At 39.1% G+C, this 57,671-nt stretch carries 57 protein-coding genes, 2 tRNA genes, 1 pseudogene and 1 riboswitch (2 of these 61 cut by a window edge); of the genes and pseudogenes, 12 read left to right on the top strand and 48 right to left on the bottom strand.

The genetic code is table 11. The annotated features are described in order from the left end of the window. From ISU02_RS19590 to ISU02_RS19550, 9 genes are all read right to left on the bottom strand, one after another. Positions 1-916, bottom strand: the 5' portion of a protein-coding gene (locus ISU02_RS19590) for a tripartite tricarboxylate transporter permease (RefSeq protein ID WP_194703535.1). Its footprint begins 596 nt before the window's first position; the window shows 916 of its 1,512 coding nt (coding positions 1-916); its start codon is at positions 914-916; its stop codon lies beyond the left edge, outside the window. A gap of 9 nt (positions 917-925) precedes the next feature. Continuing rightward, entirely contained in the window at positions 926-1,423 is a 498-nt protein-coding gene (locus tag ISU02_RS19585; protein WP_194703534.1) for a tripartite tricarboxylate transporter TctB family protein, read from the bottom strand. Between the two features lie 57 nt (positions 1,424-1,480). Next, the gene (locus ISU02_RS19580) at positions 1,481-2,560 is read right to left on the bottom strand and encodes a tripartite tricarboxylate transporter substrate binding protein (protein WP_194703533.1); all 1,080 of its coding nucleotides are present in this window, start codon (positions 2,558-2,560) and stop codon (positions 1,481-1,483) included. A 40-nt stretch (positions 2,561-2,600) separates the two neighbouring features. Further along, entirely contained in the window at positions 2,601-3,110 is a 510-nt protein-coding gene (citX, locus tag ISU02_RS19575) for a citrate lyase holo-[acyl-carrier protein] synthase (protein ID WP_194703532.1), read from the bottom strand. 5 nt (positions 3,111-3,115) lie between these two features. Continuing rightward, entirely contained in the window at positions 3,116-4,558 is a 1,443-nt protein-coding gene (gene citF / locus ISU02_RS19570; protein WP_194703558.1) for a citrate lyase subunit alpha, read from the bottom strand. A gap of 19 nt (positions 4,559-4,577) precedes the next feature. Beyond that, on the bottom strand, positions 4,578-5,447 hold the full coding sequence (gene citE / locus ISU02_RS19565; RefSeq protein ID WP_194703531.1) for a citrate (pro-3S)-lyase subunit beta: 870 nt from the start codon (positions 5,445-5,447) through the stop codon (positions 4,578-4,580). Further along, entirely contained in the window at positions 5,440-5,748 is a 309-nt protein-coding gene (citD, locus tag ISU02_RS19560) for a citrate lyase acyl carrier protein (RefSeq protein ID WP_194703530.1), read from the bottom strand. The genes citE and citD overlap by 8 nt, the downstream gene beginning before the upstream one ends. Before the next feature lie 9 nt (positions 5,749-5,757). Beyond that, positions 5,758-6,798 (bottom strand): [citrate (pro-3S)-lyase] ligase, encoded by a 1,041-nt coding sequence (gene citC / locus ISU02_RS19555; RefSeq protein WP_194703529.1) that lies wholly within the window; start codon positions 6,796-6,798, stop codon positions 5,758-5,760. 252 nt (positions 6,799-7,050) lie between these two features. After that, on the bottom strand, positions 7,051-7,968 hold the full coding sequence (locus ISU02_RS19550) for a triphosphoribosyl-dephospho-CoA synthase (RefSeq protein ID WP_194703528.1): 918 nt from the start codon (positions 7,966-7,968) through the stop codon (positions 7,051-7,053). A gap of 121 nt (positions 7,969-8,089) precedes the next feature. Next, positions 8,090-8,174: riboswitch (cyclic di-GMP riboswitch) on the top strand. 20 nt (positions 8,175-8,194) lie between these two features. Here ISU02_RS19550 and ISU02_RS19545 point away from each other — a divergent pair. After that, positions 8,195-8,431, top strand: coding sequence for a hypothetical protein (locus tag ISU02_RS19545; protein WP_194703527.1), 237 nt, complete (start codon positions 8,195-8,197; stop codon positions 8,429-8,431). A gap of 95 nt (positions 8,432-8,526) precedes the next feature. Here the strand turns inward: ISU02_RS19545 and ISU02_RS19540 are convergent, their stop codons facing one another. The 11 genes from ISU02_RS19540 to ISU02_RS19490 form a co-directional block, all read right to left on the bottom strand. Further along, on the bottom strand, positions 8,527-9,294 hold the full coding sequence (locus ISU02_RS19540) for a nitroreductase family protein (protein WP_194703526.1): 768 nt from the start codon (positions 9,292-9,294) through the stop codon (positions 8,527-8,529). A 163-nt stretch (positions 9,295-9,457) separates the two neighbouring features. Next, the gene (locus tag ISU02_RS19535) at positions 9,458-9,721 is read right to left on the bottom strand and encodes an HPr family phosphocarrier protein (RefSeq protein ID WP_194703525.1); all 264 of its coding nucleotides are present in this window, start codon (positions 9,719-9,721) and stop codon (positions 9,458-9,460) included. A gap of 50 nt (positions 9,722-9,771) precedes the next feature. Continuing rightward, positions 9,772-11,034 (bottom strand): zinc-binding dehydrogenase, encoded by a 1,263-nt coding sequence (locus tag ISU02_RS19530; protein WP_194703524.1) that lies wholly within the window; start codon positions 11,032-11,034, stop codon positions 9,772-9,774. 153 nt (positions 11,035-11,187) lie between these two features. Continuing rightward, positions 11,188-12,108, bottom strand: a complete 921-nt coding sequence (gene pfkB / locus ISU02_RS19525) for a 1-phosphofructokinase (RefSeq protein ID WP_194703523.1) — start codon at positions 12,106-12,108, stop codon at positions 11,188-11,190. Then, complete coding sequence (locus tag ISU02_RS19520; RefSeq protein ID WP_194703522.1) at positions 12,108-13,949, bottom strand: PTS mannitol transporter subunit IICBA; 1,842 nt, start codon at positions 13,947-13,949, stop codon at positions 12,108-12,110. The genes pfkB and ISU02_RS19520 overlap by 1 nt, the downstream gene beginning before the upstream one ends. After that, positions 13,936-16,023, bottom strand: a complete 2,088-nt coding sequence (locus ISU02_RS19515) for a BglG family transcription antiterminator (protein WP_194703521.1) — start codon at positions 16,021-16,023, stop codon at positions 13,936-13,938. The genes ISU02_RS19520 and ISU02_RS19515 overlap by 14 nt, the downstream gene beginning before the upstream one ends. A 232-nt stretch (positions 16,024-16,255) precedes the next feature. Continuing rightward, entirely contained in the window at positions 16,256-17,638 is a 1,383-nt protein-coding gene (locus tag ISU02_RS19510; protein WP_194703520.1) for a PTS mannitol transporter subunit IICB, read from the bottom strand. Between the two features lie 229 nt (positions 17,639-17,867). Then, the gene (locus ISU02_RS19505; RefSeq protein ID WP_194703519.1) at positions 17,868-19,613 is read right to left on the bottom strand and encodes a putative Na+/H+ antiporter; all 1,746 of its coding nucleotides are present in this window, start codon (positions 19,611-19,613) and stop codon (positions 17,868-17,870) included. Between the two features lie 195 nt (positions 19,614-19,808). Further along, positions 19,809-20,939 carry an aminotransferase class I/II-fold pyridoxal phosphate-dependent enzyme gene (locus ISU02_RS19500; RefSeq protein ID WP_207736431.1) on the bottom strand — a complete coding sequence of 377 codons (1,131 nt, stop codon included), beginning with the start codon at positions 20,937-20,939 and terminating at the stop codon, positions 19,809-19,811. 269 nt (positions 20,940-21,208) lie between these two features. Then, entirely contained in the window at positions 21,209-23,020 is a 1,812-nt protein-coding gene (locus tag ISU02_RS24030; protein WP_228727893.1) for a rhodanese-like domain-containing protein, read from the bottom strand. A gap of 59 nt (positions 23,021-23,079) precedes the next feature. Then, entirely contained in the window at positions 23,080-23,985 is a 906-nt protein-coding gene (locus ISU02_RS19490) for a sulfurtransferase (RefSeq protein ID WP_194703517.1), read from the bottom strand. A gap of 256 nt (positions 23,986-24,241) precedes the next feature. Here ISU02_RS19490 and ISU02_RS19485 point away from each other — a divergent pair, with 256 nt between their 5' ends. After that, on the top strand, positions 24,242-26,062 hold the full coding sequence (locus ISU02_RS19485) for an ArnT family glycosyltransferase (RefSeq protein WP_194703516.1): 1,821 nt from the start codon (positions 24,242-24,244) through the stop codon (positions 26,060-26,062). A 62-nt stretch (positions 26,063-26,124) separates the two neighbouring features. On the opposite strand, the gene ISU02_RS19480 is transcribed toward ISU02_RS19485, so the two are convergent. Together ISU02_RS19480 and ISU02_RS19475 are read right to left on the bottom strand one after the other, a co-directional pair. Next, entirely contained in the window at positions 26,125-27,384 is a 1,260-nt protein-coding gene (locus ISU02_RS19480; protein WP_207736430.1) for an ATP-grasp domain-containing protein, read from the bottom strand. Then, positions 27,305-28,087 carry a glycosyltransferase gene (locus tag ISU02_RS19475; RefSeq protein WP_194703514.1) on the bottom strand — a complete coding sequence of 261 codons (783 nt, stop codon included), beginning with the start codon at positions 28,085-28,087 and terminating at the stop codon, positions 27,305-27,307. The genes ISU02_RS19480 and ISU02_RS19475 overlap by 80 nt, the downstream gene beginning before the upstream one ends. Positions 28,088-28,208: 121 nt before the next feature. Between ISU02_RS19475 and ISU02_RS19470 the strand changes: the two genes are divergently transcribed. Then, positions 28,209-28,427: a sulfurtransferase TusA family protein gene (locus tag ISU02_RS19470; protein WP_194703513.1), complete on the top strand. Its 219-nt coding sequence runs from the start codon at positions 28,209-28,211 to the stop codon at positions 28,425-28,427. A gap of 185 nt (positions 28,428-28,612) precedes the next feature. On the opposite strand, the gene ISU02_RS19465 is transcribed toward ISU02_RS19470, so the two are convergent. Continuing rightward, positions 28,613-29,512, bottom strand: coding sequence for a LysR family transcriptional regulator (locus ISU02_RS19465; RefSeq protein WP_194703512.1), 900 nt, complete (start codon positions 29,510-29,512; stop codon positions 28,613-28,615). A 167-nt stretch (positions 29,513-29,679) separates the two neighbouring features. Between ISU02_RS19465 and ISU02_RS19460 the strand changes: the two genes are divergently transcribed. The 5 genes from ISU02_RS19460 to ISU02_RS19440 all read left to right on the top strand — a co-directional run bounded on the left by ISU02_RS19460 (position 29,680) and on the right by ISU02_RS19440 (position 32,968). Further along, positions 29,680-30,366: a YeeE/YedE thiosulfate transporter family protein gene (locus ISU02_RS19460; RefSeq protein WP_194703511.1), complete on the top strand. Its 687-nt coding sequence runs from the start codon at positions 29,680-29,682 to the stop codon at positions 30,364-30,366. Positions 30,367-30,508: 142 nt separating this feature from the next. Further along, complete coding sequence (locus tag ISU02_RS19455) at positions 30,509-30,736, top strand: sulfurtransferase TusA family protein (RefSeq protein WP_194703510.1); 228 nt, start codon at positions 30,509-30,511, stop codon at positions 30,734-30,736. A gap of 142 nt (positions 30,737-30,878) precedes the next feature. Beyond that, entirely contained in the window at positions 30,879-31,106 is a 228-nt protein-coding gene (locus ISU02_RS19450; RefSeq protein ID WP_194703509.1) for a sulfurtransferase TusA family protein, read from the top strand. Between the two features lie 22 nt (positions 31,107-31,128). Further along, on the top strand, positions 31,129-31,689 hold the full coding sequence (locus ISU02_RS19445) for a YeeE/YedE thiosulfate transporter family protein (RefSeq protein ID WP_228727892.1): 561 nt from the start codon (positions 31,129-31,131) through the stop codon (positions 31,687-31,689). Between the two features lie 55 nt (positions 31,690-31,744). Next, positions 31,745-32,968 (top strand): FAD-dependent oxidoreductase, encoded by a 1,224-nt coding sequence (locus ISU02_RS19440; RefSeq protein WP_194703508.1) that lies wholly within the window; start codon positions 31,745-31,747, stop codon positions 32,966-32,968. A 150-nt stretch (positions 32,969-33,118) separates the two neighbouring features. Here ISU02_RS19440 and ISU02_RS19435 read toward each other — a convergent pair whose 3' ends face one another. The 7 genes from ISU02_RS19435 to ISU02_RS19405 form a co-directional block, all read right to left on the bottom strand. Then, entirely contained in the window at positions 33,119-33,538 is a 420-nt protein-coding gene (locus ISU02_RS19435; RefSeq protein ID WP_194703507.1) for a DUF6326 family protein, read from the bottom strand. A gap of 123 nt (positions 33,539-33,661) precedes the next feature. After that, complete coding sequence (ppnP, locus tag ISU02_RS19430; protein WP_194703506.1) at positions 33,662-33,976, bottom strand: pyrimidine/purine nucleoside phosphorylase; 315 nt, start codon at positions 33,974-33,976, stop codon at positions 33,662-33,664. Positions 33,977-34,008: 32 nt separating this feature from the next. Further along, entirely contained in the window at positions 34,009-36,399 is a 2,391-nt protein-coding gene (gene hypD / locus ISU02_RS19425) for a trans-4-hydroxy-L-proline dehydratase (protein ID WP_323985062.1), read from the bottom strand. 54 nt (positions 36,400-36,453) lie between these two features. Then, positions 36,454-37,236 carry a 4Fe-4S cluster-binding domain-containing protein gene (locus tag ISU02_RS19420; protein WP_228727891.1) on the bottom strand — a complete coding sequence of 261 codons (783 nt, stop codon included), beginning with the start codon at positions 37,234-37,236 and terminating at the stop codon, positions 36,454-36,456. A 250-nt stretch (positions 37,237-37,486) separates the two neighbouring features. After that, complete coding sequence (locus ISU02_RS19415; RefSeq protein ID WP_194703503.1) at positions 37,487-37,642, bottom strand: hypothetical protein; 156 nt, start codon at positions 37,640-37,642, stop codon at positions 37,487-37,489. 99 nt (positions 37,643-37,741) lie between these two features. Further along, entirely contained in the window at positions 37,742-38,530 is a 789-nt protein-coding gene (locus ISU02_RS19410; RefSeq protein WP_194703502.1) for an ABC transporter permease, read from the bottom strand. Next, positions 38,521-39,474 (bottom strand): ABC transporter substrate-binding protein, encoded by a 954-nt coding sequence (locus ISU02_RS19405; RefSeq protein WP_194703501.1) that lies wholly within the window; start codon positions 39,472-39,474, stop codon positions 38,521-38,523. The genes ISU02_RS19410 and ISU02_RS19405 overlap by 10 nt, the downstream gene beginning before the upstream one ends. Positions 39,475-39,695: 221 nt before the next feature. Between ISU02_RS19405 and ISU02_RS19400 the strand changes: the two genes are divergently transcribed. Then, positions 39,696-39,772: transfer RNA gene (locus tag ISU02_RS19400), tRNA-Arg, on the top strand. 346 nt (positions 39,773-40,118) lie between these two features. Here the strand turns inward: ISU02_RS19400 and ISU02_RS19395 are convergent. From ISU02_RS19395 to ISU02_RS19385, 3 genes and pseudogenes are all read right to left on the bottom strand, one after another. Next, positions 40,119-40,412: a hypothetical protein gene (locus ISU02_RS19395; RefSeq protein ID WP_194703500.1), complete on the bottom strand. Its 294-nt coding sequence runs from the start codon at positions 40,410-40,412 to the stop codon at positions 40,119-40,121. After that, positions 40,409-40,711, bottom strand: coding sequence for a DUF2089 family protein (locus tag ISU02_RS19390; protein WP_194703499.1), 303 nt, complete (start codon positions 40,709-40,711; stop codon positions 40,409-40,411). The genes ISU02_RS19395 and ISU02_RS19390 overlap by 4 nt, the downstream gene beginning before the upstream one ends. 294 nt (positions 40,712-41,005) lie before the next feature. Next, positions 41,006-41,551, bottom strand: a pseudogene (locus ISU02_RS19385) (MBL fold metallo-hydrolase); the annotation flags it as partial. Positions 41,552-41,823: 272 nt separating this feature from the next. Between ISU02_RS19385 and ISU02_RS19380 the strand changes: the two are divergent. Then, positions 41,824-42,717: a GNAT family N-acetyltransferase gene (locus ISU02_RS19380; RefSeq protein ID WP_194703498.1), complete on the top strand. Its 894-nt coding sequence runs from the start codon at positions 41,824-41,826 to the stop codon at positions 42,715-42,717. Between the two features lie 137 nt (positions 42,718-42,854). Here the strand turns inward: ISU02_RS19380 and ISU02_RS19375 are convergent, their stop codons facing one another. Then, entirely contained in the window at positions 42,855-44,150 is a 1,296-nt protein-coding gene (locus ISU02_RS19375; protein ID WP_194703497.1) for an SLC13 family permease, read from the bottom strand. 75 nt (positions 44,151-44,225) lie between these two features. Here ISU02_RS19375 and ISU02_RS19370 point away from each other — a divergent pair, with 75 nt between their 5' ends. Beyond that, positions 44,226-44,897, top strand: coding sequence for a LysR family transcriptional regulator substrate-binding protein (locus tag ISU02_RS19370; protein WP_228727895.1), 672 nt, complete (start codon positions 44,226-44,228; stop codon positions 44,895-44,897). Between the two features lie 124 nt (positions 44,898-45,021). Next, positions 45,022-45,098: transfer RNA gene (locus tag ISU02_RS19365), tRNA-Arg, on the top strand. A gap of 142 nt (positions 45,099-45,240) precedes the next feature. Here the strand turns inward: ISU02_RS19365 and ISU02_RS19360 are convergent. From ISU02_RS19360 to ISU02_RS19295, 14 genes are all read right to left on the bottom strand, one after another. Next, positions 45,241-45,708: a hypothetical protein gene (locus ISU02_RS19360; RefSeq protein ID WP_194703496.1), complete on the bottom strand. Its 468-nt coding sequence runs from the start codon at positions 45,706-45,708 to the stop codon at positions 45,241-45,243. 212 nt (positions 45,709-45,920) lie between these two features. Continuing rightward, the gene (locus ISU02_RS19355) at positions 45,921-46,427 is read right to left on the bottom strand and encodes a GNAT family N-acetyltransferase (protein ID WP_194703495.1); all 507 of its coding nucleotides are present in this window, start codon (positions 46,425-46,427) and stop codon (positions 45,921-45,923) included. 252 nt (positions 46,428-46,679) lie between these two features. Continuing rightward, positions 46,680-47,714, bottom strand: coding sequence for an NAD(P)H-dependent amine dehydrogenase family protein (locus ISU02_RS19350; protein ID WP_207736429.1), 1,035 nt, complete (start codon positions 47,712-47,714; stop codon positions 46,680-46,682). 126 nt (positions 47,715-47,840) lie between these two features. Then, positions 47,841-48,650, bottom strand: a complete 810-nt coding sequence (locus ISU02_RS19345; protein ID WP_207736427.1) for a MerR family transcriptional regulator — start codon at positions 48,648-48,650, stop codon at positions 47,841-47,843. Between the two features lie 153 nt (positions 48,651-48,803). After that, positions 48,804-49,454, bottom strand: a complete 651-nt coding sequence (locus ISU02_RS19340) for an ABC-2 transporter permease (protein WP_194703494.1) — start codon at positions 49,452-49,454, stop codon at positions 48,804-48,806. Then, complete coding sequence (locus tag ISU02_RS19335; protein ID WP_194703493.1) at positions 49,451-50,317, bottom strand: ABC transporter ATP-binding protein; 867 nt, start codon at positions 50,315-50,317, stop codon at positions 49,451-49,453. The genes ISU02_RS19340 and ISU02_RS19335 overlap by 4 nt, the downstream gene beginning before the upstream one ends. Before the next feature lies 1 nt (position 50,318). Then, entirely contained in the window at positions 50,319-50,696 is a 378-nt protein-coding gene (locus tag ISU02_RS19330; RefSeq protein ID WP_194703492.1) for a GntR family transcriptional regulator, read from the bottom strand. A gap of 262 nt (positions 50,697-50,958) precedes the next feature. Continuing rightward, complete coding sequence (locus ISU02_RS19325) at positions 50,959-51,747, bottom strand: putative hydro-lyase (RefSeq protein ID WP_194703491.1); 789 nt, start codon at positions 51,745-51,747, stop codon at positions 50,959-50,961. A 57-nt stretch (positions 51,748-51,804) separates the two neighbouring features. Further along, entirely contained in the window at positions 51,805-52,851 is a 1,047-nt protein-coding gene (locus ISU02_RS19320) for a 5-oxoprolinase subunit C family protein (RefSeq protein ID WP_194703490.1), read from the bottom strand. After that, on the bottom strand, positions 52,838-53,593 hold the full coding sequence (gene pxpB / locus ISU02_RS19315; RefSeq protein WP_194703489.1) for a 5-oxoprolinase subunit PxpB: 756 nt from the start codon (positions 53,591-53,593) through the stop codon (positions 52,838-52,840). Before pxpB ends, ISU02_RS19320 begins: the two co-directional genes overlap by 14 nt. Positions 53,594-53,603: 10 nt before the next feature. Next, a complete protein-coding gene (locus ISU02_RS19310; protein WP_194703488.1) occupies positions 53,604-54,839 on the bottom strand; it encodes an NRAMP family divalent metal transporter in 1,236 nt (411 codons plus the stop codon). A 46-nt stretch (positions 54,840-54,885) separates the two neighbouring features. Then, on the bottom strand, positions 54,886-55,641 hold the full coding sequence (locus tag ISU02_RS19305; protein WP_194703554.1) for a LamB/YcsF family protein: 756 nt from the start codon (positions 55,639-55,641) through the stop codon (positions 54,886-54,888). A gap of 214 nt (positions 55,642-55,855) precedes the next feature. Then, positions 55,856-57,247 carry a sigma-54-dependent transcriptional regulator gene (locus ISU02_RS19300; RefSeq protein ID WP_194703487.1) on the bottom strand — a complete coding sequence of 464 codons (1,392 nt, stop codon included), beginning with the start codon at positions 57,245-57,247 and terminating at the stop codon, positions 55,856-55,858. After that, positions 57,240-57,671, bottom strand: the 3' end of a protein-coding gene (locus tag ISU02_RS19295; RefSeq protein WP_194703486.1) for a sensor histidine kinase. Its footprint extends 1,320 nt past the window's final position; 432 of the gene's 1,752 nt are visible here — the last part of the coding sequence; its start codon lies beyond the right edge, outside the window; its stop codon occupies positions 57,240-57,242. The genes ISU02_RS19300 and ISU02_RS19295 overlap by 8 nt, the downstream gene beginning before the upstream one ends.

The raw sequence follows: 57,671 nt of genomic DNA, 5'->3' as shown, positions 1-57,671 counted from the left end.
CTTCTGGTGCTGCAAGACCTACGATCTCGCCTTTTCCAAAAGCATCAGAATCTTTAGATAATTGTTTTTCATTGTTATATGCCATCAAAGATGCCATCGTACCACCTGCCCCTGGCAATGCGCCCACTATAAAACCAAGCGGTGTACTTCTGAGAATTGGCAACCATGTTTTTTTCCACTCTTCTTTTGTAATCCATATTTTTCCGAATTTGGTTTGAGGTACTTTTTTACCTTCTTTGATTGCTTTAAATGCTTTAAAAACTTCTCCAAGTGCGTAGAGTCCAATAATAACCACGAGGAAGTCAATACCCGTTTGTAACTCCAATACGCCAAATGTAAATCTAGAAATACCAGATTGTGCGTCGATTCCAACAGTTGCAATCATCAACCCAAATATTGTTGAAATAAAGCCTTTAACCATATTGCCTTTTGACATCGATGCTGTCATAGAAAGTGCTGTTACCATTAATAAGAAATATTCTGCTGGCCCAAATTTAAGGGCAAATTTTGCCACCGGTGTCGCCAGCATAATTAAAAATACAACTGAAATAAGACCGCCAATAAATGAAGCTATTGCACTGATTGCAAGTGCAGATTCTGCTTTTCCGTTCATAGCCATTGGATAACCATCAAACGTTGCCGCAAGTGCCGCCCCATCACCAGGCGTATTGATTAAGATCGAACTTCTCGATCCGCCAAACATCGCACCATAGTAAACCCCTGCCATTGTTATTAATGCCGCAGTTGGACTCATGGAAAATGTAATTGGCAGAAGTACTGCAACTCCAGTGGCAGGACCCAATCCTGGCAACATGCCAACAATTGTCCCCAAAACGCCTCCGAAGGTTATTAAAAGTAAATGATATGGCTGAACAGCAATTGCTAACCCAGCAAACAAGTGATTTAATACTTCCATTTGATCCTCCTAGAGATTTATAAAAGGCGTCATTGGTAAACTGATGCCTAAGAGATAGAAGAAGATATAATATACGATACCGCTGAAAAGCAACGCCACGATACTATTTTTAACCCATTTTTGACCATTTGTAATAGTCAACATCGCCATCATGAATATAACTGTCGAAATCACATAACCGAAACGTTCTAGGATAAGTGCGTAAACAAGCGATGCCACAACTGTTGCCGCAATCATTCTTTGACTATGTCTATCGTTCTCTGTAGCCATTTCTTTTGATTTTTGAAAAGCTCTTTTTGTGGATTCTAAATCACTTTTTAAAATCAAGATCACGCCAAATATAATCATACAAGCTGCTAAAATCAAAGGGAACATAGATGGTGCTAATGGATTTCCCATTGGACTTCTTTTAATGTTATAAGACAAAACACCATATATGATACCGACCACCACAGAGATGATCCCCGTCAGAAAATCATAATTAGTAGTCTTTTTATTGTTTTCCATAATGCCTCCATTTGTAAGGGGAGCCCTCTAAGAGGGCCCCTCTGAATACAATTATTTCTATTGAACAGCTAATAAACCTATTTCTGATAGAATCTCTTTGTAGTTTTCGTTTGTTTCTTTTAAGAAGTTCGTAAAATCAGCTTGATTCATGTAAGCATCTGCCCAACCATGTTTAGCACGTTCTGCTTTCCACTCTTCTGTTTCAACCATTTTAGCTAATGTTTCTTGCCAGAAATCCACTGCATATTGAGGCATATTAGGCGCACCAAACAATCCTCTCCAGTTTTCAAAAGTTGCGTCAATGCCTTGTTCTTTACAAGTTGGAATTTCAGCTAACATGCCTTCGCCAACTCTTTCAGCACCAGTGTGTGCAAGTGCAATTAAGTCGCCACTTTCAATTAAAGATTGAACATCTCCAAGACCCGTTGTCAACAAATCCACGTGACCTCCTAAGATTTGAGCAGTTGCAGTACCATCTTGGAAGCTGATGTAATCGATCTCTTTAAGATTTGTAACACCTGCTGCTTTTGCAATGATTAAAAATTGAATATGATCCATAGAACCTGCTGATGAGTTCCCACCAATTTTTACGCTTTTTGGATCTGCTTTAAGTGCATCCATGACGTCTTTTATAGATTTATATTTTGAATCTTTAGGTACCACAAAAGCGCCGTAATCTGTAATCAGTCTAGCAAGTGGTGTTGTATTTTCATAGCTGTATTCGCTTGATCCGTTTAAGTTGATTAAAAGAATTGGTGGCGAGTAAACAGATATCAACTTCTCTGAACCTTCTTGAGTTTGCATGTAAGCGAGGTTAACACCACCGCCGCCACCTGAATTATTTGTAATTGGCATTGGTTTGTCTACTAATTTTGTATCTTGTAAAACCTTAGCAACGGTTCTGATCGTTAAATCCCAGCCACCGCCTGCGCCACCTGGTGCGATAAATTCAAGTGCACTTTTAGGATAGTCCACTTTTTCTTCTGCTGGTGCTGCAGCTTGTGTTTCTGTACCACTTGCTGCAGGTGCGGTTTCTGCTTTAGTTTCTGCTGCTTTTGGTGCACATCCTGTTAAAGTCATTGCCCCAACAAGCGAAAGTGCCATTACTGATGACCATATTTTTCTTCTTAAACCCATTCTTAACTCCTCCTGTAAATTCATTTCATTACATCATATCTTAAAGCGCATTGGCTTTTGAGATCAAAAATAATTCGAGTTCGGATAAGGTGTGTACTCTGCCCCGACCACATTCATACGCAGGCTGGTCACAGAGATAACATTTGCGAACACCTTTATTCATCTGTGCTCGTGTAAGTGACTGTCCTTTCTCATTATAGACGTCTAAATCAAAGATTCTGCCAATTGAATGTTGCTCCTCAATTTGAATACACAGTGCTTTCACTGCTTTAGCCTCTAAGGCTACATAAAATATGTCAACATATTCTGCTGGATCAACGCGTTTTTTCAGGTCAGAAGTCACTTCTTCATAACTTATATCCTCACTCTCCAACGATGTTTTTACACATCGGACGGCTTCATCATGCAACTTTAATGCCCAATCTGACTTTTTATTAGGACCTGGAATATTTGCTCTGATGACTAAAACGGTTCTTTCATCACGCGCCACGAGCATTTGTATAAAATCTGCCTTAATTTCTCTATATTCAAGGAGCGTTTCAAGTCTCATAACCATTATCCTCTTTTGTAAATGCGATCCAATACTGAGCCGTCTCTGTATTCAATAATAGCAACAACTTGTTCCTCAAAGGAAATAGGTGCCGCTTTGCCCACGATCTGCTCTGCTTGTTTAACCAATGCCTCTATAGAAACAATTGGTAAATTTGTTTTAGATAAGAGCTCAATGAGATCTGTTCTTTGAGGATTGATGGCAATCCCTCTTTCAGTTACAAGCACATCTACCGTGTTACCCGGTGTGATGATGGTTGTCACTTTTTCTATTACGGTTGCAAGTCGTCCTCTGTAAAGCGGTGCCACAATAATTGTATTTTTAGCAGATTGAGCTGTATCACAATGTCCCCCGGAAGCACCCATAATGACGCCATCTGAACCCGTCATAACGTTGACGTTAAACGCCTTGTCAACTTCCAGTGCACTCAATATGACGAAATCCAATTTCGATGCCACGCATCCTAAATTCGATGGATTTGCGTATTCTGAGGCACTGATCTCATGATGATTCGCATTTTTTGCAATAGAAGCTGCTGCAACTAGATCAAAACTCTGCACATCAAACAAATGCTTAACATAACCCTCTTCTAAAAGATCAACCATCGGTTGAGTAATCCCCCCAAGTGCAAAGCCAGCTTTTATGCCATCTTTGATCATGGCTTCTCTCAGGTAACGCGTTACAGCAAGTGACGCTCCGCCAGAGCCTGTTTGGAATGAAAACCCTTCTTTATATTCTGGCAACGCCGTAATCACTCTAGAGGCGTATTCTGCAATCTTAAGTTCTTTAGGATTTTTAGTGTACCGTGTTGCGCCTGAGGCAATGCCCTCAGGATCACCGATCTCATCTATTTTTACGATGTAGTCTACTTGCTGCTGTTTGATGCTTGCAGGCATATTTGGGTATTCACAAAGATCGTCTGTCACGAGAATTACTGTATCCGCGTACTCAGCATCCACCATGGCATATCCAAGAGAACCACAAGTGGTGTGCTCCCCATTGCCACTGGCATTACCCATTTCATCGCATCGAGGCACTGCTAGAAATGCCACATCTATTTTGACTTCTCCAGCTTCAATAGCACGTGCTCTTCCACCATGACTTCTGATGATAATCGGTTTTTCCATATGGCCTTCAGATATAAATTCTGCAAGTTTACCGCGCATGCCACTGGTATGAATTTCTTTAATAACGCCTGCTTTTATGAGCTCAATCAGGGGTTCATGAACTTTACTCAATGAACTTGGAATAATGGTTAAATCTCTAATCCCCAGTGCCGCAATGTGTTTAAGCACCAAATTGGTTGTATAATCACCTTCTCTAAAGTGATGGTGAAAAGAGATGGTCATGCCACTTTTTAAACCTGATTTTCGGATGGCTTCTTCAAGTGAAGGTACCATTTTGGATTTATTGTCATAAATTTTAATTTGTTTGCCGTGTTTTCTCATTTCATTCACCTACTGTCTCCTACTCGCTTGCTTCTGAAAGATCTAAAATTCTCAAAGCTCTTTCAACAATTGGTTTATCAATCATCTTGCCTCTAAGTGAAATAACACCTAGACCTTTAGCTTCTGCCTCTTCTATTGCTTTAACCACATCTTTTGCATGTGCGATTTCTTTATCTGTAGGTTTAAACAGTTGATGTACTACTGGAATCTGTCTTGGATTGATGACGGATTTTCCGTCAAAACCGAGCTGCTTAATGAGCTCCACTTCCTCTGCAAACCCTGTCATATTGTCAATATCAGAGTATACGGTATCCAGTGCTGCAATGCCTGCTGACCTCGCCGCATTTAAGAGTTGCGATCTCGCATATAACAGCTCAATGCCACCTGGAGATCTCTTCGTCTTCAGATTGGTTACATAATCCTCAGCACCAAGTGCGATGCCGATGAGTCTTTGTGAAGCATGTGCAATTTCATAGGCATTCATAATGCCTAGTGCACTCTCTATAGCAGCCATCATCTTGATACTGCCAACTTCTCTGCCGTATTTAACCTCTGCCTTTTCAATCAGCGCTTCCACCTGTTGAATATCCTCTGCAGTTTCAGTTTTGGGTAAGCGTACCACATGTATACCACCTGCTACAACTGCTTCAATATCTTTTTCACCGAATGGCGTATCCAATCCATTAATTCGACAGACGAGCTCTGTTGATCCAAAATCTACCGTTTGCAATGCTCTGTAGACAAGCAATCTTGCACTGTCTTTTTCTCTCAGTGAAATGGCATCTTCTAAGTCAAACATAATAGAATCTGCACCATATATAACTGCATCTGCAAGCATTCCAGGATTACTCCCTGGTACATAAAGCATTGTCCTTCTCAGCCTACTCATGATGCACCACACTCCATTCTAAAGTATGCGCCTGATCAAGTCCTCTTTGAATTGCGCTTTCAACACGTGCTTTTATTGTGCAATCCAGTGCGCCTCTGTCAACTGCATTGACAACAACACTTTCTAGTCCGTATTTGTCAATCACCTGTGAAATTAAATTTCTAATGTGATCGCCATATTGCTTTTCCACAATACTTTTTAAATGTATCTCATTTGTCGTGCCCAGTGGATTGTTCTCAAGCCTAATGTTGATGTCGCAGGAATCCATCGTACCTGCAGAGGCTTCTTTTTTCAATTTCATTTTGACCTCCTAGTGTCTTGATGTTGAATCTTTTAATTTTTCAATGACTTGCTTGCCTTGTACTGTTTTAAAATATTGATAGGTGCTCTCGGGCACCAATTTTTTTACGTCTTTCATATTGCCCTTTGCCAGCAACACACGTACTCTTGAAGCACTGATGGCATCTGTTCCAAATACTTTTCTTGGAATTTCTACGATTTCAACGCCGTAATGAGGCAAGATGCGCTTCATCTGTTCGTTATAAAGTGAAGTCGTTCCACAATAAGGCTCGGTACCCACAAAACGCTTCGTTATATTTAGTGACTCTGCAAAATAGTGTCCAAAGATTTTTAAATCGAGTTCCGTTTGAATCTGAGTGCCTTCCTCAGGTCTTTTCAGAAAGTAAGTTGGGAACGTCGCATCTGAAATAATATAATCACTGCCCTTAATCACGTAGACGTTGTCAAGGTGTGATGTGCCTGACAAAATCAATTTATAACGATCATCACTTGGGAACGATGTATGCGTGGAATCCACAACAAATATATATAAAAAATCACAATTTGAAGCTGCGTATTCAACAAGATACTGATGGCCCAATGTAAATGGATTGCCATTCATCACAATGGCGCCAACATGATCATGTGTGGTTTTAAAGGACTTTAAATAGCAAGCAAAATTCTTGATGCCATGTGGTTTGCGTTCCAATAAGACGACTTTGGACTCGACTCTTTCAATTTCGTAAAAGCCTATATGTTCAAATGACTTTGCACTTTCACATTTCGTATAGATAAAGATGTTACTGTAACCCTCATCATATAGAAATTGCATGACCTCATGGATCAATTCCCCTAGGATATTACTCCCCTTTTCCTGTGAATTTATGGCAATGCTCCGAATCGTATTGCTTAGTGTTGAAGCGGTTCCAAGCAATTTATCCTCCTTGAAAATGCCAAAGGTATGTTCCACATTGGGATCAAGTTTAATATCATTCATTTCAATTAGATTTAAAATGTCCTGCCAGTGAAAATCCTCAGGACCCATTTCTTTAGTGAATGTTTTTTCGATCATAACGGCCTCTCTTTAAAGATAATGCTTCGTTTTGAAAACAAAACAATTTGAAGACAAAAAAAGGTCAGTATATAAAATCTTTTGATTTTACATACTGACCTTCATAGTTTAAACTAATCATTGTCCGTATTATTCACTTGTCACACAAATTATAACCGTAAAACGTCCCATGAAAAATGTCTGCCCCGCATCATTTTTCATCTGAACTCCTTTACATTGTAAAATATTCTTTAACGTATTGCAATATTTTTTTTAATTTTTATCATAAAATTTGTCAGAGAGCAGTTTTAAATAGAGTGAAACTGCTAATAAATCCGCACAGCCTCCATGACTAATATAATTTTCTATACACCATAAATCATACTGTTGGATTGCATGCCGTCCCGATGCCGTGTAGACGCCACCTGCGTCTATAACGCTTTTCGCTTTTGCCTGACTGAGCTCAAGAGTCTTATAGTCATGCCTTCCAATCACATTGGAATCCTCCAAATGACACATGAGTACCAGCAAAGCTTGAATCAAGGCATCGTTTAGTGACACGCCCTTATTTAAGGCCTCTTCTATCACAGGCAATCCCCACTTTCGCGCATTCATATAGCCCGATGCCGCTTCACCTCTGGCACCAGTCAATCCCAATGTGCGATATTGAGCTTCTCCGTAGGTGTGAGCCTCTTTGACCTTAGAGAATTGCTCTGTCAAAACAGGTTGGATGTAAACGCCCACTCTGTCTGTGATTTCTTTTATGAAAATATCAGGGCTTTGAGGCCTTTCCTTATGGATACAAAGCCATTCGCTTACAGCACAAGTAATCAGTCCAAGCGCATAAATAGCGCCTTTATGCGTGTTCACATGATTTGTTACTTTAAACATTTTACGCTCTGCCTCAATGCCAAGCGCCTGTAAATCGCTAAAAAAGGCATTTGGAGCCAAATAGATTTCAGGATCAGATCGGTCTTCATATTTGTCCAAAATGAGATGAACAATCTCTGAAAAGTATTGGCCTAAACCAACACTGCTATCTATAAAAGTATAAAAATCCATGTCACGATGAGCCCCGTTATTGGCACGGTCTACCAACCCTGGTTTGGGCGTCGCAGATACTTCGTATAGCAATGCTTTAACAGCGAGTTCAGATATTATTATAGGTATATTGTCGTGGGTTTTGTGCATACATTCTCCTATTTTTAGTTTTAGATAAAATTAGTACGTCTATTATACCTTTTTTACCAGTCTTTTACTTGTATTCATTTCAAATTTCAGCTATCATATATATTGGTTACTCTTTAATGTAGAGTGATAAAGGCAAAACTGATGAAAGTCAGTGACGCAAAGTTATGGGTCTAAAACAATTATGTTATGATCGCCAAACTGCCAAACGATATTAAAGGAGGAAAACATGAATCAAGAAAATTGTGAAAAAGTAATCGAAATTCTTCAATGTACTCATACTACAAAATCATTTAAATTGACCAACAATGAACTTGGCAAATTATTTGACAGTGCTCAATCTGGGAATGAAATGGCTTTTATTTACTTGGCAGAATGGTTTTTTACATACGCCCAGACCAAAGAAACCTCATCTCCATTTGAAACGGCACTGTATGAAACTTTGAGGCCCTTTTTTAAAAATTAAGGCGTTCTCATAAGCGAATTTCATAAATGGATTGATAAAATCAGGACCCGTGGATTATTGAGGCTATCACTGCCTGTGATCTCATAGTCCTTTTTTTATTTGCCTTCCCATTCTGCCAGATATTTATGAATTGATCGATTCATTTCTTTAAAAAACGCCGCATCTTTCTTCCTCATATAAAATTTATAGGCAAAATCTTCTGTACTTTCCTCTTTTGCCTTAAACATTTTCTGAATAAAAACCTCGTCAATATCTGGGTAGGATTCTTCAAATACTGTAAATTCATTCTCAAATCTTGGCCTGAGTACAGGCTTGTGGTCATAATGTCCAAAGACCACTAAAATGGCTGGCATGGTGTATTCCGGCAAATTAAAAAGCGCTTTATGTGCTTCATAGTGCTCCATGATATCACCGATATAACAAGTGCCTATGCCCATACTCTCTGCAGCTATAACTGCATTTTGTGCAGCAATGGTTGCATCCTGCATTGCCAAAACAAAATCGCTCACAGAAGGACCAGAAAAATCCTCTATACGCTCTGGCAATCCACTGATTTCAAAGTACTTCTGCCATTTATGATGATCGAGTACGAATAAAAGCGCCAACGAAGCATCTCCAATAAAGGGTTGATCATCACAACTCGTCGCAAGTGACTTTAACGTCTCTTTAGATCTGATTTTGACGATGCTATAGAGCATCATATTGCCTGCTGTCGCCCCGCGTTTAGCCGATTCAACAATGGTATTAACGGCTTCATCCGATATTTCTACTCGATTGAACTTGCGTATAGAAGTATGGTTCACCAAAACTTCTGTTGTCGAATTTTGAATCTTTTTTTTATCATTTAAATTTTTTAAATCCATAATAGCAACCTGCTTTCTTTTGTAATTGATAATAACACCTGATTGATGACTTCATCTTCAAACGACTTCCTATTCATCTTATCATTGTCCATTTAAAAAGAAAAGAGTCCATCTACTTTCAAGTAGACGCACTCATACCCTTTAGATTATTTTAAGCCTTCATCTATTCTCCAAAATTGCCCCGAATCAAGCTCTTAATCTCATCGATCGCTTCGCTTTCATCCACACCATCCACTTCAACTCTGATGACATCGCCTTTCGATGCGGCCATTTTAAGGATGCCCAACATGCTCTTACCATTGTATTTTTGATCTGCTTTATAAAGATTTACCGCACTTTGATATTTATTGCAGACCTGAACGAACAATCCTGCTGGCCTTGCGTGTAATCCATGCTCGTTTTGCAATGTAAATTCATGATTTTTCATCTCTTTTCCTCACTTTTTCTAACATGCTATAGGCTTAAAATCCGCCCCCATTAGAGTACATTAAAATACGTCAACAAATAGTGTTCAGCTTCGGCATTCCAAAGGCCATTATTTTTTTCAACGAGCTCATGTAACGTTTTAAATAATGGATTCTCTACGCCTAGAGCTTCAAAGTCTTCAATTGCAGTTAGCGGGAGATCAATGTGATTGTAAATCAACTTTTTACCGCCAGGTATATTCGGCAAATTCATAATTGCATCTATTGTGGCATCCATCCCACCAATATGTGTCAACATCACGGATGGATTGATGAGTCCTCTTGCCGACAAGTCCAGCGCTTCAATCAAATCATTGGTATTTCCGCCGGTGGAACCCATAATGTGCGTGTTGCTATAGTGAACATTATACAGATTAATCGGTGCTGTAAAAGTCTTATCCGTTGGCCCTGCAAAGAAGTTCATGCAGCCATCATGCGCAAGTAATTTATCCCCTTGTTCAACGAGTGGCACAATTGGCGCATAGACGAAGACATCATCATAGCCATGCCCATCTGTAAGTGTCATCAAATCTGAAATGGGATCAGCCATTTTCCCCGTGTTGACATAAAGTAACTCTACACCTTTTGCTTTTGCGCTTTCAGGAGAGACCCATTTTGCCGCACGATCTAATCGATCCTGACTGATATCTGTTACCACAATTTTGGAAGGCTTCTCATCAATGGCAAGTGCGTATTCAACAGCACCAAGGCCCATGGGGCCTGCACCACCAAGTACAATCAAATTGCCATCTGGTCTAGTCCCCATAATATGTTGATATGTGTTTGGAACAGTATGATAACTCGCATGAAACCCACCGATGATACAGGACATGGGTTCACCAAGAGAAGCATTAAAAAAACCATCTCCTTCATATACCAATAGACATCCGAGCTCCATAACTTCAGGTGGGATGATGTTATAGGTGGCATTGCCTCCAAAATATTCATATGAATAACCCGGCGAATAAGGACTGCCCTTGTAATTCAGTGCAGGTTGGAGTGAAAATTTTTGTCCTTTCCTAAACTGTCCCTCATATTGCTTGCCCACTTTTTCTATAATACCCGCCATTTCATGACCTACGATAATCGGATGTTCATCTACATTTTGAGGCACTCTTTTATGATTTTTGCCTTGTTTAACCGCTTTATAAGTGGACATACAGACACTGTCTGAAATCACTTTAACTAAAATCTCATCTGCTTTAATCTCAGGTAATTCAAATGTTTCAAGTCTTAAATCATCAAGACCATACATTCTAACCGCTTTTGTTTTCATAACCTACTCCTTGTATCCTTAAGTCAAAATAATCGTCGAAGTGCTAACGCCATTATTAATTCTATATTTTAAAGTTTCGTTTTAATGCTTCGTTTTAATGCTCCATTTTGACGCATTCTATTCTAAATTGGATATACTCTATTCTTAATCCTATTAGAGCGCAGTTACTACCACATGCTCCATGTTTTTAAGAACCCAAATACTATCCATCGGCTTAGTACCCACTGTCATAACGGCACCCGCACTGGTTGCCACGGCCATTTTCAATAGCTTTTCAAGCCCATATTGATTTTCAAGTGCATATGCCACCGCACCCACAAAGGCATCTCCTGCACCAACGCTACTGTGCGCTTTAACTTGAAGTGGGTTTAAATAATAACTTCTCTTTGAGTCTGAATAGAAGGCACCTTCTGCACCAAGTGAAATAAATACTTTTTCAATCCCTCTTTCGATAAAATGCTGTGAGGCTTCTCTCAGAGAAGTTCTCGTATCCAATTTTCTTTCAAAATAGAGTTCCAGCTCATGTCTATTGGGCTTTATAATATGTGGCTTACCTTCAAGTGCCTGTCTAAACAAATCCCCTTCGGCATCTAAAAATATTTTTAATGCCTTCTCTTTGAGCTTTTGAATCAAAGTCTTATAGACATCTCTTGGCAAACTCTTAGGCGCACTCCCAGATAAAATGATCAAAGAACCCGCAGTCGCATGTGTTATGATCTTTTCGTAGAGACAATCTATATCCTGCATAGACACTTCAGGTCCCGACTCATTGATTTCGGTCGTCTCACCTGTTCTACGATCAAACACCTTAAGATTCGTTCGCGTCTCGCCGCTAATTCTCACGAAATCGTGGCTTATGCCCACCTTATTCAGTGCATTTTCAATATAAGAACTCCCCAATAATCCCGTCGCCATGCTTTCACCACCCAAGGATTTGATGACTTTAGAAACATTGATGCCCTTGCCCCCTGGATCTGTATTAGAACAAACCACTTTATTCAGACCGCCCTGTGTAAGGCCATCAATTTCAATGGTCTTATCGATTGCTGGATTTAGAGTCACTGTAATGATCATTAGAAATGCATCTCCTCACTTGAAAATAGTTGATAAATATACTCTGGGTCCGAGGTGGTCAGCATCTTCTCTAGAATTTCTGTTTCTTCTATGGCTTCAGCAATATTGGCAAGTAATTGAATGTGTTCATTCCCTTTCCCTGCAATGCCAATGACGAGTTTAGCCCATTTATTTTCGCCAAAGTCAATGCCGTTTGGATATTGAATTACCACGATGCCAGAAGCTAAAATAAGTTCTTTGACATTATTTTCACCATGCGGAATTGCCACGCCATTGCCAATATAAGTTGAAAATTTTTCTTCTCTCGCTTGCATTCCTTGAATGTAGCCTTCACCCACATAACCACTCTCAAAGAGGAGCTTCCCTGCACGTTCAATTGCCTGTTCTTTTGTCACAGAAACTTGATTTAAAATAATATTACTCTTCATTAAAATCTCTGTCGGTTTTTTATTTTCCATTTTTACCTCCAAAATGGTACAATGCTCTATAATTTCATCTAGTAGTTGTTCATATTGCTGTTTATCTAAAAAATCCTTAATGCCCACATGAAGTGCAAGAGGTGCTTGTTTCCTTGCTCTTCCCACCAAATCCGTAAATGTGATGACTACATCGGCATCTCTTGGAATTTCGTCAATGGCAATGTTTGCCACAGGTATATCAAGGTTATATTGACTCAACAACTTAGTTAAAAGCGAGGCGCCCATGGCGCTTGATCCCATCCCTGCATCACATGCAAAGTAAATCTTAGATATCTCATAATCCCCTTTATAGTCCTTAAAAATAGACGTTTCTTCAGTCTCTTCAGGGTCCACATTCCAGTCCGTTTTCCGTTTTAAAATCAGTCCACTTATGGAAAATGAAGCAAAAGTGGATAGCACCACCCCTATGATCACAGCAACAAAGCTGTTTTTTGGCGCTAATGCCAACACGGCGAAAATACTGCCTGGAGAAGGTGTCGCCACTAGACCGCACCCTAGGATTTCAAAAGCAAATATGCCCATCATACCACCCAAGATCACTGCAATGAAGAGTGCTGGATTGAGTAAAATATAGGGGAAGTAAATTTCATGAATACCACCCAGAAAGTGAATGATCGCAGCACCTGGTGCGGTCTGTTTAATTTGACCTTTTCCATAAACCCAATAGGCCAATACCACGCCCAAACCTGGACCTGGATTGGTTTCCAGTAAAAAAAATATGGATTTTCCTGTGGCTAATGACTCCTGAATACCTAAGGGACTAAGTACCCCATGATTAATGGCGTTGTTGAGAAATAGCACTTTAGCTGGCTCTATAAAAATAGCTGTAAAGAAGAGCAAATCATGCTTAACAACGATATCCACCACATATTCGAGTGCTTGTGTCATCCAGAAGATGGCCGGTCCTGCAGCTTTATAGGCAAAAATAATTAGGAATGTGCCCACAATACCTGCAGAAAAATTGCCTGTCAACATTTCAAAACCTGTGGGAACCTTTTCTTTAATCACTTGATCTACTTTCTTAATAATCAAACCACCCAGTGGTCCCATAATCATTGCACCAATAAACATGGGAATTTCAGAACCTACAATAAGCCCCATTGTCCCAATAACACCTACGACGCCGCCTCTCGTCCCCGCCACTACTCTACCGCCAGAATAGGCAATAAGAATCGGCAAGAGATACAGGATCATCGGGTTTATGAGTTGACTTAAAGAAGCGTTAGGCAACCACCCCTTCGGATTAAATAACGTCGTAATGATCCCCCAAGTTATAAAAGCACCTATATTGGGCATTACCATTCGACTTAAAAAACGTCCAAACTCTTGTAGCTTTGATGTGATTTTTTCACGAACGATCATAATCTGCACCTCCTTGCAAATGGCGATTAAGCCATTTGTGAAGAATGCGCTTTAGTCTTTGTTCGATTTGTGCTTCGGTTCCTTCTTTAATTGCCAACAGAAAGGCATCCTCTTCAATAAGCGCCTTGCTGACTTGACTCATTAACGCCAATTGAATTTTACTCGCACCTATGGGCATACACATGATCACAGCCAAATGTAACGCCTCATTTCTGCTTGTATGGATGGGATTTAAGAAGCGCCATATTGAAAATTTCAAGGTATCCACCGCTTCGGTTTTGGTGTGAATCAGTATGATGCCCTCACCGTGGATTACGGTACTTCCAAGCTTTTCTCTCTCCACCAGCTGTTTTAATAATATTTTTTTGTGCTTTGAATCGCTCGTCATGACATCTGCTATTTTTTTGAGCAGTTCCGTGATGTTTTTAATTTTTATTTGAGTTTCAAGCGAAAAATTTTGTTCGATGTTTAGTATGGCTTCTGTCATGCCATGTAAATCTTTAATTCTATCTGATTGAATTTTTAAAGGCGTTTCAGTAAAAGGTTTCACCTGACGCTTGAGAATATTGGTGACTTGAATTATTTTTTCAACATCCTCATCCGGTAAAAGAGGATTCACCTTTATACAGGGATAACTGAGTTGATCTAAATGAATTGTAGAGATTAACAAGTCAATCTCTTGAGATGCCAACTTGCCTAACAGAATATCTTCTTTTGAAAATTGACCCACCAGTTCTAAATTGGCAAACAACTTTGACACTCTAGAATAAAGTAAACTTGAAGTTCCAATCCCACTTGAACAGACAATACCCGTTCTCAATTTTTGATCCTGATGTTGCGTCTTTCTGTATCTTTCAATGGCAGCACCAAAGTGCATTGCCAAATACCCTATTTCCTCATCTGGAACGGTCACCTCATATTGATCGCTCATCATGGAAGCTGTCTTTTCAGACATTGTGTAAATTTCAGGATACATCTCTTTAATTTTATCCAGCAATGGATTTCGAATATCCAGTTTTAATTTCATTCTCGTAACCGCTGGTTTCAAATGGCTCACAAGACCAATTAAAAGTTTTTCATCTTCATTGAAATCATAACCACTTAAATTTTTAAACTCATTAATCATTTGTGATGCCAGACGTGTAATTTCAAAATTAGTCAGTATGAGATCATTTTGATCTATAATCGCACCTGTTCTCAATTTTGATCCCTTTAAATGCATGGTAATATACCCGAGCTCATCTTCTGGAAACTTAATCCCAAAAGTTTCTTCCACACCATCGCCTATGCTTTTGGCAATCTCAAACTGCGCGTCTTTCTTAAGCCCCTCTAGAATTTCTGCATTCATAAAAATGCTTTCGCCTCTTTTGATTCTTTGAATTGCTATGGCAAGGTGAATCATCAATCCCACATAAGAGCCGTCCGTTAATCTATTGGCCAGATAATGTTCATAGCTTTTAAGAATTACGCCAACATTGATCAAAATATCTTGATCGATCACCGTTTCCACCAATTCACTTTGCATATTACTACTATCCAGCAGCGCAATTAAATCTTGATGCTCATAATTTTGATAGAGAAAATCCACAATTGCCTTTCTAAATTGCCCCTCATTCCCTTCAAGATAGACCCCAAACCCTGGTTTTCTAATGAGCTTAATTTCTCGACTTGCAAACCATGATTCAATTTTGTCCATGTCATATGAAATCGTTGCTTCAGAAACACCAAGCTGTGTTGCAAAATAATAAAATTTTCGAGGCTCGCGACTTTTTAAAAGTTCTATGATCAACATGCGCTGTCTTTCTTCTTGTGAAAAATGATCATCCGTCGTTTGATTTAACAAGGCATTTAACTTTAATTTCTGTTGCTCTGATGCCTCTAATTTCAACCCTAAACGTGTTTTTTTATGAAGGATCATACCAAATGCCTTGGTGAGCCGCTCAACATCCTCCATTTCTCTGAAAATTGTCCTTTTGCTGATATTCAATTGTTCGGCGATTTCAGATACCGCCATATAATCTGTTTGATGACTCAAAATGTCAACGATCTCCACAACTCTTCTAGAATAAATCAACTTCATCCTCCAAACTTTTTTAAATAGAGACATTTTTTATGATCTAGCATTAGTTATTAAACGAATTTTCAGATTATTCATCTTGTCTCCATTATACTCTTAAAGTTATGGGAATTATCCTTAAACTTACTCTGCATTGACATCATTCATTAGTGACATTATTGAATAAGAGCTTGAATGCAGAAACAGTGAAGTGTCCTCCACTGTCTCTGTATGATCTTTTTTATGCTTCTTATTTTTTTAAGCGTTCCACGAGCTCATCATAAATTGGATTGCCTACAAATTGATCAATCGTGATGAGTTCAGCGGTTTGACATTTTGCACTTGCGCGCTCTCCTAAACTCAAATGTGTGATCACAATATCTGCATCCTCTGGAATATCCTCGATAGAAGTGTTGATGACTTCAATGTTCAGACCTGCTTTGTTCACTTTCTTTCTAAGCGTCGTTGCACCCATTGCACTGGAGCCCATGCCGGCATCACATGAAACCACTATTTTTTTCACAGACTGTGCCACTTGACCTTTTGAAGCAGCTTTCATATTTTGAACGGATGATTTTGCACTTTCTAAATCGCCATCATCTCCTTTTCTCTTGATAAAAAATGCCGCCACAAAGAAAGACACGGTTGTTGAGACGAGTACACCTGCTAATACTGCCAGTAATCCTCCTCTTGGTGTCATGGCCATCAATGCAAGGATACTGCCAGGAGATGGCGTTGCAATAAGACCTGCACCTAAAAGACTAAATGTAAATACACCGCTCATGCCCCCAGCAATTACCGCAAGAATCAGCAACGGATTCATCAGCACATAAGGGAAATAAATCTCGTGAATACCGCCAAGAAAATGAATAATAATAGCACCTGGAGCCGTTTGTTTAATCATACCTTTAGCAAACACCCAATATGCCAAAAGGATGCCAAGGCCTGGTCCCGGATTTGTTTCAAGCAAGAAGAAGATTGATTTTCCAGATTCTGTTGCCTGTTGAATGCCTAGAGGGCTTAAAACACCATGATTCATAGCGTTATTCAGAAATAAAATCTTGCCCGGTTCAATCAGTATCGATGTAAGTGGTAATAGTTTTGCATTTACAATGCCTTCTACACCTGCTTTAAGTACGCCATTTAAAGCCACTACCACAGGTCCTATCACTACAAAAGCAAGTAATGCCAAGAGCATTGAAATAATACCAGCCGAGAAGTTGGACACCAACATTTCAAAACCAGCAGCGATTTTGCCTTCCACTGCATCATCCCATTTCTTGATGATCCAGCCACCCAACGGCCCCATGATCATTGCACCCATAAACATTGGAATATCAGCACCTACGATTACGCCCATAGCCGCCACAGCACCTACTACGCCACCACGTGCGCCACCTACTAATTTGCCCCCTGTATAAGCAATTAATGTTGGCAGCAAATACGTGATCATTGGTCCTACCAAACTAGATAAATGTTCATTTGGCGTCCAGCCCGTTGGAATAAATAATAATGTTATGATCCCCCATGCCATGAATGCACCGATATTGGGCATTACCATACCGCTTAGGAATCGACCGAATTTTTGAACGCCATCTTTCCCTGTACCATGTGACCCTAATACATTTTCCATAAGATCCCCCCTTAAATATTTTTGATATACAGTTTGCAATCAAAAGCGATTACAACTTGATTATAGGGACAGACAGCTCTATTTTTCAAACAAAAGACAATGGAAAATGTCACCGTTTAATGGTGACATGCTTTATAAATAAGTTAAATTCTAATCTGACGCAACTTAAAAAAATCAGATATTTATGAAATTTTAGCTTACATTGCCCTTTAAAAAGTTACAGAGATTTCTATAAAAATCTAAAGACAAGCGCTACAATGAGGGTTGGTAAAAGTGCAGATTTAAAAAGTATCATCGGTTCAATGCCCAGTTTAAAGTACTTTTTGAGGATCGACTGGCCGATTGGATTAGGTGCATTGGCAATTAACGTAAGCCCCCCACCCGTTACAGCACCAGAGACCACTGCATATTTAAGGCCGTCCGAGAGATTGGGCACTAAACTGCTTAGATAAGTGATGGCCGCATTGTCATTAAACGCTGTGAGTAAAATAGATGTTGTATTTAGAATTCCCGACGGCAACCCTGCAAGCACAGGTTCTATCCACCAAGCCTGAACACTGCTGTGAATGATTAAACCCGATAAGAAAAAAGCAACCATAAGTGCAGGTTTCAGATTGATTCTATTTTGATACTCTGCCGTCACTTGGACAAAACCCAAGAAAAACAGAAAGCCTCCTATAAACAAAACGGGTTCATGGTCGTTGATAACCACCCATGCGAGAAAAAACAAGTGCACCAACATAATCCAAAGAGGCAATTTGTCATCTCTCGAATCCCATTCAGGATCTCGATAGAAAGGTCTGATTTCTTTTGGAAGCAATCCTGGAATGGTCCTTTTCATCTCATTGATTTTAATGCTATCAAAGCGTTGTGACAGCACTTCTTCAATATTGTACTCAGCAAGTTCCTGATCGCTTAAATGACGTTGTGCTTCTGCTTCTATATGCGCTTTAATCATATCGGAGGTCTCATTCAACCTATGACTGTAACCTAGATTTTTATCCACTTGCCACTCCAAAGCATCAATCTGTTCGGATATAACTGCTTTATCAATGAATCTTCTCTGTATGTACTTTTTAAATCGATCCTTTTTGTAGGCTTCTCCAAGTTCCTTAAACTCCTTTTTAAAATATAGGAGCATAACCGTATTGTTGATCAATATGCCCAGCACAGCTTTCCATCCAAAGTTGAGGAACATAAATGTCGTGGACCAATGCCAAACATTTGAAATCATTAGAATTGGCGGTGCCGCAAAATTCGTTAAAGTGCCTCCAATGGATATGTTTACAAAGAGCAGCGCCAATGTCACGTATTTGATCCGCTTACTGGGGTTGAGATCAAAAAATTTATCCGAGAGCAAATAGGCTGAAATGATCATTGCAGCAGGTTCCGTGATCAATGAACCCAATAGAGGGCCCACTGTCAAAATAATAAACCACCACACCTCAAGCTTGCCACCAATAAGTTTTACAAGCTTCCACAAGATGAGCTCTACAAACTTTAAAATAGGTCTACTCGCTGCAATGGTCATGATGACAATGACAAAGAGGGGTTCTGTATACTCTAGCGCCCCCACATAGTTCACATACGTTTCCCAATTGTAAAAAAGTGTAATAGCAATCCCCAGTACAACACTCCAAAGGCCAAAGACCACCTCAATTTCTCCCATAAAGTGTAAAATCCCCGCTTTTATAGAATTCTTTTGGGCATCCACTTGATGTGCATAAGACAATATTTTACTGCTCAAAAAAGCGTGTATTACGGCAAAGCCAAAAATAGTCGTCGCCACAAGATTAAATGGATTTTTCTGAATTCTATAAATCAAAGTATCCAATACGCCACCTTCCACTGGATCATCATATGATTCAATGGACATTGGAAAGTGTTCTCCTTGATCCAAGATATCATTTGCACTGGAAATTCCCCAAAATAAAAGCATGACCATAATGACCATGCAAATATTAATCACTTTCATCGTCATCTCTCCCCTCTGAGACTTTATACCCACTTTGACTTGAAAGCATCAATCGTTCGAGTGTCAAAATCCAGTTTCGCATGAATACTCTATCCTATTACTTTGTCGCTTACTTGCCGTAAAAGACATCGTAGAGTAGAGATGGCTCAGTTTTTGAAACCTGACACTCTAACCCGATATGCAATTTTTAAAAAATCAGCCCCATAATTGGAGCAGTTGTTCTATGATCAAACCCTGCTGAGCATCTGTTAACGCCGCATGAATCGGTAGACGTATAATCCTTCTGGCAACGGATTCCGTTATTTTAAGATCTGTATTTTCATACCCTAATTTGAGTCCCATAGGACTGTTATGTAGCGGCTGATAATGTGTTACGATTTGAATGCCCTTTTTACCCAGCCATTCGATGGCTCTATTTTTTTCTGCTTCTGTATTGAGGAGGACATAAAAGAGATGACCATTGCCTGTGACACCCGTTGGACACTTGATTTTTTTAGTGTTGTTGAGTTCTGCTAAAGCATCGCGATATCGATTCCAAATTTGTTTTCTTCTCGTTGTAACCGCCTCCACATAAGGTAGAGCCTCTAATAAAAATCGCATTTGATAGGGCGTCATCATAAATTCACTGCCTAATTGTTGCCACCTATAATGCTGGATTCTACCTTTTGCAAATGCATCTTGATTTGTACCATGATGCATAATTTCAAGGCAATCCTCATTCAACTGATCATCTGCCACAAACAGACAGCCACCATGACCGCCCGAAGTGATATTTTTCGTATGATGAAAACTTAAACACCCCATGGCACCATACAGACCAAATCCCTTTTCTTGATAGCCGCTGTTGATACAATGTGACGCATCTTCAAGTAAAGTAATCCCACGATCTCCCGATAGCTTCAGCAAAGCTTCAAAATCGTGATTGACACCGCCATAGTGTATTGGAATAATCACCTTGGTTTGTTCTGTGATGGCCGCTTCAACTTTGTGTATATCTAAATTGAGACTTTCGGGCTCTATGTCCACGAATTTAAGCTTAGCACCCACTCTTGCGAATGCATTTGCAGTGGAAACATGTGTAAAAGAGGGCAAAATCACCTCATCCTCTGGTTTTAGCTTTAGGGCTAAAGCCATGACTTCAAGCGCACTTGTGGCGGAGTTCAAAAAATGAACATGCTTAATAGACCGATATAATGGTAGCTTTTTAAAGGCCTCCACCAATGCTTCTTGTAAGGCATAAGGGTCTTCAAATGGATTTTCTTTGATCTTTTCGCAGACCCTAGTGAGAATCATTTCGTTTGAGTAGGGTTTATGGTAGTCAATCATAGGTCTAATGCACCTCTTTGCTTTTTTAAAATAAAAAAATACGGAGATAGAAGTATACATCATAAAAGAATAAAGCGCTTTTTCATCATTATATCATGAAAAAGCGCCTTGGTATTGTGATCCGTTTAATATAAAATTACTGATCTAAGGTCAGAGTATCCAAAGTCCATTTCATATTAACTCATGCTTCTATGCTGTATCATGTAATTGCCCTAAACGATGTCATAGGCTTGAGATTAACTCGTTTTTTTGACTTTTGATGCTCTTATTTATTGAACTACTGGGAATCCTTTGTTTGCCCATCCCATTGGTGCATTGGATTCCATACCCATGCCACCATTTAATGAAACGGCTTTATAGCCCATTAAACGAAGCGCTGCTGTAGCCTGACCAGCCGTTTGTCCAGTGTAACAGTAAACCACAATGGTTTTATCCTTTGGTAAGTTTGCAAATTCTGGGATCATTGTTTTTCCAAAAGGAATATTGCTAGCACCTTCAATATGACCTTCTGCAAAAGCATCTGCTTTTCTAATCGATAAGATATAAATGCTTTCATCATTTGCATCTATCATTGCTTTAAGTTCATCTTCAGATACTTTGTAGTTTTTGTATGGTGTCTCTTTTAAAGCAACCATGCCTTCATAGTATGCTGTAATTGCTGCTTGAATAGGTGCGGCAATTTCGGTAACAGCACCACCTACTGGTGTTGCCTCTGTTGTTGTCACGGCGTCTACGCCATCCACTTTAGAAATGCCCAAGTTCCAACCTAGGTTGACACTTCTTGCATCAAATCCAGCCACATTTAAAGTCACAACCGCTTGACCAGCTGTTTGTCCTGTATAACAATACACGAAGACAGGTTTATCACTTGGTATATTCGCCAAGTTTTCACTGATTGCAGTTCCCCAAGGCAAGTTAATTGCCCCTTTGATATGACCTTTTGCATAGTCATCTGCACTTCTGATATCTACAATGGTCATAGCTTCATCTGCAGCTACTTTTTCAACAAACTCCGCTTGAGCTATTTTGTAGATATGCTCTGGCATTTCTGCGTATAACTGTTCTACTTTACTGATTGCATCACTTGATACTGGGAAACCTTTGTTTACCCATCCCATTGGTGCATTTGCCGCCATGCCCATGCCACCATTCAAGGAAACCGCATCAAAACCCATCAGGCGAAGTGCCGCTGTGGTTTGACCTGCTGTTTGACCGGTGTAGCAATAAACGACAATTGTTTTGTCCTTAGGTAACGATGAGAATGAAGCGGCCATATCCTTTCCAAAAGGTATATTGCTCGCGCCTGCTATATGCCCAATTGCATAGTCTTTAGCGCCTCTCACAGATAAGATGTAAATACTGTCATCCGCTGCATCTACCATTGCTTTTAAGTTATCTTCAGAAACTTTATAATTTTTATATTTGGAATCTGCCACTGCACTTAAGCCATCATAGTAAGCCGTTAAAGCAGTTTGAACATCCGCATTGATTTCAGTAGTGCCACTTGTAAGGGTTGCAGCGTCAGTTACAGTTACTGCATCAACACCTTCCACCTTAGAAATACCTAAATTCCAGCCCAAATTGACACTTCTTGCATCAAATCCAGCATAATTAAGCGTCATCACTGCTTGACCAGCAGTTTGTCCTGTATAGCAATACACGAAGACAGGTTTATCATTTGGGATACTGTTTAAGCCTTCTGCAATTGCAGGACCCCAAGGTAAATTAACAGCACCTTTGATATGTCCTTTATTGTAGTCATCTGCACCTCTAATATCCAAAATTGTCATGGCTTCATCTGCAACGACTTTGCCAACAAACTCGTCTTGTTTAATTTTGTAAATATGATCTGGCATATTTTCAAAATACGCCGCTATTGCTTCGTCAGCCGTGCTTGCATCAGCCGATTCTGTTGGTGCTGGAGTTGTAGCCTCCGCCGGCGCAGGGCTCTCTTCAGATGCCGCTGGAGCTGATGAATCTGGTACTTCCATAGTTGCCGGTGCTTCTTCAGATTTGCCACATGCTGTTGCTGAAATAATCAACATCAATGTCAGTAAAATTGCCAACACTTTTTTATTCATAATATCCTCCCAAATTAAACATGCCTACTCAAAGCGAATGATTCATGGTAAAACACGCTTTATGAACCTTCTTGAGTTGTGATCGGTGCAGTATTTTCCACTGGAACTGTCACATCTGTTTTAGATGACCATTCAATCCAAGCACCATCATAGACTTTGACATTTGTAAAACCCGCTTCCTGTAGAAGGGCAAACGTCTGTGTTGCTCTAAAAGATGATTTGCAGTAGAGTATAATGGTATCTTCTTTTTTTAGCCCTAAATCTTGATAAAACAACTTGATATCTCTACTGGACATAAAGGTTCCATCACTATAGAGATTCTTTGTATGCGGATAGAGCATCGCGCCTTGTATATAACCCGCTTCATATTCTGCAATTGACCTGACATCCACTATTTTCACAGTGTCACTAGGATTTTCTACTTGCTGCTCTACTTCATCATATGATGCAATTAGGGACTCATCTGCTTTTTTCGCAGTATAAGTAACAGACTCGAGAGCAGGCTCCTCTTTGGTGATTTCAAGTCCCGCCTTAACCAATGCGCTGGCACCGCCATTGACAATCATAATCTGATCATGACCATAGACCTTAAAGGACCACAGTATGCGGCTTGAACTTACACCTGCATTATCATCGTAAACATAAATCGTCTTATCAGCTGAAATGCCTTTTCCACCTACTACTTTTTCAAAGCTTGCCTGATCAATTAACATAGATTGCTCATTGACAAGCTCTGATGGCGCTAGACAAACTGCGCCTTTGAGATGCCCTTTGTCATAAGCCTCCTGGCCTCTTGCATCAATGACAATTACCTCTGGATTTTCCAGATAAGCAGTGCCTACTTTGCTGGCCTCCACAACATTCAGCGTCCCTGAATACGTGGTATCCGGCGCACATCCTGTCACACTAAAAGTCATCAGAAGTAGTGTTACAATCAGGAGGACTGCCCATTTCTTTTTCGTCATATAAACCTCCATAAACGAATTTGTGAGATTGCTTTGGAGTACATTGTTAAATTGTAAACAATTCATGTGATAAAATCACATTTCTCATACTCATTATATGATAATAATTTCTAATTTGGTCATCACATTTCCTTATGCAACATTTTATATTGCCATGATAGAAATTTAACACACTTGATGACAGGACTATACATTGCGATCAATTTTAAGTATGATAAATATGAAAACAACACATTCCAATTAAAGAAGGTATTGTATGAGCCTATTTTCCCTCAGAAAAATTCAGGGTTCAAAACCCTTGAAACATCATAAAAATCGTATGCTTAACGGAGAGTCCAATCAGCCTCTAATGCCATCTTTGTCAATGGATTCTGAGCGATATATCGCTTATGGCTTAATCCTTTTATTCTTTATAATTAACCTTTTTTCGCTGGCACAGTTTCCTCTGATTCACTCCGACGAGACTTGGTTAAAGGGGCTTTCACTTGAAGTGTGGCATCAAAAAAATTTCGGGGTCACAGAACCCTTCTTTGATCTCTATCCCAGAGTGCCACACCCCTTTAGATGGCTTTTTAACCTTTTGCAAATAGGGTTTATGGGGCTCTTTGGCAACACTCTATTCAGTGCAAGACTGCTCTCGCTAGTGGCTTCAACTTTGAGTCTCTTGATTTTTTATAAGATTCTACATCTGGAAACACAGTTAGATTCAAGATCAAAATCAAAATTAAGTTCAAGGTCAAGTTCAAAGTCAAAGTTAAAACTAGAATCCCTATCCAGATTAAAGCTAACCCCTTATTCAATCACGGGCTTATTATTGCTCATGCTGAATATTCAGTGGTTATATGCGGCGCACTTTGGGCGTCAAGAAGCACTGATCATGCTCTGCATGTTACTCAGTTATTGGCTTTGCATCCTTCTGAAAAAGCCAAGGTTACTGGCATTAATCGTCCTGCTGGCCATTGGCATTCATCCCAATAGCTTTCTGATCGGCTTAATGATTTTTGCCCTGCTTTGCTACCAAATCTATAAAAAACGGCGTCCTATAAAGGCCCTCTTTGAGTTCACTTTTTTTCTCGTGATGGGCTTCAGCGCTTATTTGGGATTTGGATTCCTTATGGCACCTGATTTCCTCACACGCTATTTGAGTTTTGGCGCAAGCCTTGGTGTAGATGCGGTTCCCATGAGTCGCCTTCAAAATTACTACTGGTTTTGGATCAAGCTTTACAAGCAAATCGGCGGCACTTATGAACTTTTTAACATCAAAATAGAACTTTTAACGTTGGGATTCCTCATTTTAACAATCCCACTGGTGGCGCTTTTAAAAAAAACGTTTCCGTTTATAAATCCAAACTGGACTGAACATAATAAACACACTGAACATACTGGTTTTTCCAGTTCTTCTGAAAAGGGTAGTTCTTCTGAAAAGAGTCTCCTATTCTCTCAGCTTCGCTTTGAACCTTATATAGCGCTTATGAGCATCCTACTGGGCATATTCATCATAGGGCGTAATAATCAGACTTCAGTGGTGTTTTTACTGCCTTTTCTCGTCTTAATGGTGCTGAATTTACTGCCAAAATTATATTTTACAAAATGGGTTAGTGTAGTCCTCATACTCTTTGCACTGCTTAATCTACAGAGTGACCTAAAAGAGTACGCCATGAGATTTCCCTATGCTGAAAGTTATGAGCGTACGCAGGCAAAGATCACCGCCGCTATCCCAAAAGAGGCCACTATATTAGGCAATATCAACGTGATGGAGGGATTCAATCCAAATCGATTTTACGACATCAGAAACCTCGCCTATTTAGAAGTGAATCATCTTACTCTACAAGATTATATAAGAGAAAGACATATAGACTATATCATAATCCATGATGAGATGGACTATATCGCCAGCTGTTCGCCCAAGTGGGATTTTCTCTATGACAATATGACGTATTGGGATGAACTCAAGACCTATCTTTCAACTCACACTGAGCTCGTGGCCGAAATTGATAATCCGCTTTACGCCATGAGAATTTCAAAGTATGCAGGGACTTATCCTTGGCAAACAAAAATATACCGCATTCTGCCATAAGCAGAAGCGGTATATTTTTGTCAAGCATGAGCTGCCCTCTACTCTTTCCTAATCCACTGTGTTCACATCTGATCCCTATAAAATCTTTTTCCTCTTATCACAAGGTTTTCACCCTGTTCATTCATAATTTCAAGCCGATCATAGGCCCTTTCAATATTTTCGGATAACGTCGCTTCATCCTCTCCAGTGATGATCATATACCCTGCACGTTGTGATGCATTTTCAATAGGTGAGATGATGTCTCCCACCTTAAAATTATAGCCCGCTTGATAGATAAAATCACATTTCATCAAGTCTTCTACAGGTATCATTTGGCTGATCTTCCCCGCATTGCAAAAAAAGAGCTGTGTGCTAAACAGTGGTGCATTCACCTTGTATGCATGCGCCTTTACTGCGCTTTTATCATAATCTGCATTGTGACAACCTTCTATGGCGAGGTCCAGCACATCAATCCCCGTGACCAGAGGAATCGTCACATCTTCATAAGCGCCCCCTAGCCTGCATGCAATTTCATTGACCATAACGCCTCGATTCCCCACTAAGTATTGAAAGTAAATTGGCCCTTCATAAATATTAAAAGCCTTACAAATGCGTTCTGTGATCTCAACGATCTCCCTTTCATATTTTTCTAAATGGATTGAAGGATATTCATGTGCGATACAGACGCCAATATGTGCATCAGGCGAAAACGTCACTCGGTCCGTAATGGTGAATATTTTAGTCACGCCATCTACAACCCAGCCACTTACAGTCAGTTCTTTATTTTCATAATAAGACTCCACCAAAATTTCATCTTGTCTCGAATAGCTGAGGACTTTATCAAATTGCTCGCGAATTTCACTTATGGCATTCAGCTTATAGATGCCGCGTTGCCCCTGAGAATCCAGCGGCTTAACCACATAGGGAGGGTTTAAATGTTCAAGTTCACTTGCATCAAATTGCTCTGAAATAATGGCAAAGGGCACTGTGGGAATATTAAAAGCCCGAAACCGTTGCTTCATATGCTTTTTATCCGTGACCCATAGAGCGGTTTCAGAACTGATAAAAGTCGGTAGATTCAACTGTTCACAGACTTTTGTCACCACATAAACGGGTTGATCCGTCCCAACGGTTAAAATCCCTTGAACCTTCTGATCTATGGCACACGCCAAGATTTCAGAAGTTTTAAACGCATCTGCAAGCACTGCAATATCTGCAATTTTTTTACCCTTTGAGGTTTCTAAGTAGTCTGCAACCACCGTTTCATAACCCATTGCCTTCATTTTGAGGATGCCGTTGATTTGACAACTCCCCGCACCAACCATTAACAACCGTTTCATCATATGCCTTCCCTTGATTCATTTCATTAAATATATGGGGTACGCCGTAGAAAAAATATAAATTTAGTCCCAGTTTTAATAATTTCCCCAGAGTATAACCCGATTTTCCCTCTAGTCGCATATGCCTTGTAACGGCAACGTTACCCACTTTTTGAGCATAAGGTAAGAGCTCTGCACTGATATACACGAACTTTTTCTTTTTATTTAATATGCACTGATAAAGCGATTTTTCAACCACTCTAAAACTGCTCACCCTCATGCCCTTAAGATTTTTAAAGCGCCATTTAAAAAAGCGCCCGATGTAGCCTGAACCTCTTTTTCGATATGAAGGATCATTATAAGATTTGTATATACCAAAGATGAGATCATAATTTTGGCTTATCAAAGGCATAAATTGGATCAAATCTTCAATATCGTGCTGTCCGTCATCGTCTATGGTTATGGCATAGTCTCCCTCGCAATAATGAAGTCCTTGATAAATCGCCATCTGCTGTCCACTGTTTGAATTCAGTCGGATGCCCTTGATCTCTTTATGCATTTTAGAAACCTTCTCGATGATCTGCCAACTCTGATCGTGACTGCAATCGTCCACCAGTATAATTTCACAGCTCATCTCATGCTCTGAAAAGAAACATAAAATTTTTTTCACCATGAGTTCAATTGTATTTTCGCTGTTAAAAACAGGCACAACCACTGAAAAATTCAAACTAAACGCCTCCCAAAATGTAACTGTTATCGCTATGGTTATAATTGAAGCCCCCTGCATTATCTGATAAACTGAACGTATCACTAAAAAATAAAATACCACATAAAAAAGGAGATGCCACATGAACAAACTGGATTGTTTTGGCGATATCTGCCCTGTACCCATTCTCAAAATGAAAAATGAAATAGAACACCTCAATCAAGGGGAATCTTTTCAAATGGTTGTGGATCACAGTTGTGTTATAGAATCTATCAAAGAAACTTTAAAAAAGAGCACTTTGATCTATGAAATCGAAGAAGTGCTCAATGGGGTTTGGGAAATAACCATAACCAAGGTATAAAGCGATTCATACGCTTACGCGACATATCCAAACAGGCGCATTATGCCCTAGCTGTGCATTATGTCCTATTTATGCATTGTTACATGTTCATATATAATAGCGTCCTATTCATTAACGCCCTACTCATCGTCTCAGTGCGAATATCTTGATACGATCTTTCTTCTGGATACTGACGCCTTAACAACTTAACAAAATTCTTTAGCGCCATGATCTATGAAATAGTGATAAATCTCCGTAACCGCTTTTTCTCGATTGCATTTGCGTCGAGTCACCAGATAAATATCATAATCCAAATCAAAATTCTGAACTTCTACGATTTTAAATTTCTTTTCGTAGAGTTCTTTTTTAACAGACATGTAAGGTAAAAAACAAATTCCCAAGTTGTTGTTGATAGAAGATTTAGCGGCTGGTATTGAGTCCACTTTGAACATAATTGGAATTTGGTCCATATGCAAACCCAAGGGTTTCAATTTATGTTTCAAAAATGATGAAATCGTAAGCGCCTCATCATCTAATAACACCATTTCATGGTCTACAAGCTCGTTTACATCAATCATATCTGGAATTCTAGAGCTGGCGTTTGCCACTAAAACAATACGTTCTTTGCCTATCTTGCTATATTCTAAGCGATCATCACAAGGTTCTTCCGTGACAAAACTTAAATCCGTTAATTCATTGATCAAGTCATTGATGGATTCCATATTCGATTTGGAGTGCATCTCAAAATTATATTTTGGAAATGCCTTTTTAACTTTATAGATTACACAAGGTAATGAATAATTCACCATGGATAGATAACCATTGATTTTGATATTTTCAAAACTATTTTCCAATTGAACAAGCTCTTCTTTAAGCTTATCGTGAATTCTCAACATCGTTCCCGAATATTTAAATAAAATCCGTCCTGCCTCAGTTGGAAGTACCCCCTTATTACTCCTTTCCAGTAATTGATACCCCATCTCATCTTCTAATTTTTGAATGTTTTGACTTAGTGCCGATTGTGAAATATGACGATTAGCAGCTACTTTTGATATGCTCTTTGTCTCCACAACGTCTCTGAAATATTCAAGCGCATTTAAATTCATATCACACCTCTTCATTTCTATTATGTCCGATTAATTCACAAATTAGGTATCGCTTTTTCTTATACTGATTTAGAATTGCCATTGATTAATTGCTTCAATAAAATGGTATCATATAACTGTGAGATTGTTAAGAGTATAGCAAACTTTATTTTTAGGAGTGTGAAAAAATGGCTGAATCAAGACGCGCAGCAACATCTAGACGCTCTTCTGCAAATCGCAAACCAAAGAAGAACCAAATTCCATATGGATTTGTAGCAGTGTTTTTATTTATAGCAGTTGCACTTTGGTTAAATACAAAATCAAGTACATTGTCACTTTTCTGGATAACAGGCATTGCTTTTGGCTTCATCCTTCAAAAAGGACGTTTCTGTTTTACGGCTTCCATGCGGGATCCTTATTTAACAGGAAGTACTTCACTGACACGTGCTGTCATTATTGCACTTGCCCTGACAACCATTAGCTTTACAGCGATTAAGTATGGCTATGCAAGTGCTGGATTGCCAATTCCAGGCATGAGTTATGTTGTGCCTATCAGCTTTGCAACGCTCATTGGGGCATTTATGTTCGGCGTGGGTATGGTTATTGCAGGCGGTTGCGCATCAGGTACATTGATGCGTGTGGGCGAAGGATTCTATATGAATCTTTTGGCATTGGGTTTCTTTATACTCGGTTCTCTACTCGGTGCACATGATTTTGGTTGGTGGAAAGAGCATGTTATTTCAAAGGGAACAGCGATTTTCTTACCAGATGTGTTCGGATGGATGGGCGCAGTATTATTACAATTAGGTGTCTTATTGATACTTTATATTATCGCAGAGGAATACGAGAAAAAAAGAGGTGCTTCATCGCATTAGTCGCTCTACCTTGCTTATAAAGCAATAGATGAATAGGCGAATGCATCCATATTGCATACCGTATTTAAACTTACTAACACTATTAAACTTACAAAAGCATAGCGCTTTCAGTTTTTATGATTAAATTTTGAGGAGGATTCAAATGAAAGAAGTTGTATTAGATTGTTTTGGTGAAGCTTGTCCAGTGCCTTTAGTAAAGGCTCAAAATAAACTTAAAGAAATGGCAATTGGAGATGTGCTCATCGTTCAAATCGATCACAGCTGTGCCATGAAAAATGTTCCAGAGTGGGCTAGAAAAGAAGGTCACAATGTTGAAGTTGAAGAAGTGGAAGATGGCGAATGGGAAGTTATCATCGAAAAAAATAAATAAGCTGAAAAAATAAATAAACTTTTGCAAAGACCAACTTCACATGAATGAACTCTATCTTAAGTTATATTTAAGTTGTTCTTTAACGCGTTATATACTGTAAATTCATAAACTATTTACTATTTTTATAAATAAGGAGGTTCTCATGAACGAATACGTATTAGATTGTCTAGGAGAAGCTTGTCCAGTACCTTTGGTGAAAGCTCAAAATAAACTTAAAGAATTGGCAATAGGTGACGTCCTTATTGTTCAAATTGATCACAGTTGTGCCATGAAAAATTTACCTGAATGGGCTAGAAAAGATGGTTACAATGTTGAAGTTGAAGAAGTGGATGATGGCGAGTGGGAAGTCATCATTGAAAAAAATAAATAACACCAACTTGGAGGTGTCAAAATTGGAGAAGAAAGAAAAAAAATTCTTTGATCAATTAAAGACCAATGAATATTATATCAAATGGCTAAAAAATCCAATTACCTATGTAACTGCTGCTGTTCTGCTAACACTTTTTCAGACGATTACACTCGCAGTTACAAAAGATCCTTGGGGCGTTTCCGGTGTGCTTGCCTACTGGGGTGCTTGGATCTTTGAAGCTTTTGGCGGTTCAGTCGACAAATGGTATTATTTTGCGAGTTCTGGGGCTCAAAATGTTCTCAATAATGGTTTTATAAACCATGCAGGCACATGGAGAAATCTTGGAATCATCGTAGGCGCACTCACTGCAACACTGCTGGCTTCAGGCTTTAAAATTAAAAAAATTAAATCTAAAAAACAAGTTGTTGCTGCTGCTCTTGGCGGGCTGCTCATGGGTTACGGTGCAAGACTTGCATTTGGCTGTAATATCGGTGCTCTGTATAGTGGTATCGCTTCCCTATCACTTTCTGGTTGGGTTTTTGCCATTGGCATGTTCTTTGGTGCAATTGTCGGCAGTAAGCTCTTGGTTAAATTCTTTATGTGAGAAAACGCATTGACGATCTAATTTACCTACTCTTGATTAAGAAAGGATTTATATAATGGCTAGAGAAAAGAAAGTTGAACACTATGATGTAATTGTCATCGGTGGTGGGCCAGCTGGTTTAAGTGCGTCCATCTACGCAGGAAGAGCACGTCTTAATACGCTTCTTATTGAGAAAGCGCTCATCGGTGGACTCGCTACTTACACCAATGAAATTTCAAATTATCCTGGGTTCCCAAATGATCCCAAAGGTGAAGATATTACCAATCTGATGAAAGAACAAGCTAAAAAACTCGGCGTAAACTTCAAGCTCACTGCGGTTTCAAAGGTTGAACTCGAAGGCGAAGAAAAAATTGTCGAAACTTTTAGAAACAAGTATATCGCTAAGACCGTGATCATTGCAACAGGTGGCCGTCCGCGTACTACAGGTGCTGAAAACGAAGAAAATTATCTCTTTGATAAAGGCATTTCCTTCTGCGCAACTTGCGATGCAGCTGCCAATACGGACAAACATGTGGTCGTTATCGGTTCCGGTGATGCCGCTATTGAAGAAGGCATGTTCCTCACTAAGTTCGCAAGCAAAGTCACTGTATCTGTTATGCACGACGAGGGCATCATGGATTGTAATGAAATTGCACGTCAAGCGGCACTTGCAAATCCTAAAATGGAGTTCGTGTGGAACTCCGTGGTTAAACGCTTTGAAGGGGAAGGCCATCTTTCAACAGTTGTTCTGAAGAATGTTAAGACTGGCGAAGAAATTCCAGTTGACTGTGACAATTGTTTTGAATTCATTGGTTATCTGCCTAACTCAGAGCTCTTTGAAGGTGTGATCAATATGACACCTCAAAAATACATCCCTGTTAACGAGAAAAAAGAAACCAATATCGAAGGTGTTTTTGCCATTGGCGATGTCACTGACAAATGGCTTAAACAAGTGGCAACTGCAGTTGGTGATGGTGCCATTGCAGGTACTGCGGCAGAACGTTACATTGCAGAAAAAGAAATCTTCGATACGTGTATCATGCAAAAAGAAAAACAAGGTCTGATCTATGTATATAATGCAGTAGATATGCCTTCAAGAGAATTCTTAACGCATATTGAAGCCATAGAAAATGACAACAAAGGTCAATTAATCGTCAATCGCATTGACACTTATAAATCAAATGGCCTGGCACTTAAATTAGGCGTTGAAAAAGTGCCTGCAATTGTCATCACAAAAGAAGGTAAAATTGTTGATAAGCTCTATAACCTTGATAAAGAGCAAATTATCAACGCTTTGTAACCTATATTCTAAAAGAAGCCCCTGAATCTGTGAGCATTCAGGGGCTTCTTTAATGATCTTCACATTTCGATGAATTTCTTGTTGCTCATGTTCTTGCGCATGAATCACTTCATTGATTGATCTTTATTCCAGTGATTCTTTTTGTTGCTTTTAGTTGCCTTTAGCGCCTTTACCGTCAGGATTCTGCCAAGATAACCAAAGTATAAACAACATGCACATCACTTCAATAGATGCAAAGAGTATATAATATGTACCATGACCACCCACAACAACCGCCAGTATGTTTAGAGCACAGACGAAAGTCGTGATCCATTTATTGAGCTTGTATGACAAAAAATGCGGCAAAAGAATCATTATAATTGCCGTTTCCATCAGTACTGCACCTGCAATCAATCCACCTGAGGGCATAGGAGTTCCTGTCATCACCATGCGGATTGGAGATGTTGGATCCATTAAAGAAAGGACATCTGCATAAAGCATGTTGGTGAGTACAAAGATCCATAACGTTGAAAGGATCATCTTTCGGTTTTTCAAAATATATTTCTCTTTTCCCGTTTTTTCTTGTTGCATAACTGGCCTCCTTTTGTGCTTAAAGTCGTCTTCATCATCCTTTACCACGGTAAATGATTGCTTATGATTTCAATTACTGGTGTTTTCCAGAGACTGCATATGCCGCTGCAAGTCGTCTATCTATTATACATAATAACAACAGTAATCCACCATATCTGTTACTTTAATTTGAAACTCTGAGTTTGCACTCACTTCAAATCTGTCATTTTCCTGAAATATTTGCCATTGTGATTCATTGGGAAGCAACACTTCCATACTGCCCCCTAATATTTCCATGATCTCTTTGTCAGCAGTTCCAAATACGTATTCACCCGCCTGCATAAAACCTAATGTCACACGCTCACCATTTTCTAAATACACTGTACGGCTATTTACTTTTCCATCAAAGTAGGTATTTGCTTTTAACTCAATTTTTACATTTTCAAAGGCTCTTTTCATATAAGTCCTCCTTCTTATATCTTATATTTTTACTAACCAAAGTTTTGTTCTGTTCTTTCAATGATTTCATCTTGAAGTGCTTTATCAAGATTATTAAAGTAGTCACTGTAACCAGCAACCCTCACAATCAGATCCTTATAGGCATCCGGGTTTTTTTGAGCATCCAATAAAGTGGCGCGTTCAATGACGTTAAACTGTATATGGTGACCATCCAGTGCAAAATAGGCGCGTACCAATGCCGACATGTTGGCGATCCCCTGATCTCCTGCAACCACAGAAGGACTAAACTTTTGGTTTAACAGTGCACCACCTGTTTTCAGTTGATCGATTTTAGATGCAGATTTGATCACCGCAGTAGGGCCATTTCTATCCGCACCCTTTTCTGGAGAAATCCCATCTGGCAACGACGCACCTGAATGCCGCCCATTTGGACTGGCTTCCATAACCTGACCAAAATAGACATGACATGTCGTCGGCAAAAACTCTACAACAGTCTTCGCACCCTTAGGTGTGATTCGACCTGAGATAACCTCCTGCAATGACTGAACAACCTCACGCAAAATATCATCTGCATAGTCATCATCATTCCCATATTTAGGCGTTTGATTGTCTATTAGATCATAAACTGCATCATAGCCTTTAAAATTGGCTTTGCAACTCTTGATAAGCATCTCCATTACAAAAGTCTTCTCTTCATATACATGTTTTTTTATAGTGGCAAGGCTATCTGTAATCGTTGCAATACCAACACATTGAATGTAACTGGTATTATATCTAGCACCCCCTGAATTATAATCGACACCTTTGCGGATACAATCATCTGTAATCACGGAAAGTAAGGGCACTGGCATAAACTGCATATACATGCGCTCAATTAGATTATTGCCTGCAATCTTTACTTTTACAACATACTTTAGCATATCATAAACGGCTTGATAAAACGACTCATAAGAAGAGAAAGTGCACGGATCGCCCAAATCAGGCGCAATGTTCTTTTGAGTATATGGATCAAAGCCACGATTTAAAACCAATTCCAAAACTTTGGGCACATTGAGGTAACCTGTTAAAACATAGGCCTCCTTCCCTGCTGTGCCTGTTTCCACACAGCCCGATGCAATACCACTTGCTCTGGCATCATCTATGGTCTTACCCATATTCAGTAATTCCTGTATGATGGCCTCTGAATTATAAAAGGCAGGTTGTCCCCAACCCTTTCGAGAAATTTTCATAGCCTCTTTTAAAAATTTTTCAGGTGATTTTCTCGAAATCTGTACATTGGAACTTGGCTGTAACAATTTCATTTCATCCATGACTTCCAAGATGAGATAGCTGACTTCACTGACGCCATTTGTGCCGTCTGGTCTCAGTGCGCCTGTGTTGATATTACAAAAGTCCGTGTAAGTTGCCGATTCTTTAAGAGTGATGCCAACCTTTGGCGGTGCAGGCTGATTGTTAAACTGAATCCAAAGATTTTCAAGGTATTCTCTAGCTTGATCGCGCGTCAAAGTACCCGCTTCAATCTCACGATTATAAAAGGGCTCCAAATGCTGATCCAATTTTCCAGGGGAATAAGCATCCCAATTATTCATTTCAACAGTGACTCCAATATGAGTAAACCAGTACATCTGAATTGCTTGACGAAAAGTTTCGGGTTTATGAGCTGGAACGACCTCGCAGACCTCAGCAAGCTCCAAAAGCTCTGCACGCCACTGTGGATCGGATTCACTTTCAGCCAGTGCTCTAGCACGCATAGCATAACGTTTTCCAAGGATAATCATGCCTTCACAAGTCAAGCGCATCCCCTTTAATGCTTCTAGTTTATTAAGGGCATTCACATCCATATTAAAATCGAGATTTTCAATTTCTCGATCAATACGCTCTATAAAATCCAAATAACCCGTTTTATAGATCTTCCCATCTGCCACAGTATGTCCAGGCCCACGTTGCATTAAAAACTCTGTAAACATGCCTGCATTAAATAAATCATGCCAAGCCTCTGGGAGAAGTGCATTCATGCGTTTCATCATAGCGCGATCTTGCCAATAGGGAATAATCACTTCTTCTTGTAATCGTCTATCTTCATCAGAAACCTTAAAAAACACTTTTTCCCGATGATTCATGTTGTCAAAATCTTCAAGGGTATGACAGCAAAGTTCTGGGAAAGTAGGTGCTGCCCAAGGTTTATGGCCCTTCTCGCCAACGATGAGCGCCCCACGTTCTATATAAAGTGTCCTGTTTTCCATGATATACTTGAAAGCACGTCCCCTTAATACAGGGGTAGAACAAGTGCCCTCCCATTTTTTATAAGCTTCTGTCAATAAAAGTGCACGTTCTATCGAAATTGTAGGCTGACATTCTTTTTCACTGATATTTCTGAGTCTTTTTATACGGGTTGTCGATCCTCTAAGTTTTGATTCTGTCACTGTACTCACACCTCCTCTTGCCGCGTTTATCCTAATAACTGCATCTCTAATCTTCTAACCGCCTATGGCAACTGGATATCCCTTTAAGCGCCAAAAGGCCTGCGCACTTTCAAGGGCTTCTGCCGTAGGTTTGCAGAATAGATCATTTTGTCGATTTAGTCTCGCATATTTATCACGGCCAAATTCATGATAAGGCAATAAATTTATAGCTTCTATGCGCACTTGATTCAACTGAAGCCACTTGTATATTTCAAGCATGCTTGTTTCGCTACTATTCAGACCATCAATCTGTATTAAACGCAGTCTAATATGGGCATTATCACGACTTAATTGCTTTAAGTTTTCTAAAATTCGATGATTGTCTTTTCCTATGTAGTGTTCATGTGCCTTAGAGTCCATCAATTTGAGATCATATAAAAACCCCTCTACATAAGGTTGTATCCTTTTAAAGGCATCATAGGATGCTTCGCCACAAGTGTCAATCCATACGGATATACCCACTTGATTTAACTTTTTTGCAAGCGCCTCAATATAATCCATGTTTTGAGTCATAACTTCTCCACCTGAGAGCGTGACGCCACCACCTGATTGCTCATAAAAAATTTGATCTTTTTCAAGCTCTTTCACCAATTGAGCAATCGTATACTGCTTGCCCACAGCTTCGGATTTACCCGATTTTGTCAATATAAATTCCTGTGCATAACTTTGACTTTCAGGGTTATGACACCAATTACAACGAAGAGGGCACCCCTTAAAAAAAAGCGTCGTTCGAATGCCAGGCCCATCATGTACTGAAAACTTTTGAATATTAAATATATAAGGGATCTCCATGCTCATTCCCCCTCCTTCAAGCTAAGCACCTCTCATTGCGGATCATCTCATCTCATTTGAGGGTTGCTTTGCAAAAAATTCATAGCTATATGTAACTATAGCTGTATGTAGATATACACGCGTCTATATCTATAGGATTAAAACAAAAGCTGACTTAATGACTTTAATCAGGAGGTCACAAGCGTTTTTATCGCAACCTAATCTCTAAAAAAGTTAATAAATCAGCTCCTATGCCTTTAATATTTAATTTTAAACTCTATACTTTATTATTAGAACCCCTCGTCTTTTGGTTCTTTTTGCTGGTGGCAGCACTTCCTATTTTTTTATTGACTTGAAATTGCTGTTTCTGTTGGTTATCTGCTTTTTTCTTTTCCAAAAATGCTTTCATTTTTTCCATGTTTTTCTCAGACATAACAATTCCTCCAGTCCATTGATCATTACAAGAGTGCTTTGCGCAACTCTCTCACACTTTATTACTCACTCATTATAGCAATTTTCATGAAAATTACAATCACAATTTATCAATTCCCCATCGTACAGATAAATGTTTTTTAAGTGTATTAAAAAGCAACTGATCTATCAATATGCCGCAGAGCATAATGCCCAAAATACCACCATAGACACTGACCGTATCCATGAGCATGCGTTTTTCATAGATGAACCATCCAATCCCCATATGCGTGCCCACTAAACCAAAGATCATTTCAATGCTTATAATTGCACGCCAGCCTCTGTTGAAGCCGTTTTGCAACCCCACAATGAGATCGGGAACGGACCCTAAAAAGTAAATTTTGTAGAGTCTTTTAGACAGCGGGATCGGATACGCATTTTCAAGTTCATAAAATTGACTGGTCAATCTCTTTTGGCAGAGTTCCAACTGTATCCAAAGCGGCCAAATCGTCGCATGAAGCATTAAGAAGAAAATCGCATTGGGCGATAATCCAAACCATAATATCACAAGTGGTAAAATGGCAACGCTTGGAATAGGACTGAGCAAAGTGTACAACAAATCGAATAGTTCATGACATATTGTGAATCGCTTGGACAGCACCAGCATGCCAAGTACACACACTGTACTCGCACACAATGCCATGACTGCTTGAAACAGTGAAAAAAAAATGGCTGTAAAAACAGAGTCATTATGGATCAAGTTAATAAAAATGGCCTCTATCGTGGGAAATAGTGCCTCTGGATAAAGATGACTCCGAGCAACCATTTCCCAAATTAAGCAAATCAACAAAAGCAGTAAGATTTTAATTTTAATTTGTCCGCCTTTTTTAGTCCCTGTGTTCAATGCCATATTAACGCCTCTTCATCCAAATCAGATTCAATCAGCTCTTGTTGATGCATAAAGGTTACAAATTGATCTAGCCCTTTAATATCACTGGTGTAGATCATTTCTGGCAAAGCTTCTAAATCGGCTTCTGTATAGTTTTCTAAAAGTATTTGATATGCAAGCTCTGGTGATGCATTCATAAAGTCAATGGACTTTGAAAGTGCATTTGAAAAAGCCGTGTACAGAGCAGTATTCTCATAAACGCGCTCTGGACATATACCCACTATGAATGTAAAGGGTCCACCAAAGCAGGTTTCACCATCCACTAGAAGTTCTAGGTCGCTCTGCTTAAGCTCATTGTTTAGATACGGCGGCGATGTGAAGTGAAGGTTTTCTGAATTGTCGTTCATCATAGCTGTTTGACCATCAGGATGAGACATGGAAACCAATTGACTGTCAAAGGCCTTTGCATCTCCAATTGTTTTTTCCGCATACATGCTGAGTAAAATATGTTGTATACTTCCTGGCTGTGGCAGCAGTATTCTTTGATCTGGTCTCATTTCAGATAAACTGGTCATCCCTTGCGGCGCAACAAGACCAAGCGGACTCTGTGATAATCCCATAACAATCCGCCAGTCCATCCCTTTATCTTTTCCAATTAGAAATGGCGGAATGCCCACAAATCCGAAATCCAGTTCATTGGCAAGCATCGCTTCCCTCATGGCAGCTGTATTCGGGAGTTTTTTCCAAACCACTTCCAAATCTAAATTTGCATCTGCTATTTCACGCTCTAAATACCCCTCGTGCCTCATGATTTCAAGTGGCGCATAAGCAAGGCCAAATTGATCTGCCAGAATCACTTGTTGCTTCTGATCGGACCTTGAGCACCCTACCCCTATTATAAGTAATATCATCAACAATCCAACAATCCAAATAGCTTTGCGTCTTATACTATATTTAAAGTTCATCACTCACCTCTAGCATTGTTATTTATTTATCAATCATTATAACATATGCCACTTTCTAATTTCTCCCTTATTTTATAATATACCATTCAAATATCCAATAGCAATGAGATAGGGCTGTCAAATCTTTAATTATATTCATTATCTTTTTTTAAGGTTTCCCTTTATTAAAAAACAATTTTATAATATAATGAATAGCGGTATAACACACATATACAACACATGCATCCTTAGCTCAATTGGATAGAGTAGCGGACTTCGAATCCGTTGGTTGTGGGTTCGAATCCCGCAGGGTGCACCATAATGTGAAGTCAAAATAGATGCAAGGCTGAAAGTCTAGTATTTATAGTGCCTCGAGAGGGTTTTGATCGAAATAATTTAAGCCCCTTGTTTTTCATAGATGTATCCTGCTTTTTTTTTAAAGAGAGTAGGGTATTTCTTGTTTTGGACCAGAATTAACCCTGTAAACAATTTTATAAAGCCAATATTCTATTGACAATTTTGAAGCGACTGTGTTCTTTGTAACTGAAAAACACAGCCGTTTTTTTACACCCACAATCAAAGAGCAAGAAAAGATGTGCCATGAAAAACGAACAGGTCTGCTGCCTCCTACAAAAAAGAGTAATTGGCAAATCTTAAGCTATCTTTCAATTATCAATATCATGTGCTTTCATCTTGTCTAATTCTGATTTTTGTCTCTTTTTGTATTTTTCTCTTCCAGTACTCCACCCCTCTATTATAAAGAGATTAAGGATTAAAAACACAATAAAGGATGTAAGATTAAAAGAAATCATACCAGTTGCTAAAATATAGATCGTAAAAGTTAATGTGAGCAGGGGTATAATTCCGCCCCAAAGCGGATTTTTAAGCTTTGTGCAAAGCAAATCCTCTGCAATCCACAAGATAACAGTAATAACGCCAGCAATAAGAAAATTTCTCATGTTCTATTTCCCCTCTCATTTTTGTATTTTTCGATTATAAGCTTTGCTGTTTCTAAATCAATTCGCGAATCAACTGCTAAACCTCTAATAAATGCTTGAAAAGGTTCTTCTTTCTGCTGATCGTTCATTTCAATTTTTTGAATAAGTTTATCCAAACGTAATCGTACGGTTGGGTAAGAAACTTCATAAAATTTTGCTATCTCTTTTAGTGAACCTGATTTTAAAACAAAATTTTTAAGAAAATTAGCATCTTCTTGCTCTAATGCAAGTATCCACTGTGGAATTTTATCAATGTCCAATTCATATCTCCTTTCACATCGATTTAAACAATATTAATTATATAGTAAATATTATTCAAGTCAATATGAATGCGCAAATTAATTTTGTTTCATTTTTGTCAATCATACAAAGCTTAGTTTAAAAGCTATCATCGCTTAAAAGAAAATTACTTCTCTTAAAAAGATCGAAGGTTTAAAATAGGCTATGACGAAATGAGTGAGAACAAAAAAACAAAAAGAGAAGCCGAGAATTTTCTCGGTTTCTCTTTTTGTTTACCAATCCCTATATTTTCTAAAAATTGAACCTTACTATCATCACAGCCAAATAGCCCAATCGCCGTAATCAAAGATCCCGCTACCATGATGTAGGCTGCCATCGACTTTCAGTTGCCTGAGCGCATCTCGCATACGGATCAATATCTCTGGCTGGATATCCAAGCTGTGATGAGCAGGAAATACTTTTTCCACCGGTAGCGCAGCAATCTTTTCAAGCGATGAGAGATATGCCTGCGGATCAGTGGATGGATAGTACGCAAATAGGGTGTCTTTATAGACGAGATCTCCGGTAAATAAATGACCACGTTGCGACTCCCAAAAACATAGATGCCCTGGAGAATGTCCTGGTGTATGCAGTGCCGTAATCACACGTCCACCTAAATCTATGGTGTCACCGTCTTTCAATAACTTTGTAGGCATTCCCTGAAAGAACTTATAAGTGTTGACATCATATTCTTTCGGCAAATCGCAGCGATCTATGACCATACCCCGGATAGTATCCATCGTCAGCGGGAATTCTCCATTCAACCAGTTTAATTCTGTCTCATGTGCGTAGAAGTCTGGGTAGTATTCGTGACCGCCGAGTTGATACGACAAGTGGTATCGTGGAAGTTTCAAATATAAAAACATCAAATATAAAGGCTACCAGTACAAACGGCAGTTTGATTTTTGAAAATATTAATGCGGATGAAGTAAGCACACGCATCCTTAGCTCAATCGGATAGAGTAGCGGACTTCGAATTCGTTGGTTGTGGGTGGGCAAGTCTGTTTTTTTATGATTAAAAGTATTGTATAATTATATAGAATGATCAAATGCATTGTGGTTCTTAATGAAAATTTGTGATGGGAGAAGCAATATGTGTGTTCAAATTAGAAGTTATACTAAAGAAGCAGGATACTCAGATGATTTTAACAGAATATGTGAGTTTCTAATTCGCATAAATCATGATAAGGTCATTACACCTAATTACTTGTGGGCTCGGTGGGTATGGCAGTTTGGGCCATATATGAGCATGGAACATTTATCGAATATTGGTGTTGTTGAAGATAACGGGATTATTGTAGGACTGGTAACTTATGAAAATGATCTCGGTGAAGCGTATTTATGCTTAGATGAAAGATATAATTATCTGAAATCACAACTGATTGAATACGCTATGCAAAATTTGAGTTTACATGGAGAAATAAGAATCACATTGCCGGATGGTGATTTAGAATATCAGCAAGCCGCCATTCAAAGAGGCTTTATACCCACTACTCAAAAGTCTTCAGTGGCGATGATTGATATTAATCCGCATGACTATCCCCTCCCAAGTGGCTATAGTATTATGAGTTTTGACGATGAGGGTTTTGATGTTGAACGATATTATAATGCCATATGGAGAGGATTCAATAACCAACGCCAGCGCAATGAAATAGAAATGGAATCCATGAGAAAACGAAAAGGCTTTGATGCACCGTATTTAAACTTGAATTTGCGAATTTTAGTCGTAGCGCCAAACGGTGATTATGCTGCTCATTGTGGAATGTGGTGTATCCCCAATAGTGGATATGCTTATGTCGAACCCGTTTTCACTTTGCCAGAATATCGAAAAATGGGATTAGGAAAAGCCGCTGTTCTTGAAGGTGTCAATAGATGTGACAAGCTTGGAGCAAAACAGGCTTATGTACTTTCATCACAGCAGTTCTATTACAGTATTGGGTTTTATCCCATTCAAAACGAAACATGGTGGTTATATAAAAGTAAATAGAACATCTTTTTTGCATCATTTTTCTAAAAAAGACATACTTTCCGCCAAGGGGAGTTATGTCTTTTTTATAGATACGCCCAAAATCAAAATGAAGTTGGAATTAAACTATATATCATTTTCTAGAGCGTCTTACATCCTTACAGGATAAATGAAAGGACGATGTTGAAGATGACAATTAAGCCAATACAAACTGGTACGGCAATAAACAACAATCTTGAAAACATATGGTCACGTTCTTCATCTGTTGGAACAGAACCCAATATGAGTGATCCTCCAGAAGAGAATGGAGAAATTGCAGTTGCTTGAGCGCCCAATACGATACAAGCGAAAATCAAAAGCGGACTGATGCCCGTGGTTGCTGACAACTCAGGCACAAGAGGGAATAATGCCGGACAAACAACACCCGTAGTGCTTGAGAAAAAGCTCATGAATGCGCCGATTAGTGTAAATACAATAGGAATGGACCAAATTGGAAGATTCGAACCCGCCCATGCACTCAATGCATTAATTGTCCCGGCTTCAATTGCCACGGCAATCAACATACCCACACCACTGATCATGATGATGGTCTTCCAAGGTATTTTAGAAATAACTTCATTTTGAGGTGCAAGATCCAGTAACAATGCAATAAAAGAGAATACGATTGCCACAAGACCTACATCCATACGTTTGTTGACATAAGTGATCCAAGAACTATCCGGTAAGATGATATGAGCAATTGGGAAGAATAAAACAATCACAATCATCGCAAGCATCAAATTGAAATTGACTCTTTGTACACGATTTAGTGGCTCTGGTTTTTCATAAACAATACCCTCGCCAATTTTTCTGTTTTTCACTGGAACATATTTAAATATTGAAATTACAATAAGCGCAAAAACAATGCTTGCTGCAAAGATAACTGCGGTGAACATAAAACTCTGTTCTGAATAGCCGGCTTCATCCATCAAACTGATGAATACGACACCAAGACCGCTTGTCATGAAATTTCCACCTGAAAGAGCACCAAAGTTAACTGCTACTGCACCAATGAGTTTATCCATTTTAGACTCTTCGCAGATCATTAAAGTGATCGGCGCCATAAATGCGATGACTGTAAAAAACCCTGCACCAAGACCCGCAATTACAGTTGCAGCAAGATAAAGCGCAAATGGCAATAACGCAGGATGTTTCCGACAAGCATAGAGCAGATGTCTGGCTAGTTTATCCAAAGTACCATTTACAAGTGCAAAATTGTAGAATAATGATACTGAAAATATGATGAACATTGTTTTGATTGGCCATGCTAATATAACTTGTTTTGCACTCATCCCCATTACAAAACTTCCAATGACATAGGCGAATACAATCGCAATGATACCCGTATTGATTTTCGTTTTATAACCAATTGCAATAGCTGCAATAATTGCAACTATAATACTTATACTCAACATAATTATTTACCCCCAATTACTTTAGATTCAATAAGTGACGTTGCAACGTTCGAGTCATATAGACGATATGCTCTTCTGGGATACCGTGCTCGATTAGATAACCTATATATTGAGCCATTTCAACTTCCCAAGCGGGATTCTCAATTTGTCCCCCATCGGTACTTATTTAACAATCGCTATCCAAATGTTGACATCGTCATCCACGAACACGACTCTGTTATATTGGAAGAGCTCATATCAAAGGGCAAACTGGATATGGCCTTAATTGCAAAACCAGATCACCGCAAAGAGATGACGCCTAAAAGCATTTTGGAAGACGAAGTGATTTTAGTTGCCCATAAGGATTTCGATCTCAATTGTGAGATTCACAACTTCGATAATGGCAATCAATGGATTGAGCTCGAGTCGCTCCACAAGGCTAAGATTCCATTTATTTTAAGTCCACCTAGAACAATTCTAGGCAAATTGGCGCGATCTTACTTTAGAGATATTTCCCCTCCAGTTATGGCGATTAATCAGAACTGCTCGGCAGAAATGGCTGTTGCACTTGCCGAAGAAGGCCTTGGTGTCGCATTTAATTATCGTTCCTGCTCTAGAGCCAACAGCAACCTGAAAAGTTATTCCATAGGCTCCAGCAAACGTTTCGTGCCACTACTCTTAAAGTATCCAACGGATAATGATGATTATAAGTGCCGTTCCACTCTGCTCCTGGCAGAACTGATAAAAGCGTATTTCGAACAAAAATAGAATTACAAAATCCGATTGTATCTGCCACCTCCGAGAATATACTCTGTAGACTTATGCTCTTTTTTTATGTAACCTCTTTATTAAAAAACAAATTTATAGTATAATAAATAGCGGTATAATGCACGCATCCTTAGCTCAATTGGATAGAGTAGCGGACTTCGAATCCGTTGGTTGTGGGTTCGAATCCCGCAGGGTGCACCAAAGTTATTAGGCTGAAATAGATACAAAGGTGTATCTATCTCAGCTTATTTTTTTATATTCTAACAAAAAAGTGTCCTCAACTTTGTGTATTAAAAAAGACCCTAGGCAGGGTCTCTGATGTGCAATCCAATGTCCACATTTTTCAAAACTTTGATTTTTTATAATTATATGGAATGCTGGTTCCAACAACCACATCTTCAATTTTTTCAATGATTAGCCAATCATCCATATTGCCCTGATGATCAAATGCAAGTGCAGGTTCAATTATTTCCACCTGCTCAAATTCTACCAAACACAGGCACTTTTTATGCCAGCGCAGGCGCTGTTTGTCGGTTAATGCCAGCTTATCTTGATAATCATCAAAGATTTTTATAATTTCATCATCCGTCAACTTAATGTAATTTTGTACAGATTTTACAAGGGCCTTCGCTGAGATAAGTGCCGTCCCTTTTTCCATGAAATAAAGCATTTCCCCATCAAAAACACGACTATGCGGTATTTTTCGTCCTGCCGCACCTCTGACCACTATTGTTTTTGTACCCGATAAGATTTTATTCAAAACACGCTCGCCCTTTTTACCTGTGTTATCACAATAAACTAAATGAACCATTCTCGCTTTCTCCTTCTCAAGTATAGATTATTAAGCACCCTATTTAATCTCATTTGGATACCGGATTCAAATATACAGTGTTTATGAGGCTTGACGAGGATTTGAATGAAAAATTCAAGACCCTCGTTTTTTCATAACAACATTTGAGCCATCTCTCGATGCCTCAAAATGATTTTGGATGAAAGCAAATGATTGGATATCATACATCCTACTCACCGCTTCAACTTTTCCGTTTTTATCTTATATAAACCCGTTATGGGGTCTAATGTAAATCCATTTTTCTCCAGAAGTTTTATGGAGTCTATATTTTCAGGAACCGGATCAGCTATAATTTGTACTGGGTCTTCCAATGTGCAAACCAGACGACATAATTGTTGGACGATAACACTGCCCAGCCCTTTCTTCAAAAAAGCATCTTGTCCAATCAGATAATCAATGCAAAAAGTGCCCTGTGGTTCAGAATCCCATTCAAATCCTGCCGATGTTTTCGAACAGTCATAATACTGGCAAAATCCTATGGGCATATCCTGATACAGAACTATGTAATGATTGAGCCAATCAAAGTTGCCGCTGTCATTTCTAATTTCCAACATCCATTCGCTTGGTTCACCATACCACTTTTTTATATAGTCTTTGTTGAGCCATACTTCAATAGTGGAAAAATCCTGTTTATTTACCGGACGTAAAGATAGCTTTTTTTTATCCACACTCTTAACCATGTCGTCTAACCCTCATTTTAATCTAATATTAAACTTAATTATACGCCAAACACTTATCAAAGTGAACTGTTTTACATCAAACCATCACACCATAATGAGATTTTCTATAAAAACAGATGAGCATTAGAATGAAATTTATCAACGTAAATTGAAATTTGAAATATCAAACCCTTCATAGCATTTTAAACCACCATGCAGGACGAATTCTTGCATGGTGGTTTTTTTAAAAGAAATCAGCCCTTAATTAAGCTTCTATTTTACATACATTTGCATAGGATAGGATAGATACGCCACCTCATCAAGCTTATCCACAGTTATATAGCCAGCAGGTGCATTGATGACATTGGGAATGCGATTGACAATTGTCGCACAAGTGTGTTCAACAGTGGCAGGCTTTTTCACACAAAAAGTGGTATCTGGCTCACCTATGATCTTCCAGTCACACATATCCCCATCATCCGGTCCGTACACCTTCCCAATACACTGCGTTTCAATAATCGGTCCTTGGAAAGTCTCTGTGGTCACAACTGCGCTCATACCAATGCAGTTGCCTTTTGGAATCGTCTTATTAAGTGTCTTTGAAAACAAATCTGTGTCATAGAAATAAGGTACGCATTTCTGAGTTTGAGATTTGATCGTCCAACCCATTTTAGAACATATGCCTTCATTAGAATTCCAGACATAAGAAGGTTCAAGTGTTTCAGGATGTGCAATTTGTTTCTCGAATGCCTCCGGCGTCAATCCCACGCCATGAGCTTCAGCAAGCGCCAATCCATAGTCTTCCACATCGTAGCTTACAGCCCCTTCAATTTTCTCTATACGATGTACGCCGCCAGCGACACATCCAAGCATATTGATCCAATAGATATCTTGCATACCAGAACCAACAATTGTACAATTATGCATCTTGGCCATTTTATCCAGCTTATTTGTAATTGCTGGCGCAGTCGTCCAAGAATAGATCGCTTCTTCACAAGTGGTGATCACATTGATGCCACGACTTACCAACTTTTCAACATGAGGCATGATATCCTCCATAAAGCTGAACAGCGTTACAACAGCAATATCTGCATCGCATTCATCCAAAACAGCATCCGCATCGCTTCTAATTTTCACACCAAGTTGAACACCAAGTTCCGCCCAATCGCCAACATCCTTGCCGACGACAGCAGGATTTACATCAACAGCGCCCACGATTTCTGCACCATTTTCATACAGATATCGAAGCATATACCTCGACATTTTCCCACATCCATACTGAATAACTCGAATTTTTTCATGATACATGATTCAAAACCCCTTTCATCATATTATAGTGGTATCGCGTTTCAGTGGCAAATCCATATGCCCACCAACTCTATAATCAATGATAGAGGTTATAGTCAGTATAATGTCAACTTGTTTTTTCATACCTCAATTAAACTTTATTGGAATCTGTAGTTTAAAAAACATACCGCGTTTTTTGCTTTCAAGAAGTGGAAACTCAGCGATAACTTCACAGATATAATCTCCAACAATTCTGTAACCTTCCTCTTCCACTTTATTTAAAAGGCGAGTGATATAGGCCTTTTCTTTCTCAAACTCATCGCAATAAATACATAGATACGCATTTTCGGGGATCGAAGACGTCAACTGATCTGCAACAAACTCACGATCCACGACGACGAAGACTTCACTTGAATAGAATTCATGTTGTTGCAATTTTTTTTGGCGCAAAATAGTCCCTGCATTACAAAAATAAATTTGAGGCAAATTATCCGATATCAAACTTTCTTTAAGCTTTCTAAGCATCTTTTCATAAACATCGATACCGTAATCATAAAAATTGATATTTGCATCAATGCAATAAATTATTCTCTCTGGAATATACTCTAGAATAATGGTGCCATCAGGCGGCGATGTTTCATAGTGTTGATAGCACTGCAAAGTACGTTCAATTGCCCTTTGCTGTTGCTTCAACGCTCTAATCTCAGTATTGATCTGATCGCTTTTCTTTCTGAGAACAGACTTGATCATTGACGGGTCTTTTAACTCTAATTGTTTTTTGATATCGCTCAACCTCATGCCAAGAGACTTCATATATTGAATCATATCCAAATATGCACTTTGACCGATACTGTAATAACGATATCCATTGGTTTCATCCACAGTATCCGGCATCAGCAGTTTGATCTTGTCATAATAGCGTAGCGTTTGTTCGGAAACCTGATTTAATCTTGCCATTTGTCCAATCGTTAGCTTTTCTATTTTAGATCACCCCTTCATCGCCATTATACCTTTTAAACCTTATTGTAACAATAAGGTTTAAAGAGCATACACCCTTAAGTAATCCTTAAAAACACATTTCATGCGAAAGCTTTTTTCAAATCGTTCAAATCAAAATTCTTGCTGTCCAAATATCTTACAACTGATTTTATACATAAAAATTGACCAGATCAATACTAAGACCGGTGACAGCATCATTCCAGTAAAAACCAACCTATCACTAAAGACAAAACCCAAGGTCAACAGCACTTTATAGAGCCCAACACACGCCACTACCGGCAAGACGAAAGCCACCAAAGATAAGACACGTGCTTTTTCAGCGCCATATTTATAGAGTAATGGAATGACGATACTCCCAAAGAAAAAGGCAATCACCAACCCAATGCCTGATGTGGTAATCAGATTTATCCAATCCTCTAAACGTGCATAATCAAATACTTGAATTAAAGCACCTCCAATTCCACCGACGATACTCCCCACCAAAGTGCCAATCACAGTGAAAATTAGGAGTACAATAAACTTGCTGAGCACAATTTGATTTTTAGAAACGGGCATGATTACAGCATATTTCGTCCACTTGGCATTTTCATCAAAAGCAAAAGTGGTTACAATCATCATACTGCACATGACACAGCACATGATCACATAGCTTATCAACCCGTTTGTAGGCAAGAATATAACGCCAAAAATCAAGAGCATCAACAGCATTGACCTTGAATGATGTCCGATATTATACAAATCCTTTAAAATTAAACTTTTCATTTTGCCTGTTCCCCCTTTACGTAAAGCAAGAGAATATCATCTATAGATGCATTATCAATAACAGCATCCCTATATTGCTTTTTAAATTTAGCTTTATCTGCTACCAACACTTCCCACTGAAAGTCACATTTTCGATAAGCCAATATTTCGCTTTTATCAAGTGCTTCAAAAAGAGCCGCACCACATCTTATAATGCCGTAATTATAAATGAGTTCGTCTTTGGATTGGCTTAAGATAATTTTACCTTGATGTATTAAGACAATATAATCCGCCACTTTTTCAAGGTCGGTAGTGATATGTGAAGACATCAAAATAGAATGATTCTCATCTTGAACGAAATCTAAAAAGACGTCCAACATGTCATCACGCATAACTGGATCGAGACCGCTGGTGGCTTCATCTAGAATCAATAATTTAGGGTCATGGGATAATGCCGCGGCAATACAGAGTTTCGTTTTCATGCCCTTGGAAAAATCTTTGATTCTCTTATTCTGCGCTAGTTGAAATTTTGCCAAATAGTTTTGATACACCTTATCATCCCACTGTTTATAACCCGAAGACAAAATCTTGCCTATTTCAAGTGGTGTCAATGCTTCATGAAAATTAATCCCATCAAATACAACACCTACATCCTCTTTCCAATGATGTGCTTCGTTCGGGATTTCTTGTCCCAAAACAGTAACAGTCCCCTGTTCCTTTCTGACTAAATCCAACGCAATATTAATGGTGGTGCTCTTCCCAGCGCCATTTTCACCAATCAAGCCCACAATGGAACCTTTGGGCACCTTAAAAGATACCTTGTCCAAAGTAAAATCCAGATACCTTTTTACAACATCATTTACCTCTAAAACATACTCATTCATGCTATTCCTCCTCAAGGTAAAACAGCTTCACCAATTCAACTAATTTTTCAACTGGAATGCCACTTGCTCTTCCGATCTCCACGGCTTCTTGCAAGTGCGCTTCCACTTTGCGATTTTGTTCTTCTCTAATAAAATCCTTATTTTGAGCTGCTACAAAACTGCCGCGTCCGACAGTTGTCTCTATAAAACCGTCTCTTTGTAAGTCTTCATAGGCCTTTTGAACCGTTATCACACTTACATGCAGAGATTTCGCCAAAGAACGCATTGAGGGGATCGGATCACCTGTTTGCAGTTCCCCACACATGATCTTTGCCTTGAACTGAGACGTAATTTGCTCATAAATAGGTTTGCTGGTATTACTACTGATTATAATTTCCATAAAAGCCCCCGATTGAACTTGAGTGTACTTGTTTGATAAGTACACTTTAGCACTACTTTATCTACTTGTCAACAGGCTCTTTATTTAATTGTTTCTACAAACCATTTAGAAACTCTAAAAGAGTGTCCTATTCATAAAAAAAGATGCCTCCATAAAAATCGTTTTAAAAACGAAATCATTTGAGGCATTTTCATAGATTTAAGACATCTTTATATTTTAATGTATCTTTGTTAAAAATATTTATTTATGTTTACCACTGCTTCTATACAATAGCCAATTGATTGTTCTTAATATCGGTTATAAACATATGCCCTGGTGCATGCGTAATCATGATCTCAGGTTTCACTTTCATGGCAACTGCCTGTGGCGTCACACCACAGGCCCAAAATACGGGAATTTCATTCGCTTTGATCTCTACCGGATCGCCAAAATCCGGATTGTGGATATCCCTTATACCGATGTGTCCCGGGTCTCCAATATGAATGGGCGCACCGTGCACCCCGGGATACCTTGAAGTTATCCTTATGGCTTGAATCACTTTATCCGGTGTCATCGGCCTCATACTCACCACTGTGGGCCCTGAAAAAATCCCTGCTGGTTCACACATGATATCTGTCACATACATGGGCACATTACAGTTCTGCTCTATATGCCTTACGCCAATGCCCTCGTCCATCAGAGCGGATTCGAAAGTAAAGCTACACCCCAGTATAAAGGAGACAAAATCCGTTCTCCACATTGAGTTCAAATGGTCATACTCGCCTTCAAGAATGCCCTTTTTATACACCCTATACTTCGGTATGTCCGTGGCAATATCTGAATCCTTTGCAATTTTCAACGTTTTGATTCCCACATCGCTCACTTCAAGCACTGGACATGGCTTTGGATTGCGCTGTGTGAACAGTAAAAAATCATACGCCAAGGCCTTAGGCAAGATCACCAAATTCCCTTGCGCATAGCCGTGACACATTCCAGCAGTGGGCGATTTCACCTCATTGTTTCTGATCATCTGCCTCACTTCAATAGGGGTACATGAAGATAAATCCCTCATCTCTTACCTCCTTTTTTATAAGAGTTTTTTCCTAGTTTATAAAAATGTCATCTTAATTTATAAAGGTTTCGTCTTAATTTCATTGACTTTGACATTAAAAACCTTATGCATCAGCTTAAGTTTCATATTACGCTCTGGTGCCAATTGAAATTGGTCTAGTTCTGCTTTTATGATCTCATACTTTTCAGCGCTCTCCCTATGCAACTGGTGCGCTTCTTCTATATCCAATGCTTTGAATTTTATGACATCACCTGCTTTAGCTTGAGCCAGTTTTGATAAATCAACTGTGATTACATGTGCGATTTTAGTATAGCCACCTGTAGTCTGACAGTCTGAAAGCATGATAATGGGATTTCCATGAGCAGGAATTTGGACAGCGCCACTGACGATGCCATCCGAAATGATATCCGCCGAATTTACATGCTCTATTTTCTTGCCTTCAAGTCTATAACCCATACGATCGAACTCATTTGTAATCTTAAAAGTTTCACTAAAAAAATCAGCAATGCCCTTAGCTGTAAATGCTTCTTCTTGAGGCCCAAGAACTACATTGAGCTCTAATTCAGATGTATAAGTGGGAATGTGCTCTGCCCTGACAAATCGCCCTTCCAAGTTCTCTAATTTCAGTTTGTGTGTTTTGAGTTTTATTTCATCTTCTTTTTTGAAAGTACGGCCCTTATACCCTCCTAGACTTCCACGCGTATATGTGGATTTACTTTCTAAAGTATTCTCGATCTCATATCCCCCAGCGATTGCTAAATAAGTTCTACAACCATTATGAGCAGGTCCAAAGGTCAATCGATCCCCTTTTTTAATGCGCACACTGCGCCACATGCCCACCTCCAACTGTCCATTGATCATAGGAGACATATTGGCTCCAGTAATGGCAACCAGCACATCTGCTTTAAATTCAAATTGACCTCCAAGGATTGTCATCTCTATCAAAGCTTCATCTTCGGCATTTCCCACAAGCAAATTGGCTATTTTATGTGCAAAATGATCCATACTTCCAGAGACGGGCATGCCATACTGCTGATAATTTAATCGTCCTAAATCCTGTATCGTGCTAAACAATCCCGGTGCAATGACTTTAATTGAACTCATTTTTAACACCTCCGCGCGATATTTCATATGTTTCACAACTAAATTGATGCGTGGATACTAATTTTTCAATACTTTTAAATGTCTTCAAATCAATCTCTTTAAATTGAATATAGTTTCCAGCTTCCAAAAGCATAGGTGGATCGGATTCAATATCGAATAATCTCACAGGTGTCCTCCCAATGATTTGCCAGCCCCCAGGACTATCTATGGGATATATACCCGTTTGCTTACCCGCAATCCCCACAGACCCTGCCTCTATCTTCGTTCTAGGTTGTGTCAATCTTGGCGTTGCAATGCGTTCGTCCATTCCCCCTAAATAGGGAAATCCTGGTGTGAACCCAAGCATATAGATGCGATAAATATTTGAAGTATGAATTTCTATGACCTTCGATGCTTCCAATTGATTTTGTGATGCCACATGATCTAAGTCCGGACCAAATTCACCACCGTAATAAACCGGGATCACATAGACCATCGCTTTATCATCACTTACTTCACAACGTTCCTCTAAAAGGTGCTCTATATGTCTACTCCACTCTCCATAAGTGCTCTCTAAGGGGCTATATCTAATAAGCAATGCGCAATATGTGGGAATACAACTTTGGAAGCCTTTGAGTTTTTTACTTTCAACAGATTTCTTTAAACTTGCCACGTGATTATTAACTTCTTCTGATATTTCATTTTCGAAGATAACGCTCAAGGCGCAATCTCCACAAGGTTTAATTTTATAGACTGGTTTCATAAGCATATCCTTAATGTACAAGCATTTGTAATTTTGAAAGTGACATGATGCCCGCGTAAGCGGCAATTAGTACAATGGCAAATCCAAATACCAAGAGCCATTTGGGATGTTTATAATCCCCAACGATATCTTTTCGAGTTGAAGCAAAGAGAATTACACCTATTGTAATCGGTAAAATCAGACCATTTAGAGATCCAGCCAGAATAAGCAGTTTTGCTGGTTTTCCAATTACAGCCATGATCAGAGTAGAAGCTGCAATAAAGCCAATAATCCAATATCTCTCAAACTTCTGGATTGAAGGATGCAAGGTTTTTAAAAAAGAAACAGAAGTATATGCTGCTCCAATTACCGATGTCAGTCCCGCTGCCACCAATACTAATCCAAAAAATTTATAGCCTATCATACCCGCTCCATGTTGGAATGCTGAAGCCGCTGGATTTGATGGATCAAGTTGAAGCCCTTTGACCACAACCCCTAAAATGGCTAAGAATAATAAGACGCGCATAACCGATGCAATCACAATCCCCATAATAGCACCTTTTCGAATCTCTTTCAAATTGCCTTTTCCAGTAATTCCTGCATCTATTAATCTGTGCCCACCTGCAAATGTGATATACCCTCCTACAGTTCCACCCAGCAAGGTAATCGTCGGAAAAACAAGTCCCTTTGGATTTTCAGGTACAAAGGCTCTGAAAATCGTTTCTCCTACTGGCGGATGTGTAATAACCGCCATATAACCTACGATTAAAATCATCATAAGACCTAAAATCTTAGTGATTTTATCAATCATTGGCCCTGCATCTTTGCTTATAAATATAGCCAAACCTACAGCACCACCAATGACGGCACAGAGCTTGATATCTAATCCCGTTAAGACATTGAGGCCAAGAGCCGCACCGCCCACATTTCCGATGTTAAATGCCAAGCCGCCCAGTGCAACCAAGATCGCAACAAAATGACCCAATCCCGGTAAGATTCTATTCGCAATATCTTGTCCCCTCATCCCTGAAACGCCAATAATACTCCAAACATTTACTTGAGCGCCAATATCTAAAATGATAGAAAGCAATATGACAAAGGCAAAACTGGCAGCAAATTGCTGTGTAAAAGTTGCCGTTTGTGTTAAAAAACCAGGGCCTATCGCAGATGTTGCCATGATAAATGCGGCACCTAAAAGCGCACTCATATTGCCCTTGCTTTTCTTTCTGTTTTCATTTTTCGTCTTTATTGCATTTTCTTCAATCATTTACTATTCCCCCTATAAAAAGTAATTTAAATTCACATTTAGTCGCTTATACTGCTTTAATTTGAATACCTTCTCCAATCAGGTGCTTGCGGATTCCCATAACAAATTCAATAGCCTTTTGGTTATCCCCATGAACGCAAATAGAATCTGCTTCAATCTCAATTTTCTCCCCTGAAAGTGCAGTCACAGTTTGTGTCTTAACCATTTGCATAACTTGTTCAATCGCTTTTTCACGATCATGAATCACAGCACCCTTTTGACTTCTAGGCACTAGTGAACCGTCAGATAAATAAGCACGATCTGCAAAGACCTCGCTGATTGTCTTAAGTCCTAGCCTTTGCGCACTTGTGATCATTTGACTTCCAGAAAGCCCCATCAATTTCATTTCAGGATTGATTTCATAAATGGCCTCAGCAATTGCGTGAGCTAGTTTTTCATCTCTTGCCGCCATATTGTACATGGCACCATGCGGTTTAACATGTTTAAGCACTCCGCCCTCTGAAGTCACAAATGCATTCAGTGCCCCAATCTGATATTTGACATAATTCTTAAGTTCCTGTGGTGACACTTGAATGGTTCTTCTTCCAAATCCTAAAAGATCTGGAAACCCTGGATGACAGCCAATCGCTACATTGTTTTCTAACGCATCTCTTACCGTTTGCGCCATAACATTGGCATCTCCTGCATGCCATCCACAGGCAATATTTGCCGAACTGATCAAAGATAATAATGCCGCATCCATTCCCAAGGTATAATTTCCAAAACTTTCTCCCAAGTCACTGTTAATATCAATTTTCATTATTTCACCTCCTGCACTGATAATACGCAAGCCCTATGCCAGAAAACTGTTTAGCTTTTTCAGCCCTTTTATCGTTTTTCTCAGCATAAAAATAGAGCGAATTCGCTCAGCACTGAGTGAATTCGCTCTTTCTCTATTTGGATTCATGCCTGTTTTAAAAGTTCGTTTCGCATATAGCTTCTATTCGTTTCTGTATGAAGCGCTTTTGAAAAGCACTTCATAGGATAGTAGATTGTTTCTCAAGGCGCCGTTTTAACGAAAAACGGCTTATATTCAAAAGTTCAGCAGCCTTAGACTGATTGCCATTACAAATATCTAAGGCATGATCAATACATTCATTTTCTAACTGAATGAGATGCTCTGGTAAGTCGATGGGTCTTCCCATCTCAATATCCTTTAAAAAATCAAAAGAATATCTTTGACTCGAAGAGATCTTTTCTTCATCATAATTTGAAAAATCCGCAAGCGTGAGCTCGCCTTCATCATGGATAATACACGCACGTTCGACTAAATTTTTGAGCTCTCTTATATTGCCCGGCCATTTATACTGATTCATTTTCTTTAAAGTTGGCTCCGTAAACCCTGAAATGTTCTTGTTGAACTTATGGTTATAAAAACTTTTAAAATGTTCTGCAAGATACATAATATCAGAGGGTCTATCGCGCAAGGGCATCACTTCAATTGGAACGACGTTTATTCGGTAATATAGGTCAGCTCTAAAAGTCCCCTGATGCACCATTTTTAAAAGGTTTCGGTTCGTAGCTGCTATGACGCGCACATTGACATCAATATTTTGCACGCCACCCACCCGTTTGATCTTTCGCTCTTCTAAAAACCGTAGGAGCTTCGCTTGCTGATTTAATGGAATCTCACCTATTTCATCTAAGAAAACAGTCCCCCCATCAGCAATTTCTATCAATCCCTTTTTGAGCTGACCTGCTCCTGTAAAAGCATTTTTTTCATGTCCAAAGAGTTCGCTTTCAAAGAGATCTCTAGGAATAGAAGCACAATTTATTTTCACCATAGGCATATGACTTCTCAGGCTATGCCTGTGAATATAATCACCCATCAGCTCTTTTCCAGTACCGGTTTCACCTGTTACAAGTACTGTCACACTATCCTCTAGTGCTATTTTCTTTGCACGAACTAAAAGTGATTTCATCTGATCATCTTGAGTTAAAATAGTATCTCTTATCTTATCTTTTTCATGCTGTTCTTCAAATATCTTTAGTTTTCGATTGGTATTGATCGTTTCAAAAACACGTTCAATATGAATTTCCATTTCATCTAGATCAAAGGGCTTCGTCACAAATTCAAAGGCACCTTTTTTCATGGCTAAAACTGCATTTTGAATATCGCCATAGGCCGTCATAACAATAATCTTAATTTCTTCGTCCATTGCTTGAATGGCATCTATGTAGTCGATGCCATTGCCATCCTTTAAACGAATATCCAGAAGGATCAAATGAGGATGGTATTTTTGAATTTCAGCATCTGCCTCTTTTAAAGATTTTACTGCGCGTATAGAATACCCCAAATCACTTAGACCTTCCTCAAGTGAAATTCTGATTGAGGCTTCATCATCTACAATCATGATTCTTCTATCCATATATGAGTTCACTCCCCTTTTTAAACTTTAGCATAACCTCAGTCCCTTCATGCTCATTGCTTTTAACATCAATTTCGCCCTCATTTTCAACGATCAATTCATGAACGATGGATAGTCCTAAACCCGTCCCTTCACTTTTAGTTGTGAAAAATGGATCGAAAATTTTATCCAGTGCCTCTTCAGATATGCCTGACCCATTATCCGTAATTTTTAATATGACACTGAACTCGCTTTCAGTGATCTCAATCACAATTTTTCCGTTCTCACTTGGCGACGCTTCAATTGCATTTTTCAAAATATTGAGTACGATTTGGCTAAATTGCACTGAATCCACAAAGATCATCGTGTCTGTCTTTAAATTTTCCATAGAAAATTGAATATGCCTCGACTGTAATTCACTCTCAATTAAATCCAACAATTCGTT

The sequence above is a fragment of the Fusibacter ferrireducens genome (assembly GCF_015352425.1).
In the GTDB taxonomy this organism is placed as follows: domain Bacteria; phylum Bacillota; class Clostridia; order Peptostreptococcales; family Acidaminobacteraceae; genus Fusibacter_A; species Fusibacter_A ferrireducens.
This window is presented reverse-complemented; position numbering and strand designations above follow the sequence as displayed.

What these genes read in the sequence shown, in the direction of transcription:
- ISU02_RS19585 (WP_194703534.1), bottom strand. Translation starts at nt 1,423, where the DNA reads ATGGAAAACAATAAAAAGACTACTAATTATGATTTTCTGACGGGGATC.
- ISU02_RS19580 (WP_194703533.1), bottom strand. Translation starts at nt 2,560, where the DNA reads ATGGGTTTAAGAAGAAAAATATGGTCATCAGTAATGGCACTTTCGCTT.
- citX (WP_194703532.1), bottom strand. Translation starts at nt 3,110, where the DNA reads ATGAGACTTGAAACGCTCCTTGAATATAGAGAAATTAAGGCAGATTTT.
- citF (WP_194703558.1), bottom strand. Translation starts at nt 4,558, where the DNA reads ATGAGAAAACACGGCAAACAAATTAAAATTTATGACAATAAATCCAAA.
- citE (WP_194703531.1), bottom strand. Translation starts at nt 5,447, where the DNA reads ATGAGTAGGCTGAGAAGGACAATGCTTTATGTACCAGGGAGTAATCCT.
- citD (WP_194703530.1), bottom strand. Translation starts at nt 5,748, where the DNA reads ATGAAATTGAAAAAAGAAGCCTCTGCAGGTACGATGGATTCCTGCGAC.
- citC (WP_194703529.1), bottom strand. Translation starts at nt 6,798, where the DNA reads ATGATCGAAAAAACATTCACTAAAGAAATGGGTCCTGAGGATTTTCAC.
- ISU02_RS19550 (WP_194703528.1), bottom strand. Translation starts at nt 7,968, where the DNA reads ATGCACAAAACCCACGACAATATACCTATAATAATATCTGAACTCGCT.
- ISU02_RS19545 (WP_194703527.1), top strand. Translation starts at nt 8,195, where the DNA reads ATGAATCAAGAAAATTGTGAAAAAGTAATCGAAATTCTTCAATGTACT.
- ISU02_RS19540 (WP_194703526.1), bottom strand. Translation starts at nt 9,294, where the DNA reads ATGGATTTAAAAAATTTAAATGATAAAAAAAAGATTCAAAATTCGACA.
- ISU02_RS19535 (WP_194703525.1), bottom strand. Translation starts at nt 9,721, where the DNA reads ATGAAAAATCATGAATTTACATTGCAAAACGAGCATGGATTACACGCA.
- ISU02_RS19530 (WP_194703524.1), bottom strand. Translation starts at nt 11,034, where the DNA reads ATGAAAACAAAAGCGGTTAGAATGTATGGTCTTGATGATTTAAGACTT.
- pfkB (WP_194703523.1), bottom strand. Translation starts at nt 12,108, where the DNA reads ATGATCATTACAGTGACTCTAAATCCAGCAATCGATAAGACCATTGAA.
- ISU02_RS19520 (WP_194703522.1), bottom strand. Translation starts at nt 13,949, where the DNA reads ATGATCGTTCGTGAAAAAATCACATCAAAGCTACAAGAGTTTGGACGT.
- ISU02_RS19510 (WP_194703520.1), bottom strand. Translation starts at nt 17,638, where the DNA reads ATGGAAAATGTATTAGGGTCACATGGTACAGGGAAAGATGGCGTTCAA.
- ISU02_RS19505 (WP_194703519.1), bottom strand. Translation starts at nt 19,613, where the DNA reads ATGAAAGTGATTAATATTTGCATGGTCATTATGGTCATGCTTTTATTT.
- ISU02_RS19500 (WP_207736431.1), bottom strand. Translation starts at nt 20,939, where the DNA reads ATGATTGACTACCATAAACCCTACTCAAACGAAATGATTCTCACTAGG.
- ISU02_RS24030 (WP_228727893.1), bottom strand. Translation starts at nt 23,020, where the DNA reads ATGAATAAAAAAGTGTTGGCAATTTTACTGACATTGATGTTGATTATT.
- ISU02_RS19490 (WP_194703517.1), bottom strand. Translation starts at nt 23,985, where the DNA reads ATGACGAAAAAGAAATGGGCAGTCCTCCTGATTGTAACACTACTTCTG.
- ISU02_RS19485 (WP_194703516.1), top strand. Translation starts at nt 24,242, where the DNA reads ATGAGCCTATTTTCCCTCAGAAAAATTCAGGGTTCAAAACCCTTGAAA.
- ISU02_RS19480 (WP_207736430.1), bottom strand. Translation starts at nt 27,384, where the DNA reads ATGATGAAACGGTTGTTAATGGTTGGTGCGGGGAGTTGTCAAATCAAC.
- ISU02_RS19470 (WP_194703513.1), top strand. Translation starts at nt 28,209, where the DNA reads ATGAACAAACTGGATTGTTTTGGCGATATCTGCCCTGTACCCATTCTC.
- ISU02_RS19465 (WP_194703512.1), bottom strand. Translation starts at nt 29,512, where the DNA reads ATGAATTTAAATGCGCTTGAATATTTCAGAGACGTTGTGGAGACAAAG.
- ISU02_RS19460 (WP_194703511.1), top strand. Translation starts at nt 29,680, where the DNA reads ATGGCTGAATCAAGACGCGCAGCAACATCTAGACGCTCTTCTGCAAAT.
- ISU02_RS19455 (WP_194703510.1), top strand. Translation starts at nt 30,509, where the DNA reads ATGAAAGAAGTTGTATTAGATTGTTTTGGTGAAGCTTGTCCAGTGCCT.
- ISU02_RS19450 (WP_194703509.1), top strand. Translation starts at nt 30,879, where the DNA reads ATGAACGAATACGTATTAGATTGTCTAGGAGAAGCTTGTCCAGTACCT.
- ISU02_RS19440 (WP_194703508.1), top strand. Translation starts at nt 31,745, where the DNA reads ATGGCTAGAGAAAAGAAAGTTGAACACTATGATGTAATTGTCATCGGT.
- ISU02_RS19435 (WP_194703507.1), bottom strand. Translation starts at nt 33,538, where the DNA reads ATGCAACAAGAAAAAACGGGAAAAGAGAAATATATTTTGAAAAACCGA.
- ppnP (WP_194703506.1), bottom strand. Translation starts at nt 33,976, where the DNA reads ATGAAAAGAGCCTTTGAAAATGTAAAAATTGAGTTAAAAGCAAATACC.
- ISU02_RS19420 (WP_228727891.1), bottom strand. Translation starts at nt 37,236, where the DNA reads ATGAGCATGGAGATCCCTTATATATTTAATATTCAAAAGTTTTCAGTA.
- ISU02_RS19415 (WP_194703503.1), bottom strand. Translation starts at nt 37,642, where the DNA reads ATGTCTGAGAAAAACATGGAAAAAATGAAAGCATTTTTGGAAAAGAAA.
- ISU02_RS19410 (WP_194703502.1), bottom strand. Translation starts at nt 38,530, where the DNA reads ATGGCATTGAACACAGGGACTAAAAAAGGCGGACAAATTAAAATTAAA.
- ISU02_RS19405 (WP_194703501.1), bottom strand. Translation starts at nt 39,474, where the DNA reads ATGAACTTTAAATATAGTATAAGACGCAAAGCTATTTGGATTGTTGGA.
- ISU02_RS19395 (WP_194703500.1), bottom strand. Translation starts at nt 40,412, where the DNA reads ATGAGAAATTTTCTTATTGCTGGCGTTATTACTGTTATCTTGTGGATT.
- ISU02_RS19380 (WP_194703498.1), top strand. Translation starts at nt 41,824, where the DNA reads ATGTGTGTTCAAATTAGAAGTTATACTAAAGAAGCAGGATACTCAGAT.
- ISU02_RS19375 (WP_194703497.1), bottom strand. Translation starts at nt 44,150, where the DNA reads ATGTTGAGTATAAGTATTATAGTTGCAATTATTGCAGCTATTGCAATT.
- ISU02_RS19360 (WP_194703496.1), bottom strand. Translation starts at nt 45,708, where the DNA reads ATGGTTCATTTAGTTTATTGTGATAACACAGGTAAAAAGGGCGAGCGT.
- ISU02_RS19355 (WP_194703495.1), bottom strand. Translation starts at nt 46,427, where the DNA reads ATGGTTAAGAGTGTGGATAAAAAAAAGCTATCTTTACGTCCGGTAAAT.
- ISU02_RS19350 (WP_207736429.1), bottom strand. Translation starts at nt 47,714, where the DNA reads ATGTATCATGAAAAAATTCGAGTTATTCAGTATGGATGTGGGAAAATG.
- ISU02_RS19345 (WP_207736427.1), bottom strand. Translation starts at nt 48,650, where the DNA reads ATGGCAAGATTAAATCAGGTTTCCGAACAAACGCTACGCTATTATGAC.
- ISU02_RS19340 (WP_194703494.1), bottom strand. Translation starts at nt 49,454, where the DNA reads ATGAAAAGTTTAATTTTAAAGGATTTGTATAATATCGGACATCATTCA.
- ISU02_RS19335 (WP_194703493.1), bottom strand. Translation starts at nt 50,317, where the DNA reads ATGAATGAGTATGTTTTAGAGGTAAATGATGTTGTAAAAAGGTATCTG.
- ISU02_RS19330 (WP_194703492.1), bottom strand. Translation starts at nt 50,696, where the DNA reads ATGGAAATTATAATCAGTAGTAATACCAGCAAACCTATTTATGAGCAA.
- ISU02_RS19325 (WP_194703491.1), bottom strand. Translation starts at nt 51,747, where the DNA reads ATGAGGGATTTATCTTCATGTACCCCTATTGAAGTGAGGCAGATGATC.
- ISU02_RS19320 (WP_194703490.1), bottom strand. Translation starts at nt 52,851, where the DNA reads ATGAGTTCAATTAAAGTCATTGCACCGGGATTGTTTAGCACGATACAG.
- pxpB (WP_194703489.1), bottom strand. Translation starts at nt 53,593, where the DNA reads ATGAAACCAGTCTATAAAATTAAACCTTGTGGAGATTGCGCCTTGAGC.
- ISU02_RS19310 (WP_194703488.1), bottom strand. Translation starts at nt 54,839, where the DNA reads ATGATTGAAGAAAATGCAATAAAGACGAAAAATGAAAACAGAAAGAAA.
- ISU02_RS19300 (WP_194703487.1), bottom strand. Translation starts at nt 57,247, where the DNA reads ATGGATAGAAGAATCATGATTGTAGATGATGAAGCCTCAATCAGAATT.